The sequence below is a fragment of the Halotolerantifilum yawarlongkerapense genome (assembly GCF_054506745.1).
On sequence record NZ_CP199719.1, the window covers coordinates 230,686 to 288,356 of the forward strand.

General features: G+C 56.8%; 58 protein-coding genes (2 of these 58 only partly in view). 3 read left to right on the forward strand and 55 right to left on the reverse strand.

Features of this window, described 5'->3' with window-relative positions; genetic code table 11:
• The 22 genes from ACULM0_RS01160 to ACULM0_RS01265 form a co-directional block, all read right to left on the reverse strand.
• On the reverse strand, positions 1-2,869 hold the 5' portion of the coding sequence (locus tag ACULM0_RS01160; protein WP_463678626.1) for a family 10 glycosylhydrolase. It extends 8 nt beyond the left edge of the window; only the first 2,869 of its 2,877 coding nucleotides appear in the window; it begins with the start codon at positions 2,867-2,869; its stop codon lies off the left edge, out of view.
• A gap of 109 nt (positions 2,870-2,978) precedes the next feature.
• Positions 2,979-3,197 (reverse strand): hypothetical protein, encoded by a 219-nt coding sequence (locus ACULM0_RS01165; protein ID WP_463678627.1) that lies wholly within the window; start codon positions 3,195-3,197, stop codon positions 2,979-2,981.
• 82 nt (positions 3,198-3,279) lie between these two features.
• Positions 3,280-3,459 (reverse strand): hypothetical protein, encoded by a 180-nt coding sequence (locus tag ACULM0_RS01170; protein ID WP_463678628.1) that lies wholly within the window; start codon positions 3,457-3,459, stop codon positions 3,280-3,282.
• Entirely contained in the window at positions 3,459-3,875 is a 417-nt protein-coding gene (locus tag ACULM0_RS01175; protein WP_463678629.1) for a hypothetical protein, read from the reverse strand. Before ACULM0_RS01175 ends, ACULM0_RS01170 begins: the two co-directional genes overlap by 1 nt.
• Positions 3,876-3,971: 96 nt before the next feature.
• Positions 3,972-4,919 carry an ROK family protein gene (locus ACULM0_RS01180; protein WP_463678630.1) on the reverse strand — a complete coding sequence of 316 codons (948 nt, stop codon included), beginning with the start codon at positions 4,917-4,919 and terminating at the stop codon, positions 3,972-3,974.
• Positions 4,920-4,967: 48 nt separating this feature from the next.
• Positions 4,968-8,000 (reverse strand): efflux RND transporter permease subunit, encoded by a 3,033-nt coding sequence (locus ACULM0_RS01185; RefSeq protein ID WP_463678631.1) that lies wholly within the window; start codon positions 7,998-8,000, stop codon positions 4,968-4,970.
• Entirely contained in the window at positions 7,997-9,184 is a 1,188-nt protein-coding gene (locus ACULM0_RS01190; RefSeq protein ID WP_463678632.1) for an efflux RND transporter periplasmic adaptor subunit, read from the reverse strand. The genes ACULM0_RS01185 and ACULM0_RS01190 overlap by 4 nt, the downstream gene beginning before the upstream one ends.
• Entirely contained in the window at positions 9,181-9,768 is a 588-nt protein-coding gene (locus tag ACULM0_RS01195; protein ID WP_463678633.1) for a TetR/AcrR family transcriptional regulator, read from the reverse strand. Before ACULM0_RS01195 ends, ACULM0_RS01190 begins: the two co-directional genes overlap by 4 nt.
• 128 nt (positions 9,769-9,896) lie before the next feature.
• The gene (locus ACULM0_RS01200) at positions 9,897-11,207 is read right to left on the reverse strand and encodes a methionine gamma-lyase family protein (protein ID WP_463678634.1); all 1,311 of its coding nucleotides are present in this window, start codon (positions 11,205-11,207) and stop codon (positions 9,897-9,899) included.
• Positions 11,208-11,268: 61 nt separating this feature from the next.
• The gene (gene hfq / locus ACULM0_RS01205; protein WP_463678635.1) at positions 11,269-11,508 is read right to left on the reverse strand and encodes an RNA chaperone Hfq; all 240 of its coding nucleotides are present in this window, start codon (positions 11,506-11,508) and stop codon (positions 11,269-11,271) included.
• A 13-nt stretch (positions 11,509-11,521) separates the two neighbouring features.
• Positions 11,522-12,457 carry a tRNA (adenosine(37)-N6)-dimethylallyltransferase MiaA gene (gene miaA, locus ACULM0_RS01210; RefSeq protein ID WP_463678636.1) on the reverse strand — a complete coding sequence of 312 codons (936 nt, stop codon included), beginning with the start codon at positions 12,455-12,457 and terminating at the stop codon, positions 11,522-11,524.
• 17 nt (positions 12,458-12,474) lie between these two features.
• Positions 12,475-14,346 carry a DNA mismatch repair endonuclease MutL gene (mutL, locus tag ACULM0_RS01215; RefSeq protein WP_463678637.1) on the reverse strand — a complete coding sequence of 624 codons (1,872 nt, stop codon included), beginning with the start codon at positions 14,344-14,346 and terminating at the stop codon, positions 12,475-12,477.
• Between the two features lie 5 nt (positions 14,347-14,351).
• Positions 14,352-16,943 carry a DNA mismatch repair protein MutS gene (gene mutS / locus ACULM0_RS01220; RefSeq protein WP_463678638.1) on the reverse strand — a complete coding sequence of 864 codons (2,592 nt, stop codon included), beginning with the start codon at positions 16,941-16,943 and terminating at the stop codon, positions 14,352-14,354.
• Positions 16,944-16,963: 20 nt separating this feature from the next.
• A complete protein-coding gene (gene miaB / locus ACULM0_RS01225; RefSeq protein WP_463679837.1) occupies positions 16,964-18,325 on the reverse strand; it encodes a tRNA (N6-isopentenyl adenosine(37)-C2)-methylthiotransferase MiaB in 1,362 nt (453 codons plus the stop codon).
• Between the two features lie 209 nt (positions 18,326-18,534).
• A complete protein-coding gene (locus tag ACULM0_RS01230) occupies positions 18,535-19,830 on the reverse strand; it encodes a hypothetical protein (RefSeq protein ID WP_463678639.1) in 1,296 nt (431 codons plus the stop codon).
• 55 nt (positions 19,831-19,885) lie between these two features.
• Entirely contained in the window at positions 19,886-21,154 is a 1,269-nt protein-coding gene (locus ACULM0_RS01235) for an amidohydrolase (protein WP_463678640.1), read from the reverse strand.
• A complete protein-coding gene (locus ACULM0_RS01240) occupies positions 21,151-22,347 on the reverse strand; it encodes a M20 metallopeptidase family protein (RefSeq protein WP_463678641.1) in 1,197 nt (398 codons plus the stop codon). Before ACULM0_RS01240 ends, ACULM0_RS01235 begins: the two co-directional genes overlap by 4 nt.
• Before the next feature lie 57 nt (positions 22,348-22,404).
• A complete protein-coding gene (locus ACULM0_RS01245; RefSeq protein ID WP_463678642.1) occupies positions 22,405-23,931 on the reverse strand; it encodes an AbgT family transporter in 1,527 nt (508 codons plus the stop codon).
• Between the two features lie 210 nt (positions 23,932-24,141).
• Positions 24,142-25,398 (reverse strand): dicarboxylate/amino acid:cation symporter, encoded by a 1,257-nt coding sequence (locus ACULM0_RS01250; protein ID WP_463678643.1) that lies wholly within the window; start codon positions 25,396-25,398, stop codon positions 24,142-24,144.
• Positions 25,395-26,081: a cysteate racemase gene (gene cuyB, locus ACULM0_RS01255; RefSeq protein WP_463678644.1), complete on the reverse strand. Its 687-nt coding sequence runs from the start codon at positions 26,079-26,081 to the stop codon at positions 25,395-25,397. The genes ACULM0_RS01250 and cuyB overlap by 4 nt, the downstream gene beginning before the upstream one ends.
• A gap of 83 nt (positions 26,082-26,164) precedes the next feature.
• Positions 26,165-27,058, reverse strand: coding sequence for a response regulator (locus ACULM0_RS01260; protein ID WP_463678645.1), 894 nt, complete (start codon positions 27,056-27,058; stop codon positions 26,165-26,167).
• Between the two features lie 12 nt (positions 27,059-27,070).
• Complete coding sequence (locus tag ACULM0_RS01265; RefSeq protein ID WP_463678646.1) at positions 27,071-28,330, reverse strand: sensor histidine kinase; 1,260 nt, start codon at positions 28,328-28,330, stop codon at positions 27,071-27,073.
• Positions 28,331-28,425: 95 nt separating this feature from the next.
• On the opposite strand from ACULM0_RS01265, the gene ACULM0_RS01270 reads away from it, so the two are divergent.
• The 3 genes from ACULM0_RS01270 to ACULM0_RS01280 all read left to right on the forward strand — a co-directional run bounded on the left by ACULM0_RS01270 (position 28,426) and on the right by ACULM0_RS01280 (position 30,567).
• Entirely contained in the window at positions 28,426-28,830 is a 405-nt protein-coding gene (locus ACULM0_RS01270; RefSeq protein WP_463678647.1) for a hypothetical protein, read from the forward strand.
• Positions 28,827-29,294 carry a hypothetical protein gene (locus tag ACULM0_RS01275; protein ID WP_463678648.1) on the forward strand — a complete coding sequence of 156 codons (468 nt, stop codon included), beginning with the start codon at positions 28,827-28,829 and terminating at the stop codon, positions 29,292-29,294. The genes ACULM0_RS01270 and ACULM0_RS01275 overlap by 4 nt, the downstream gene beginning before the upstream one ends.
• Before the next feature lie 73 nt (positions 29,295-29,367).
• Positions 29,368-30,567: a pyridoxal phosphate-dependent aminotransferase gene (locus ACULM0_RS01280; RefSeq protein WP_463678649.1), complete on the forward strand. Its 1,200-nt coding sequence runs from the start codon at positions 29,368-29,370 to the stop codon at positions 30,565-30,567.
• 75 nt (positions 30,568-30,642) lie between these two features.
• Here the strand turns inward: ACULM0_RS01280 and ACULM0_RS01285 are convergent, their stop codons facing one another.
• From ACULM0_RS01285 to nusB, 33 genes are all read right to left on the reverse strand, one after another.
• A complete protein-coding gene (locus ACULM0_RS01285; protein ID WP_463678650.1) occupies positions 30,643-31,422 on the reverse strand; it encodes a CheR family methyltransferase in 780 nt (259 codons plus the stop codon).
• A 71-nt stretch (positions 31,423-31,493) separates the two neighbouring features.
• Positions 31,494-32,600, reverse strand: a complete 1,107-nt coding sequence (rpsA, locus tag ACULM0_RS01290; RefSeq protein ID WP_463678651.1) for a 30S ribosomal protein S1 — start codon at positions 32,598-32,600, stop codon at positions 31,494-31,496.
• A complete protein-coding gene (gene ispH / locus ACULM0_RS01295; protein ID WP_463678652.1) occupies positions 32,600-33,454 on the reverse strand; it encodes a 4-hydroxy-3-methylbut-2-enyl diphosphate reductase in 855 nt (284 codons plus the stop codon). The genes rpsA and ispH overlap by 1 nt, the downstream gene beginning before the upstream one ends.
• A gap of 4 nt (positions 33,455-33,458) precedes the next feature.
• Positions 33,459-34,037, reverse strand: a complete 579-nt coding sequence (locus ACULM0_RS01300; RefSeq protein WP_463678653.1) for a lysophospholipid acyltransferase family protein — start codon at positions 34,035-34,037, stop codon at positions 33,459-33,461.
• A complete protein-coding gene (gene cmk, locus ACULM0_RS01305; protein ID WP_463678654.1) occupies positions 34,034-34,696 on the reverse strand; it encodes a (d)CMP kinase in 663 nt (220 codons plus the stop codon). The genes ACULM0_RS01300 and cmk overlap by 4 nt, the downstream gene beginning before the upstream one ends.
• A 75-nt stretch (positions 34,697-34,771) precedes the next feature.
• Positions 34,772-35,644 carry a MurR/RpiR family transcriptional regulator gene (locus ACULM0_RS01310; RefSeq protein ID WP_463679838.1) on the reverse strand — a complete coding sequence of 291 codons (873 nt, stop codon included), beginning with the start codon at positions 35,642-35,644 and terminating at the stop codon, positions 34,772-34,774.
• A 15-nt stretch (positions 35,645-35,659) separates the two neighbouring features.
• Entirely contained in the window at positions 35,660-36,187 is a 528-nt protein-coding gene (locus ACULM0_RS01315) for a 2-oxoacid:acceptor oxidoreductase family protein (protein WP_463678655.1), read from the reverse strand.
• 1 nt (position 36,188) lies between these two features.
• Entirely contained in the window at positions 36,189-37,010 is an 822-nt protein-coding gene (locus ACULM0_RS01320) for a 2-oxoacid:ferredoxin oxidoreductase subunit beta (protein ID WP_463678656.1), read from the reverse strand.
• A 2-nt stretch (positions 37,011-37,012) separates the two neighbouring features.
• Complete coding sequence (locus ACULM0_RS01325) at positions 37,013-38,149, reverse strand: 2-oxoacid:acceptor oxidoreductase subunit alpha (RefSeq protein ID WP_463678657.1); 1,137 nt, start codon at positions 38,147-38,149, stop codon at positions 37,013-37,015.
• A complete protein-coding gene (locus ACULM0_RS01330) occupies positions 38,136-38,351 on the reverse strand; it encodes a 4Fe-4S dicluster domain-containing protein (RefSeq protein ID WP_463678658.1) in 216 nt (71 codons plus the stop codon). Before ACULM0_RS01330 ends, ACULM0_RS01325 begins: the two co-directional genes overlap by 14 nt.
• A 182-nt stretch (positions 38,352-38,533) precedes the next feature.
• A complete protein-coding gene (mnmM, locus tag ACULM0_RS01335; protein WP_463678659.1) occupies positions 38,534-39,088 on the reverse strand; it encodes a tRNA 5-(aminomethyl)-2-thiouridylate-methyltransferase MnmM in 555 nt (184 codons plus the stop codon).
• Positions 39,089-39,093: 5 nt separating this feature from the next.
• On the reverse strand, positions 39,094-39,477 hold the full coding sequence (locus tag ACULM0_RS01340) for a hypothetical protein (protein WP_463678660.1): 384 nt from the start codon (positions 39,475-39,477) through the stop codon (positions 39,094-39,096).
• A gap of 32 nt (positions 39,478-39,509) precedes the next feature.
• Entirely contained in the window at positions 39,510-40,061 is a 552-nt protein-coding gene (scpB, locus tag ACULM0_RS01345) for an SMC-Scp complex subunit ScpB (RefSeq protein ID WP_463678661.1), read from the reverse strand.
• Complete coding sequence (locus tag ACULM0_RS01350) at positions 40,045-40,803, reverse strand: segregation and condensation protein A (RefSeq protein WP_463678662.1); 759 nt, start codon at positions 40,801-40,803, stop codon at positions 40,045-40,047. The genes scpB and ACULM0_RS01350 overlap by 17 nt, the downstream gene beginning before the upstream one ends.
• A 2-nt stretch (positions 40,804-40,805) precedes the next feature.
• Entirely contained in the window at positions 40,806-41,912 is a 1,107-nt protein-coding gene (locus ACULM0_RS01355; protein ID WP_463678663.1) for a tRNA nucleotidyltransferase/poly(A) polymerase family protein, read from the reverse strand.
• A 55-nt stretch (positions 41,913-41,967) separates the two neighbouring features.
• On the reverse strand, positions 41,968-42,318 hold the full coding sequence (locus ACULM0_RS01360; RefSeq protein WP_463678664.1) for a cytoplasmic protein: 351 nt from the start codon (positions 42,316-42,318) through the stop codon (positions 41,968-41,970).
• A 10-nt stretch (positions 42,319-42,328) separates the two neighbouring features.
• On the reverse strand, positions 42,329-42,820 hold the full coding sequence (locus ACULM0_RS01365) for a ferritin-like domain-containing protein (protein ID WP_463678665.1): 492 nt from the start codon (positions 42,818-42,820) through the stop codon (positions 42,329-42,331).
• Between the two features lie 86 nt (positions 42,821-42,906).
• Positions 42,907-44,232, reverse strand: coding sequence for a pyrimidine-nucleoside phosphorylase (locus ACULM0_RS01370; RefSeq protein ID WP_463678666.1), 1,326 nt, complete (start codon positions 44,230-44,232; stop codon positions 42,907-42,909).
• Positions 44,233-44,241: 9 nt separating this feature from the next.
• Positions 44,242-45,054, reverse strand: coding sequence for a purine-nucleoside phosphorylase (locus ACULM0_RS01375; RefSeq protein WP_463678667.1), 813 nt, complete (start codon positions 45,052-45,054; stop codon positions 44,242-44,244).
• 31 nt (positions 45,055-45,085) lie between these two features.
• Entirely contained in the window at positions 45,086-46,255 is a 1,170-nt protein-coding gene (locus ACULM0_RS01380) for a phosphopentomutase (RefSeq protein ID WP_463678668.1), read from the reverse strand.
• Between the two features lie 39 nt (positions 46,256-46,294).
• Positions 46,295-47,131, reverse strand: a complete 837-nt coding sequence (locus ACULM0_RS01385; RefSeq protein ID WP_463678669.1) for a tyrosine-type recombinase/integrase — start codon at positions 47,129-47,131, stop codon at positions 46,295-46,297.
• A 70-nt stretch (positions 47,132-47,201) separates the two neighbouring features.
• Positions 47,202-47,969 carry a sporulation transcription factor Spo0A gene (gene spo0A, locus ACULM0_RS01390; RefSeq protein WP_463678670.1) on the reverse strand — a complete coding sequence of 256 codons (768 nt, stop codon included), beginning with the start codon at positions 47,967-47,969 and terminating at the stop codon, positions 47,202-47,204.
• Entirely contained in the window at positions 47,962-49,668 is a 1,707-nt protein-coding gene (recN, locus tag ACULM0_RS01395; RefSeq protein ID WP_463678671.1) for a DNA repair protein RecN, read from the reverse strand. Before recN ends, spo0A begins: the two co-directional genes overlap by 8 nt.
• Before the next feature lie 18 nt (positions 49,669-49,686).
• Complete coding sequence (locus tag ACULM0_RS01400; RefSeq protein ID WP_463678672.1) at positions 49,687-50,139, reverse strand: arginine repressor; 453 nt, start codon at positions 50,137-50,139, stop codon at positions 49,687-49,689.
• A gap of 3 nt (positions 50,140-50,142) precedes the next feature.
• Positions 50,143-50,940: a TlyA family RNA methyltransferase gene (locus ACULM0_RS01405; RefSeq protein WP_463678673.1), complete on the reverse strand. Its 798-nt coding sequence runs from the start codon at positions 50,938-50,940 to the stop codon at positions 50,143-50,145.
• A complete protein-coding gene (gene dxs, locus ACULM0_RS01410; protein WP_463678674.1) occupies positions 50,918-52,801 on the reverse strand; it encodes a 1-deoxy-D-xylulose-5-phosphate synthase in 1,884 nt (627 codons plus the stop codon). Before dxs ends, ACULM0_RS01405 begins: the two co-directional genes overlap by 23 nt.
• The gene (locus tag ACULM0_RS01415; protein ID WP_463678675.1) at positions 52,798-53,364 is read right to left on the reverse strand and encodes a hypothetical protein; all 567 of its coding nucleotides are present in this window, start codon (positions 53,362-53,364) and stop codon (positions 52,798-52,800) included. The genes dxs and ACULM0_RS01415 overlap by 4 nt, the downstream gene beginning before the upstream one ends.
• Positions 53,365-53,972: 608 nt before the next feature.
• Positions 53,973-54,416, reverse strand: coding sequence for a divergent PAP2 family protein (locus ACULM0_RS01420; protein WP_463678676.1), 444 nt, complete (start codon positions 54,414-54,416; stop codon positions 53,973-53,975).
• A 14-nt stretch (positions 54,417-54,430) separates the two neighbouring features.
• Complete coding sequence (locus ACULM0_RS01425; RefSeq protein ID WP_463678677.1) at positions 54,431-55,297, reverse strand: polyprenyl synthetase family protein; 867 nt, start codon at positions 55,295-55,297, stop codon at positions 54,431-54,433.
• Positions 55,290-55,514, reverse strand: a complete 225-nt coding sequence (gene xseB / locus ACULM0_RS01430; protein ID WP_463678678.1) for an exodeoxyribonuclease VII small subunit — start codon at positions 55,512-55,514, stop codon at positions 55,290-55,292. Before xseB ends, ACULM0_RS01425 begins: the two co-directional genes overlap by 8 nt.
• Positions 55,507-56,718, reverse strand: coding sequence for an exodeoxyribonuclease VII large subunit (gene xseA, locus ACULM0_RS01435; protein WP_463678679.1), 1,212 nt, complete (start codon positions 56,716-56,718; stop codon positions 55,507-55,509). Before xseA ends, xseB begins: the two co-directional genes overlap by 8 nt.
• Positions 56,709-57,623, reverse strand: coding sequence for a Kae1-like domain-containing protein (locus ACULM0_RS01440; protein ID WP_463678680.1), 915 nt, complete (start codon positions 57,621-57,623; stop codon positions 56,709-56,711). Before ACULM0_RS01440 ends, xseA begins: the two co-directional genes overlap by 10 nt.
• Before the next feature lies 1 nt (position 57,624).
• Positions 57,625-57,671: the 3' end of a transcription antitermination factor NusB gene (gene nusB, locus ACULM0_RS01445; protein WP_463678681.1), read on the reverse strand. The gene runs 334 nt beyond the window's last position; 47 of the gene's 381 nt are visible here — the last part of the coding sequence; its start codon lies beyond the right edge, outside the window — the gene reads right to left on this strand; its stop codon occupies positions 57,625-57,627.

A 57,671-nucleotide genomic window follows, 5' to 3' on the forward strand; every position in this document is an offset into this window, starting at 1 on the left:
AGTACTTCACGATCCCCCGGCTCAGGGCGGCGGCGAGTTCTTCTCTTCCGAAGTCGCTCATCAGGTATTCGTACTCACCAGCGTTGGGAACAAAACCCATCTCCACCAGTACCGCAGGGAAGGCCGTGGACCGCACCACATAGAAGTTGTTCTCATTGACGCGGCGGTCCTTTCGCCCGATGGCGATGGCTTCACGCTGGAGCAGGTCGCCGATCCCCCGTGCGAGCGGATGTTTCAGATGGGTGGAGAACCCCTGGATCTGCGTGATGTCGCGCTCGGCCCCAATACTGTTGGCATGGACCGAGAGCATGAGATCCGGCTGCTTCTCCAGTTGCTGCTGCAGGCGCTCCGAGAGGGATAGGGCTTGGTCTACTTGGCGGGTCATGATCACCGTCGCCCCCAGATCCTCCAGGCGCTTCTGGAGCTTTGTGGATACACCCAGGTTAATGTCCTTTTCCGTCAGCACATCACCCGACAGTCCCCTTGCACCCCCATCGCTACCACCGTGCCCGGGATCGATCATGATCTTGATGCCCGACAGCGGTAGTGGACCGCTTTGAACAACCGGACGCTGGTGCAGATGGAGGACCAAGGTCTCCCCTTCGCTTGTGAAATGATAGCCGTCGATCCGAGCGGAAGGGACAAGCGACAGCTTCATGCGATTGCCGTCAACCTGGATTTCGCTCACAAGCGGGCTCGTCGGGATCGGAACACCGCTTAGACGGGTGGTCTCGGGAAACGCTAGCGTCAGTACACCAGAGGCATAGGTGGCCGTGGCTCTCGGCAGATGGGTGAAGTCGAAGCGAAGTGTGGATCTGTCCGTCGCCATCCTTTTCAGATCGAAGGTTAAACCTCCGGTTTTCTGCGTCAGGGCCACATCGGACAGCTTGACCCATCGTCCGTCGGAAAAGCGCACCATGTCAGCATAGAGCGCATCCACGCGGTCCGTCATACCACGGGTCATGATCTCAGCCGAGCCACCGCTTCTGGTCGCGTTGAAGTAGCTGTCGACCCGGTCGCTTCGCATCTCACCGTAGTAACCGGCCGATTCCCCCAGCACGAAGAGCTGGGCCGTGGATCGAAGCGAGGAGGTCTTTCCCTTGAAGGTCATCTCGAATACCGGTGAACCCAGAGAGCGAAGACCGGTGGTACTGGTCGCCTTGGGGAAGGTATAGGTGGCCTTGTAGGTGGTGTTGTAGATAGGACCACCGTAATCAAAGGTCGTCCCGGGGGTCATCACCAAGGAATCGTCCCCCACGATCGCCCGCACCTTGGCCCCGATGGGGGCCATCACACTGAGGGTCATCTCTTGACCTGCTTCGTACATCACGATCCCCTCAGCAGGATCCATCGATGTGGCTACCAGAACCGGTGCTGAGACGGGCGTTGGCGTCCAGGACGAGCCGCCCTTGGTGATCGTCCGCGTCACAGAGCGGGTCCCCTGCGTAAAGGTAAAGCTATTGGCCCCTGCATCGAGGGGGACGTAGATTCCGAAGTATCCCGAGGCCGTGCGATCTGCGATGATCCGGCCGTTCATGACCAGCGGTTTCGAGGGATCCGAAGAACCGGCCAGGTAGTAGCCATCGGACTCGGTCCTGAGATCGTAGGACGGGAGCGAGAGGATAAGCGACGTACCTGTGGAGGCCGCTGCTAGCGGTTGGGTCGGTGCAGGCTCGGTCCCCCCATAGTGGTCCGCCACCGCTTCGAAAACCCTTGGATTGTTCAAAAAAGAGCGGTAGCTGAAAAAGATACTACCGTCGACTTCTCCCGACGCCTCGTTCATGCGGAGTTGTCGCAGGAGCTCCGAGGCACCGTACCAGGGATCAGAAGAAGAAGCGCCCACCGTACGGTAAGCGGCCTGTCCGATGTAAAGAGCGACATCAGAACCGCGGACCTGTTCGCGCCACCAAGACTGAAGAACGCCATAGTCGGCGATTTCAAAACCATTATGCCAGTAGATCTGCGGGGCGATGTAGTCCACATAGCCGCCCTCGATCCAGGCCAGGGTATCGGCATAGTGGGCGCTGTAGGAACTGTTGCCGCGTGTGGCGCTGCCACCGGGCACATCCTGCTCATTGGCCCAGATGCCAAAGGGACTCAGCCCGAAGGATACCTCGGGATCGAGGTCTTTGATCCGGTCGTAGACCTGCTCGATCATGCGGTTGACATTGTCCCTGCGCCAATCGTCGCGTGAAAGGTTTCCCCGGTTGAGAAGCGCGTAGCTCCGATCGTCATTGAAGTCACGACCGGGGTAGAAGTAGTCATCGAAATGGATCCCATCGATGTCGTAGTTCTCGATGATCTCGGCCACACCATCGGCGATCAGTGCTCTCACCGCTTCCTTTGCCGGATCGAAGTATAGGTTGTTCCCGTGGGCGACCACATACTCCGGGTGCTGCCTCACGATATGATCTTTTGAGAGGGAGTCTAGAGCGTCGTTCAAATTCCCCGTGGTGGACCGCGTCACACGGTAGGGATTGATCCAGGCGTGCAGTTCCATACCGCGGGCATGGGCTTCCTCGGTCCAGAAGGCCAGTGGATCGAACCCATCTGCGGGTGCCACACCCTGGTCGCCCGTGAGATAGGCTGACCAAGGAAAAAGCTCGGAGGAGTAAAGCGCATCTGCAGTGGGCCGCACTTGTAAAAAGACAGTATTCATACCGAGTCGCTGGGCATCGTCTAGGATCGCAATGGCCTCTCGCTTGAGTGTCACCGGATCTGTGGTAGCCGTCTTCGGGTAGTCGATGTTCCCCACTGTCGCCACCCATAGGCCACGCATCCCCTCTTCTTGTACAGAGGCATAGTCCGCCCGGTAGAGGGAAGTGAGTAGTATCAGAACCATTACAATCGTTAGGATTCGTTTCATCATAGCACCCTTTCTCGTGATAGTCTATCACCCCTATTCTAACGAAAGGAGCTCCTTCTGTCACCGCCTGTCACGAAGTCTTAATACAAAGGAAAACCACCCCTAGGGGTGGTCAATGGGTTCTTCTGATGCGTTGCTCATCATCCCGGATGGTCGCTTCGACTAGGTCGATGGCAGCACCGGGGTTGATGTGGTGGCGCCGGTCCTCTTCCATCTGTCTACGTTGGTCTTTGGAAAGATGATCGGCACGGATCATGGGATCACCCCGCTGTGCGCGGAGCACCTCTCGCCTAGACTTAAGGTTGATGATCTCGTGAATGAGACGTCTCATATCAGACACCTCCTTCCTGTCACTGTATTAATACCCCAAAAGGCGATCTTGTCACAACAGAATACCGGGAAGGGACAATTTTTCACCTGTGGCTGTCGAGCGCCGCTCCGATCAGAAGACCGATTCCTGTGCCGATTCCCGCGCTCATGAGCCAGGTAAAGCCCTCGTTTGCTTCGAAGAACAAAAGCCCGATCGTCGCACCCAGACCCGTGCCGAGAACGAGGCCCAGGCCCGTGTAAGAACCCTTTTTCTCTTCGCCCATCACAGGCCACCCCCGTAGAGGAAAAAACCCATCCAGAGCATGACGAGGCTGATCAGAAAGACCGAGAGCGTCAGTTGCCGTTTTTTCGCCGGATTACCCAGCACATCGCGGGCAAAGGCCCGAAAGGCATCGTAGCGAAAGAGCAGGGCCCCGATTTTCACAAGGGTCACGGTGAGCAGGAGGGCAATGATCCAGGTGTACGCCAGATCGGAGACCATCACCTGGTACCAGGTGTAGCCCACCAAGAGGACCCCTAGGAGGGACACGGCCACCACCCACCGGGGCCTTTCCTCCTTGTAAGCCTTTGTCATTTCCCACTTGTTCCACCGTTCTCCAAAAATGGTCATGAGGATCCTGGTGAGGATTCCCACCAAGGCCCAGCTGATGCTCAAGATGCTAAAGTAGTTCAGATTCATATACTCCTCCCCTTCTTCGTTGTTCTTTGGATTCAGTATAAAAAAAGACACCTCCATCGTCCATAGGAGATGCCTTAAGATGACCTTAAGATCTCGTTAATCCAATTGGGAGCGGATCAGTTCGTAGGCCCCGATGATGCCCGCATCATCGGACAGATGCGAGAGATCGATGGACACGCCATCGAGCAGCCCCGGCATGGTGTGGCGTCTCGTCTCGGCAACGATCGGCTGGATCAGTTCTTCCCCAAGGGACTCCATGAGACCCCCGCCGAGGATCAAGAGGTCCGGGTGGAAGATATTCACGAGGCTACCCGTGGCTACACCAAGATAGTAGGCGGCCCGTTCGATGACTTCGCGCGCGAGGCTGTCCTTCTCCTTGTATGCTTCCTCGAGTTGGCTACTTTTGATCATGGCACCTAAGGGATCCACCATATCCGTAAGCAAAGACGCGCGACCGCGCTCCAGCTCAGCACGGATGGCCGTCAGCATACCGGCCTTGGAGGCGTAGGCCTCGAGACATCCCTTGGCCCCGCAGCCGCAGAGGGTTCCCTCGGGCTGTACAACCATGTGACCCAGCTCCCCTGCACCGCCGGCACCGGTATAGAGCTTTCCGTCGATGATAATCGCGCCACCGACACCAGTACCGATAAAGAGGCCGATGACGTTGCGTTTTTCTTTGTACTTGCCTCGCCGCCACTCGCCGAACATCGCGACGTTCACATCATTACCCAGGACAAAGGGCACGTCGTAGTCCGCCTGGATGAGCTTTGCCAGGTTCTCATCGCGAAAGGGAATATTGGGGCTAAAGTGCACAGCTTTTCCCTCCAGGATCACGCCCGGGGCCCCGGCGCCGATGCCTATAATCTCCAGGTCCTCCTCCTCGCAGAGCTGATCGATCACCTTCATGATTTGTTTTCTCACCGTCTCGATTCCCTCGTCCGCCTTAGTTTTCTTCTTCACGCGATTGATGATTTCGCCCTGTTCATCGAACAGTGCGCCCAAGATCTTCGTTCCACCGATATCGAGTCCTATGGTCCCTCTCATGAGCAACATCTCCTTATTTTTTCTGTTTATGTTCGCTTATAGCATACCCTATACTGACCCACCCGTCACAGAAGACTCCGAAGTTTCATCGGAAAAGACCAGACTGTAGACCAAGGGCACGAAGACCAGGGTCAAGAGCGTGCTGATGGCCAGTCCGAAGATCAGTGCCGTTGCCATGGGTTTGAAGAGCTCGCTCTCTGATAAGGCCAGTGGCAAAAGACCGATAATCGTTGTGGTGGTAGAGAGCAGGATTGGTCGGAAACGCTTCGAAGACGCCTCACGACAAGCCGCGTCGACGGTCAGACCCTCCCCCCGGTGGTAGACGATATGGTCGATCAGGACGATGGCATTGTTCACCACGATACCGATCAGGCTGACGATCCCTAGGAGCGCCGTGAAGGAAAGCGGCTGGTCGATGAGGAAGAGTCCGAAGACCGAACCGGCCGATGCCAGCGGAACGGTCAAGAGAATCAACAGCGGCACGCGCGTCGATTTGAACTCAAAGAATAGGATCGTGTAGATGGCGCCGATGGCAAAGAGCGCCGAGGTCCCGAGATTTCCGAAGTACTTGGCAATTTTCTCATCTTCACCGTCGAGTTCGTAGCGCACACCCGATGTGTCCATCTGGTTCAAACGGGTCAGCAACTCTGATCGAATGGCCGAGCGGCTGTAGCCCGTGAGCACATCGGACGACAGGGTCATCACGCGCTTACCGTCGTATCGCTTGATCGTGGGTTCAACGGCGCGCAAGCTGACCTCGCCCAAAGCTGCCAGGGGGGTCTTCTGTCCGGTAAGCGACGAGCGGATCTGGAGAGTGCGTACGGCCTCTAGTGTCTCCGCATCGGAGACGATCCGGATCGGATGTTCCTCCACACCACCGCGGTAGGTTCCCACCGGTCGTCCCTGGACAGCCAGGCTGATCTCGTTTAACACCTCTGCCTTGGTCAAGCCCGCGTAAGCCAACCTTCCCTCGTCGAGAAGCCACTCGTACTGCTGTGTTCTGCCCTGGTCGTCGGTGCGGACGTTGAGGCTGCCCGGAATGGAGGAGAGGATCGTCCTGGCCTCCTGGACCACTGAGCGAAGTACCTCCACATTCTCTGCGTAGAAACGCAGGTTGATGGCCGCCTCACTGGGTTCCGCGTACTCGAGTGCCTTCACCGTCGCTTCCCCTCCGATCAACCGGCGACTGACCTTCTGTTGCAGTTGCTCCACGCGTTCGGCGTTGTCGGCATAGACATTTTTCTCCGGATCAATGGCGAAGGCGATCTGCCCCTGATCGGGAATCGGTGCATAGACGCCCAGGGTATCGTAAAACTTCGGCAGGCCTCCACCCACGGCGGCAGCCATCATCTCAACTCCCTCCTCCTCCGCTAGGATTTCTTCGATCTCCGCCACAAGCGCACCTGTGGCTTCACGGTCTCCTTTCTTTTCCGCCGTGATATCCACGTAAAGAAGGGTCTTATCGGTTTTTGGAAAAAAGATCAGGTCCAGGGCGAAAAAGGAGGACCCGAGGAGAAGGAGCAGTGCAATCCCCAGGATGAAGGCCCGCTTCTTATGATCGAGAGCCCCCGAGAGGATCCGCTGGAGGCCCAGTCGCTCCGCAGTGAACCGCGAGGGTTTTTCGCTTTTTCGAAAGAAAGTGTGGGCGAGAACCGGGGTGATGACCATCGCGACGAAGAAGGACGCCCCGAGCGACAGCATGACCACCTGCGGCAGGGCCTTCACGTAATCACCCGCCAGTGAACTGAGCAACAGAAGTGGCGAGAAGGCCGCAACGGTGGTGAGCGTGGATGTGAGCACGGGTCCGAGCACCTCCCGAGCGCCCGCGGCCACGGCATCGATCGTATTCCCCCTGAGATCCACCTGGTGCTGGATACTGTCGGCGACCACAATGGCATTGTCCACCAGCATCCCGAGGGCCACGATCATGGCGGCTATGGATATCTGGTGAATGGGGATCTCGAAGACGAGCATGAAGGCGAAGGTGATCAACATGGAGAGTGGGATAGCCGTGCTGACCACGAGGGCGTTGCGCGCGCCCATACCGACGAAGACCACCGCGATGACGAACAGGATCCCCATCAGAAGGCTCACGAAGAAACCGCCGACGGAGTCTGACACCTCGCGCGATTGGCTGGTGATGGTCCTGAGCACCACACCCTCGGGTAGACTGGGGCGGAAGGACTCGATAACGGCATCCACCCTACGACCGATGGGCAGGATATTCTCTCCCTCGGCGTAGGCTCCCGACAAAAGGACGGCCGGTGTGCCATCGATCCGGTAGGTGACGTTAGACTCCTGAGCTTCGAAATTCAACTCGGCCAGGTCGCGTAACATCAGGGGTGTCCCCGTCTCAAGCGATAAATCGAGAACGAGCTGTTCGAGCGCCTCCACGCGGTCGAAGGAACCGGGGATCACCAGCGGTACGGCCTCCTCGAGAGTCCCGGTTGGGATCTCCGTGTTCTGGGCATCGATCTGGGCAGCGATGTCCGAGAGGGTCACCCGCTGGTCGTGCAGGGCCTTGGCATCGACACGTACAACGAGTTCTGCCGGCGTATCACCCAAGGTCTCCAGTCGCGCCAACCCTTCCACATCAGCGAGCGCCTCGACCAGACGATCGGCGTGGTAACCGAGGATCTCAGACGGTACTTCTTCACCGCCGAGGGCAATAAGAAAGCCTGCGGTCTCGGTCACATCGGTGTTGATCATGATCGGACCGGCTCCCTCGGGGAGTTTTCCCTCGAGTACACCGAGCCGCCGGGTCAAAGAAGCAAAGGCCTCATCGGTGTCCGTCCCGTAGTCGAGCTGCAAAATCACCGTGGAGAGCCCTTGGGATGAAAAGGATATGGTCGAGAGATGACCTTCGGTGTTCCGGGTTTCCTCTATGATTTTCTCGGTGACGAACCGATCGACGGCGGACTGGGCCGCTCCTAGGTATGGGGTGGTCATCAGGGCGTAGGGCGCTTCGATCTCCGGTGCTTCCTGTTTGGGCAGGAGCAGGAAGGACACGACGCCGCCACTCAAAATCAACAGGAGCAGGAAGAAGATCATTTGCTTTTCGCCGATGATCCGTCGCATCATTGCACCTCCACTGTGTCGTGTTCCGAGAGCCGTGTCATGTTCTCGATGACCACGGCGTCGCCGTCCGACAAACCGCTGACGATAACCTCTTCACCGCGGGTGGCCACGATGTCGAGCGGTTGGAAACGGGCCCGATTGTCGTGCACGGTATAGACGCCGGTGATTCCCCTATCCACCAAGGCCGTGATGGGCAGGCGAAAGCCTGTCACCTGGTCCACGGTCAGATCCACCCGTACCACCTCGCCAACGTGAAAGCGCTCTTCCTCAAGCCGTACCTCCGCACGGTAGAGACCGTGGGCAGGGTCGGGGACATCGATGAGCCGGTGGAGTGTACCGGCGATCCGATCGTCGACGGTAGCCGCCATCCCCTCTTCGAGGCGGTCGAGGTCTTTGGCTGTGATTCCCAGGTCCACGAGGGTCTCCTTTCTCCGTAGGATGACCACGGGCACACCCCCGCCGATGACATCACCCGGGTTACCCCTGACATCGAGAACGACACCGGCGAAAGGGGCCGTGAGCTGGGCTTCGTCGTACTTTCTCGCTACCTGGTCGTAGGCACTTTTGGCGGCCAGCATCTGTTGACGCGCCGCTTCGATCTGTCCGCTTTCCGTGCCGGCCTGGGCTTCATCGTATTGGGCCCTGACGGCGTTGTAGTCGGCCTGGGCGAGATCTCGCTGTAAGGTGGCCTGTTCCAGGGCATCGGTGGAGAGGGCGCCCGCCTCGTGGAGGGTCCTGCTCTTTGCCAATTGGTCTTCTGCGTAATCCAGGGCGTTCTTCGCCTTGTCCAGTCGCGCGATAAGGGCGCGGAGGGTCTCCGAGCGCGTGCCGGAAAGAGCACTTTCGTAGTTGGCCTTTGCAGCCCTGTAGTTGGCCTCCGCGCGGGCGCGCTCATCGGCCAGGTCCGCCCGATCGAGGAGGGCGAGCGGATCACCAGCTTCAACGACCTCACCTTCCTCCACGGGAATCTCCGCCAGCCGTCCACCCCTTTCGTAGGAAGCGTAGAGCAGGCTCTCCGCCGCGACGCGTCCCAGGTAGCTGACCCTGACCGGGTGCATTTCAGATCGCACCTCCTGGGTCCGAACGGGTACGGGAATCTTGGCAATAGGGTCAGGTGAGGCGTAGAGGCGCAGGAAAGCAAGGGTCAAAAGGCCCAGTGCCAAGAGTCCAAATAATCCTTTTTTCATATCGACATCTCACCTTCTCGCTTGTCCACGACCGCAGCTCCCGCCAGCATGCGCTCGATAAGGGCGCGAAGGGTCTCCGGTGAGACGTTGGGATCCAGTTCCAAAAGATGGAAGAGGGCGCTCATGACCCCCCGAGCCATGGATTCACCCAGGACAAGGGCATCTCCCTTGCCCTCTTCGATCAGTCCAGCGCTCAGCTGCCCCGATAGCAGGGTTTCGAAACGTTCGATGAGCGATCGCATGGGCTCCACGTTGCGATTGGCGAACAGGATGGCGAGTCCCGTCGGTTCCTCCCCTCGGATCTGCAAAAAGGTATCGACCTCCTCGAGGGCCATGCGCCCACGTCCTGGTCCGATCTGCTCAAGACGCTCCGCAAGGGCCTTTAACCGTTCGTAGGTTGAACCCGTCAGCTCATCGTAGAGCGCTTGTTTTGAGGGTATATACCGGTACAGGTTTCCCGGGGACGTTCCCGCGTCTTTGGAAATCATCCGCATGGTCGTCTTCTGTAGACCGCGGGCTGTGAAGTGCGCTGTAGCGCTCTTTATGATCTGATTTCTCAGCTCGGGTTTTAGTGTTTGTGCCATAACTAAACCTCCGTTCATTATTGTATACACCATTGTTACCCCGCTCTGGTCGTCACACACGCAAAAAATTAAAAACGACATCCCCCTGCAGAGGATGTCATTTCTGGCCATTTTTCTACGGTTCCCGGTCATGCTTCCTCGAGGCGCGCGATCGCGTCAGCCCTTAGGGCCTTTTTCTCTAGGAGAACGGACAGACTCTTGGCCGTGGCGAAAAGTGCGTGGTCCTCGGTGAGGCCCCCTTGTAGAAAGGCTATATGGGGCGGCCGTATGGGTGCATCGGCGGAGAGCTCGATGCTCGAGCCCTGTACGAAGGCACCGGCGGCCATGATGACGGGATCGTCGTATCCCGGCATGGCCCAGGGCTCCGGCGTGACGTGGGCATCCACAGGGGACGCGGCCTGCACGGCTTGACAGAAGGCGATCACGGCCTCGGGCGTCCCAAAGCGGATGGCCTGGATGATGTCCGTTCGCGCGTCCCCGGGCTTGGGGTTCACTTCGTAGCCCAAGCTTTCGTAAGCGCTAGCGGCGAGCAGGGCCCCCTTGAGGGCGGAGGCTACCACGGTGGGTGCGAAGAACAGGCCCTGGAGCAAGGGGCGTGCCTGGTCGAAGAGGATTCCCGTCTCACGACCCAGGCCCGGCGTGGTCATACGCTCGGCGATGCGTTCCACCAGCACACTCCTCCCGGCGATATAGCCACCGGCCAGGGCCAGTCCCCCGCCGGGGTTCTTGATCAAACTGCCGGCGATGACGTCGGCACCTAGGGTGGTGGGCTCCTTTTGTTCGATAAACTCGCCGTAACAGTTGTCAACCATCACGAGCGTTGCAGGCGATCGTTTTCTGACCTGAGAGATCGCCGCTTCGATTTCAGCGATGACCAGCCCGCGGCGCCATGTGTATCCTGCGCTACGCTGGATGTAAACCATGGTTGGCCTGTCGGCCAGGGCATTGTCAATGGCCTCGTGGTCGAAGCCGCCCCGGGGCGTCAGGTGGATTTCTCGGTAGGCGACACCCCGTCCGATCAGACTGTCGGGATGGGGAGCATCCCCCAGACCGATGGTAGGCTGAATGGTATCGTAGGGACGACCCGTGATCGCCACCATGCTGTCATCTCGGAAAAGGAGGCCCTGCAGACAGAGTCCGATGGCATGCGTACCCGAGGTAATGGCCGGGCGTACCAGGGCATCCTCGGCGGAGAAGACCCGCGCGTAGATGGACTCTAGCGCCTCCCTGGCCGGGTCATCGTACCCATAACCCGTGTGGCCGTGAAAGTGGTGGGTCGAAAGACCATAGGCCTGGAAAGCCTCCAGTACCTTGAGCTGATTCTCCCTGCGGACCGCATCGATTGCATCGAAAGACGGACGCAGGGTCTTTTCTATCCGGTTCACATAGCGCCGCACCCCTGGATGGATCCCGAGGCGCGCATCGTAAGTCGTCGTCATGAGTGGAACGCTCCTTTTGAGCGTGGAAAAGACCCACCGGAAGATGGGCCCTTCACGCATCTTATGTTTTGTCGGACTGTGCGGGGTTAAAATTGACGGGTTTGGTCGGGATGATGGTGCTGATGGCATGCTTGTAGATCATCTGCTGCTTGCCATCGGAATCCATAACAATGGTATAGTTGTCGAAACCCTTCACATAACCTTTGATCTGGTAGCCGCTCACCAAGAAGATGGTGATCAGCGTGTGATCCCTGCGGACCTGGTTTAAAAAGACGTCCTGCAGGTTGATGCTGTTTTTCACTGTAGACTCCCCCTTATGCAAAAGTGCTTGAGACGAGGGCTAAGATCCTTTCCACGGCTGCTTGTGTATCATCGATCTGATCTAGATCGAGCCAGTGGATGTCTGGGTACCGCCTGAGCCAGGTCAGCTGGCGCTTGGCGTAACGTCGCGAATTCTTCTGTAGCGTCGCGATCATTGTGTCGAGATCGTATCCTCCCTCGAGATAAGTGATGACTTCCTTATACCCTATACCCTTTAGGGCGGGGGATGTATCATCTAGTCCTGAACTTTTTAATCTTTTGACTTCCTCGATCAAGCCCGCCTCGATCATCAGGAGCACACGCTGGTTGATCCGCTCGTAAAGGACCTGTCGATCGCGCGTGAGCCCAACGAGGAGGGGGCTAAGGCCGGGCGTCGGTACCGGATCCTTCTGAAAATCCTTCTTTTGACCGCCCATGTGCCAAATCTCCAGGGCGCGTAATACGCGCTTGGCATTGTTCGGATGGATCCTCCCTGCGGCCTCCGGGTCAACGACGCGGAGCTTCTCATGGAGCGCTTCGCGCCCCTCCCTCTCGAGAAAGGCGCTCATCTCCATCCTGAACTTCGGATCATCATCCACCTGACCGAAGTGCATGTCGTACAAGATCGCATTCAGGTAGAGGCCTGTGCCACCCGTGACGATAGGGATCTTCCCCTCGTCGTTCAGACGGTCGATCAGGTCGAGGGCCTCTTTTCGGTAATCGGCCACGGTGTACCGGCTATCCGGTGTGACGTGATCGATCAGGTGATGGGGAATCCCCCGCATCTCCTCTTCGGTCGCCTTGGCGGTGCCGATGTCGAGCCCTTTGTAAATCTGCAGGGCGTCGGCCGAAATGATCTCGGTGTCGAGCGCTCGGGCGAGGTCCACAGAGAGGGCCGTCTTGCCCACCGCCGTGGGTCCGGATAAGATCAGTACCTTTCGTGTTTTCACATCGGCCACCTCCTTTTTCATGTTCGTTTGAACTTCTTCTCGATTTCCGATCGTTCGATGTAAACCATAATCGGTCTGCCGTGCGGGCAAGTGTAGGGATCCTTCAGCTTCTTCAGGCCCTCGATCAGGTCGTCGATCTCGTAGGCGCTCAGTGCATCCTTCGCCCGGATGGCCCGCTTACAAGATTCCTCGACGATCCGCTCTTCGGCGTGGGCGTAGGTCGCCGCTTCTTCTGCGATGCCTTCGAGCAGCCGCTCGACGAAGGCACGGTCCACAGGATGATTGAAAAGAACGGGCACGGCGCGCACAGCAATCTCCCGATGCCCGAAGGATGCCACCTCGAGACCCAACCGCCCGAGGAGTTCCTTTCGCTCGAGCACCCGATCGTAGTCCACGGGGGGAAGCGAGAAGGTCATGGGCGTCATCAGCATCTGCGAGGCGACGTTTTTCTTGCGGTAGGCAGCCATGAAGGATTCATAGTTGATTTTCTCGTGGGCGGCGTGCTGATCGATCAGATAGAGCCGCCCCCTGGCCTCGGCCAGGATAAAGGTGTCGAGCAGTTGTCCGATGATCCGCAGATCGTCGTAGACCGTTTCCGATTCCCTGAGCAGGGTGGCATCCTCTACTTCTGGAGAAACAGGAACCTGCACCTCTTTTTTGAAAAGGGCATCGGGGACAAGGAGGTCCGCTAGGTCCACAGGTCGGTTGGTATCCTCCTTCTCACGGTGGAAGGATCCGGCCTTGCCGAACTTTTGACCGGCATCTCTTTCTTTCGGTTGAGTGGGACCTGCAATTATCTCTTCCCTTGGTTTCTCTGGTCTAGTGTGCCCTGGGTTTTCCGATTCTTGCGCAGGCCGTCCCTTGCGAGCGTCCTCGAAACGCACTTCTGGTGTCAGATCATGGGTCTTTAGCCCTCGGAGCACCGTGGTGTAGACAAGGTTTTTAATCGGTAACTGCTCATCGAACTTGATCTCCGTTTTAGCGGGGTGGATGTTCACATCGATGGAGACCGGTGGCACTTCAAAGAAGAGAAAGGCGAGCGGATGCCGGTAGGCCATGAGCTTACCCCGGTAGGCTGACTGCAACGCCTCGTCGATCTGGCTGTTCTCAACAAAGCGACCGTTGACAAAGAAGGTCTGCAGCTGCTTGTTCCCCCTGGAGAGGGAGAGCTTAGAAATATAGCCCTTGAGCGTGACCGCCCCTTCCGCCGTCTCCACGTAGAGCAGATCCTTGGCCACGTCCTTGCCATAGAGAGCAAAGATGGCGTTGAAAACCTTACCGTCACCGGGCGTAGTGAACTGATCGCTGTCATCTGCCGTGTACTTAAAGCGGACGTCGGGGTGGCTGAGCGCCAGTTTTGACATAAGTTCAGTGATCTTACGCTCCTCTGACTTGTCGGTCTTGAGGAACTTCAGACGGGCCGGGGTGTTGAAGAAGAGATCCCGAACGATCACCGAAGAACCACGTGTGCTCGATGCAGGGATCCGCTCGATTTCTCGGGGGCCCGCGCGCTTGACGCTGGTACCGTGGGGCGCTTCTTCCGTCCGGGTGATGAGCTCGAGCCGACTGACAACGCTGATGCTGGCCAGGGCCTCACCGCGAAAGCCCAGGGTCTCAATTTGGTAGAGATCATCGGCCGTAGCGATCTTACTCGTGGCGTGGCGCATGAAGACGAGATCGAGATCATCCGCCTCGATGCCCTCGCCGTCGTCCGTCACGCGGATGAGGGCCTTCCCCCCCTTCTCGATGGCCACCGTGATGGCCTTGGCCCCAGCGTCAATGGCGTTCTCCACAAGCTCCTTGACGACGGTGGACGGGCGTTCTACCACCTCCCCCGCGGCGATCTTACTGGCCACGGACTCGGGTAATGCGATGATACGTTTCGACATGTCGATCACCGGCCTCCCTTGGCCCGCTTGACGAGCTCGTTGAGGGTGTTGAGCGCCTCTAGAGGCGTCAGTTCTTCGATGTGGATACCCGCCAGATCCTCAAGAAGCGCCCGATCGACAGGTTCCTCGATAAAGGTCAGCTGTTCATCCTTGGCGGGTGGGGCCTCGGGCCGGCGGTTCAGGTCAGCATCCTCGAGATCGCGAAGGATTTCCCGCGCGCGGTTGATGACCTCGTCCGGAAGCCCCGCGAGTTTGGCCACCTGGATTCCGTAGCTCTTCTGGGCTCCACCGCGCTCGATCTTACGCAGGAAGACGATATCATCCGCGATCTCCTCCACGGCGATGCGGAAGTTCTTCACACCCTCCAGGCGTCCTTCGAGCTCGGTGAGCTCGTGGTAGTGGGTCGCGAAGATGGTCTTAGGACTGAAATCCTTGTGGCGCGTGAGAAATTCAACGGCGCTCCAGGCAAGGCTCAGCCCATCGAAGGTACTGGTCCCACGACCGATCTCATCGAGGATAATCAGCGATCGGTCCGTCGCGTTGTTCAGAATGTTGGCCAGCTCGCTCATCTCCACCATGAAGGTACTCTGCCCCTGGCCAAGATCATCCGATGCGCCCACGCGGGTAAAGATCCGGTCGACGAGACCAATCTCAGCGGTATCCGCCGGCACGAAGGATCCCATCTGGGCCATGAGCGTGATCAGAGCCACCTGCCTGAGATAGGTGGATTTGCCCGCCATATTGGGTCCAGTGATGATGTAAAACTGGTTGTCCCCGCGGTCGAGCTGTGTGTCGTTGGGGATGAAGGGATCGGAAAAGAGGGTTTCCACCACGGGGTGACGGCCACCTTCGATGGTGAGTGTACGGGAAGTGGAGATCGTCGGACGAACGTAGCGATTTTCGTAAGCCACCTCTGCGAGACTCAACAGGCAGTCGAGACGGGCCAAAGTGGCCGCCACACCTTGCAGCCGCCGCACTTCCTTGCCCAAGGAAATGCGCAGCTCGGCATAGAGCTCTGTCTCCAGGGCCACCATTTTTTCCTCGGCACCCAGGATCTTGGCCTCCAGCTCCTTCAGTTCGGGCGTGATGTAGCGCTCGCTGTTGGCCAGTGTTTGCTTGCGGATATAGTCCTCCGGTACCAGGTGGGTATTGGCCTTGGTGATATCGAGGTAATACCCGAAGACCTTGTTGAATCCGATCTTCAGGGATTTAACGCCCAGGCGCTCCTTCTCCCGCATTTCGATATCGAGGATCCAGTCCTTCCCATTTTGCTGGATATCCCTGAGTTCCGCCAGTTGTTCGTGGTAGGCATCGCGAAAGATCCCGCCCTCGGTAAGGACAGCAGGTGGTTCATCGACGATGGCTTCCTCCAGGCCTTCGTACAAGTCCACCATGGGATCAAAATGCTCGCGTATGCCGTCGAACACACTGTGTTCGGCGATCAGATGGTCCACTTCCGGTAGAACGACGAGGGAAGTTTTCAGCGCGATGAGGTCTCGGGGCATGATGCGTCCGTAGACGATTTTGGTCGCCAGACGCTCGAGATCGTAGACCTGGCGAATGTGGCTCCTGAGTTCACTGCGGAGCATCAGGTCTTCCACCAGATGGCCGACCACCTCCTGCCGTGCTTCGATGGTGGTGGCGTCCACGCTGGGTTCGAGTAACCACCGCCTGAGCAGGCGTGCGCCCATGGCGGTCTTCGTTTTATCGAGCACCCAGAGCAGCGAACCGCGGCGATCCTTCTTGCGCATCGTCTCCACGAGCTCCAGGTTCGAGCGCGTGAAGCCATCCAGGATCATGAAGTCCGCATGCTGGTAGTAGTTGATCTTGGCGAACTGGCCGAGGGCCGTTTTCGAGGTCTCCTCGAGATAGGCCACCAGGGCGCCCGAAGCGCGAACGGCGCCGGAAAAATCGGCGAGGCCCAGGCCACTGAGGGCGTAGGCTTCGAACTGACGGAGGACGCTTTCGGCTGCCGCCTCCTTTCCGAAATGGGCATCGTGGTAGGCCGTTGTGTAAAAGGGCCGGATGCGGCCCAAGGTCTCGAGCACCGCGGGATCCAGGGATTTGGGGTGGATGATTTCTGTGGGGTCGACCTTCAGAATCTCGTCGATCAGTTTCTGACGGGTGGACACCTCCGTGGTCTGAAAGAGACCAGTCGTCAGGTCCCCGTAGGCCAGAGCGTGCACGCCGGTCTCAGAGACGACCGATAGGATGTAGTTGTTCGTCCCCTCCTCTAGAAAAGACGGGTCCACCACGGTACCCGGTGTAAGGACCTGGACCACCTCGCGTTTCACGAGTCCCTTGGCCAGCTTGGGATCCTCCACCTGTTCGCAGATGGCCACCTTGAAGCCCCGGTCGATGAGTTTGGCCAGGTACTGGTCCGACGCATGGTAGGGCACGCCGCAGAGCGGGGCCTTTTCCTCGAGACCGCAGTTGCGCGCCGTCAGGGTAAGGTCCAAGGCGCGGCTCGCCTCGATGGCATCATCAAAGAACATTTCGTAAAAGTCCCCTAGTCGGTAAAAGAGGATGTGGTCGGGGTATTGGTCCTTGATCTCAAAATACTGCTGCATCATCGGTGTGAGTTTCGATCGATCCATAGGCCCTTCCCTCCTTTTTATCAATTGACGTCTTGTGTTTCTATGGGCACGCCGCTTAGCGAGAATCCCCGTGAACCAGTGATCCGAACGGTGATGAGTCTTCCGATGAGCGATTCATCACCCGGTAGCTGGACGGTGATGTGATTGCCCGTGCGACCGAGGACATAGCCTTCCTTGCGGCTGAGATTTTCCACCAGCACCCCGTGCACTTGTCCTACGCGGGCGGCATTTTTCTCGCGTACGATCTCGTTGACCCGGTCGAGCAGGCGGTCGAAGCGCTCCTTCTTGAGGGCCTCTGGAATCTGCCCTTCGTGGGTGGCCGCCGGCGTCCCTTCCCGCGGCGAGTAGAGGAAGGTAAAAGCGGCATCGTAACGGATCTGAGAGAGGGTCTCGAGGGTATTCTCGAAGTCCTCATTGGTCTCCCCGGGGAATCCAACAATCAGATCCGTCGTGAGGGTCAAGTCGGGCATCAGCTCCCGCGCATAGGCCACCTTGTCCCGGTAGGCCTCTACGGTGTAGCGGCGGTTCATGGCCGCTAGTAGCGCGTCTGATCCAGCTTGAATCGGCAGGTGCAGGTGGTGGCAAAGCTTGGGCAGACGCGCCATGGTTTCAATCAACTCCCGGGAGATGTCCTTGGGGTGACTGGTCATGAAGCGGATGCGGTCTAGGCCCTCCACGGCGTTGACCTGCTCGAGGAGACCCGCGAAGGACAGCGGTACTTCTAGGGTCTTTCCATAGGAATTGACATTCTGTCCGAGGAGCGTGACTTCTTTCACCCCACCCTCGACCAGCGTCCGCACCTCCGCCAAGATGTCCTCGGGTGTACGGCTTCGCTCGCGCCCCCGGGTGTAGGGCACGATACAATAGGTACAGAAATTATTGCAACCGTACATGATGTTTACGTAGGCCCGCGTGTCGAATTTGCGGTCCACGGGCAGGTCCTCGATCACTTGACCGTCCACATCCCAGACATCGATCACGCTTTCGCTACCGTCGAGTGCCTCGTGTAGCAGCGACGGAAAGACGTGGACATTATGGGTGCCGAAGACCAGATCCACGTATCGGTAGCGCGCCTTGATCTCCTCAACCACGTGGGGTTGCTGCATCATACAGCCGCAGACCCCGATCACGGTATCGGGACTTTTTTCCTTTACCGTTTTGGCGCGGCCGAGGTTACCGTAGACCTTGAGCTCGGCATTCTCCCTGACGGCGCAGGTGTTGAAAAGGATGAGCCTAGCGTCATCCATCTGATCCGTTTCCTCATAACCCATCCGGTGGGCCATGGCGAGGAGTTTCTCCGAATCGTGCTCGTTCATCTGGCATCCGTAGGTGGCAAGGTAGACCTTGGGCTTTTCATTCTTTTCTGAGTTGAGCTTAAACATTTCCTGCATGACGACCTGATTTTTCAAAAGGATATCGTCGTTTTCCCTGATGATTTTACTCACGTATATCGACTCCATTTCTGTTGACTTCGCATCTAAAAATTTTATCACATCCGGCGCCATTTGAAAAGAAACCCCTCGGTTTCCCCCCTGGGTCTAAACTATGAAAAACCCCTGAAGCTCGGTGCTCCAGGGGAAAAGTCAACTTGTCACTCCACGTGCTCACGCGAAAGATCGATTTCATAGATTTTTCTCGGTCGCCCTGTTTTGTTGGGACTTTCATGGGCCACGATCTCAGCGTACCCCTTGTCTTCAAAATTCTTGAGGATCCGGCGTGCGCTTCTAGGGCTAATCTCGAGAACAGTAGCGAACTCCTCGGCAGAGAAGCGACGGTTATTCGTCGCGTCAATCAACGCTTGAATCTTCCCAACGTAGGCGGTGCTTAGACCGAGGTCTGCAGCTACGCGCTTGATCATCGGGTTGGTCTCCTGTAGCTGGTAGCTCAGGGTCAACTGGCTATCCCTGATCGGCCCGTGCAATCTGCCATCACTCTCCATACGATACAAGCAGACCCCTTGATGGCCAATCGCCCTGTTGAGGGCAAGCCGTGCGTTCATCTCAGCCCTGTGCACCGTATTGCCATATCCGAGCCCTGCCGAGAAGGACTGCGTGATCTTCGAGAGCGTTCGCAGGAGTGTGGATTCAAAATGCTCCGCCTCGATCACACCGCGGGTAGCGAAGAGTAAAAACTCATCATGACCAAGGGGATGAAAGGTGCCGAAGACTTGGTTGGCCAGGGTGATCAGCCCGTTTTCAAATCGATTGCGTAGTTTCAAAAACTGATAGTCGGCGGCCCCTTCGTTCTTGAGTTTCAAGATGATCACGGAAAGCTGAGCAGCCCGTTGCCGCTGTACGTCTCCAATGTAGAGGGCCTTCAGTAGATTCTCGCGGATCACATAGAGCGTAGGCAAGACCTTGTAACTGCAGATGTCATTGTCACGGAGCATTTGGTGCGTACGCGAGAGACCAGTAATGGCCACTTGCGTTTGCCTGCTGTTGATATATGCGATGTGCTTATTCGCCAAATCCTCATAGCTGTCCTGCGCATCGTAATCTATGATTTCAATGCGTTCAAACTGAAAACCGAGTTCTTCCGCAATTTCCAGGACATCTTGAAGATCCACTGAATCTACGCTCAGCCGTCGATAGGGTAATCCACGGTTTTTTAGATCCCACAGGATACGGGCTAGGCTAAGACCTATGCGGGGTATGAAGAGCGCTGGTTTGGTAATCACACCAGCGCGACTCGCTATCCGATAGGGGATGATGCCCGAGTACAGCAAAACTTCCACTTCATTTTGTATTTTTTTCGTCAGTTCGACCGTTTCTTCCTTCACATCGTAAACACCCAGGACGAGGTCAAATTCCTCTTCCATGGATTCCTTGGCATGAGCGATACGATCGAGCGAGTCCTTTGGACCGATGACACCTATTCTTATGGCCATATTCTCCCTCCCCTGATACTCATTATACCATAAGGGGCGAGGTGTCTAGCACAGCTTAAGGTGTGATCCTTTCAATGATACCAGCAAAAACCCTTACCGCTTTTTTCAACACACGCTCATCAAAATCAAAGGAACGGTTGTGATGATCGGCCTCTAGAGCCGTGGCGAACACCATGTATAGGGCTTTTCCTCCCCGGTCCTCAACCCGCTTCATCATGAAGCTGGCGTCTTCGCTTCCACCGAGCGTGTCAGCCCGATCGATGACACGGCTGAACCCAGCTTTATCGCCGAGCGACGCTGCGATCTTCGCCAGTTCTTCCGAAGAGTTGGCACGTGTCGCTGCCCCCATCCTTTCTACATGGCAGGTGACATCGTAGATACTAGCGACACCTTCGACCACACGATACATCTCTTGCACCATGTATTCATTTAGCTCCGCTGTACTACCTCGCGTCTCTAAGACCAACTTCCCTTCGTCGGCGATTACATTACGACCGCTTCCTGCCTGGAGTTTTCCAACGTTGATCCGCGTGGCACCCTCACCATGTCTGGGGATCGCGTGCAGCTGTAGGGCGGCCGTAGCAGCAGCCAAGAGTGCATTGCGACCGCGATTCGGACTCATCCCGGCATGCACGGATTTCCCTCTGTACAACACATCGAATTTTGAAGTGGACAAGAAGTCTCCTACGTTAGCAAAAAGGGTATCTTCGCCACTGTAGATACCCACATGACCGGCTAAGAAGTAGGCGCAGTCATCAACCACTCCGGCGTCCACCATGCTCACGGCTCCTTTTACCCCTTCTTCTGCCGGCTGAAAGATTAGTTTCACGCGTCCGGACCAGCGATTGGTATGCTCTACCAGCCACTTCGCCAAACCCAGCCCAATGGCAATATGTCCGTCATGACCACAGGCGTGCATCAAGCCTGGATGTTCCGAGTGAAAATGCTCCTCATAGGGAAGATGTCCACTGGACAGCTCCTCCTGCACCTCCACACAGTCGATATCAAAGCGGCAGCCGATCGTCGGCCCCTCGCCGTTTTCGAGGATGCCCACTGCTCCGGTGAAACCATCCTTCATCGCCGCGAGAAGCGCGGGGTCCACCCCCGCTTCTCTTGCACGTTCGAAAGCCGCTTGGTCTACCTCTGGACTGGGAAGGCCCATGCGTTCGTCTTCACTAAGGATCTCGCGACCCAGTAGAACTCGATAACCCAGGGTGTTGAGAGTTTCAACAATCTTTGCCGTCGTCTGATACTCTGTGAACCCCACCTCAGGGATCGCATGGAAGGCTCTCCTCCACTCCACCAATTGTCTCTCATCGATCACTTTAAATCACTCCCCAGCCTGAGTGCCAAAGTAGTAAAAGCAGCCACTCCTGTACTTAAGACCCGATCGTCGAAATCAAACTTCGGATTGTGCACCTGCACGGTGTTTCCATCCTCTTTATCATACCCCAAAAAGAGGAAGACAGACGGTATCTCTTTTGCGAAAAAAGCAAAGTCTTCCCCCCCGGGTGCACCTCGATCGACACGAATCACGCGCTCATTTCCCAACAAGTCATCAAGTATGGGGAACACACGCTCGACTAGTGCGTCGTCATTGACAAGCGGAGGGTAGGTCATTTTGTAATCGAGCTCGACTGTGGTTTCAAAGGCTTCGGTCGTGTGCTCGGTGAGGCGTTTGACCTTCTCGTAGACTTTTTGACGTACTTCTTCGGAAAAGGTGCGTACCGTTCCTTCTATCCTGACGGTTTCAGGAATCACGTTATAGCGTGTTCCACCGTGGAAAACGCCGACCGTAACAACGGCCTGCTCAAAGGGATCGATATTCCGCGAAACAATACTCTGTAAGGATGTCACCAGATGCGCGCCGGCTAGGATCGGATCAATCCCTGTATGCGGCATCGAGGCATGGGCACCCTTGCCTCTGATCGTCATGATAAAGGGATCGGACGAGGCCATCAGAGGACCCGCTTTCGTTCCGATCGTACCAAAGGGAAGCGAAGGCCACAGGTGCATACCGAGCATGCAGTCCACATCAGGATTCTTCAAAACACCATCGGCGATCATATGTTGCGCGCCACCACCGTGGGGCGCATCCTCCTCGGCCGGTTGAAAAATCAATTTGATCGTCCCGTGGATTTCTTCACGCATTTCATGGAGCAAGCGAGCGGCTCCGAGACCCATTGCGGTATGTCCATCGTGTCCGCAAGCATGCATGACCCCCTTGTTCTGGGAGACGTACTCGTGGTCATTTTCCTCTTGCATTTCCAAAGCATCCATATCGAAGCGAAGACCAATCGTTGGTCCCGGATGATTACCGCGGATCAAGCCACAAAGGCCCGTCACATAGTACCCCTCTTCCACTTCTATACCCATGGACTCCAGGGTGCGCTTCACATAGGCAGAGGTTTTGTGCTCACTGCGACTGGGTTCTGGATGCTTGTGCAGGGTACGTCGGTGATCGATGATCCAATCGCCGATATCCTTTGCCCTCTCCTCTATTCTTTCGATATCCATAATCTCCTCCTCGTTTCACAAGTACAGGGAAAAAGAGAAAGCAAGAATGCTTTCTCTCTACCCGAAAATCCCGGCGCCTGGACCAAGCGGTAGGTTGAGTAAATACCAGACAATCAGTTGTAGGATCCATACGACCCCGAAAACCATGGCAAATGGAATCGTGAGGCTCATGGCCGTTCCAATCCCCGTATCATCATCATACCTTTTAAAGAAGCCCAGGAGTATGGGAAAGTACGGGAACAGCGGTGTGATCAAATTCGTTGTAGAATCTCCGATCCTGTAGGCTATCTGAGCGAAGGCCGGCGAGTAGTCGAGCATCATGAACATCGGCACAAAGACCGGCGCCAACAGTGCCCACTTGGCCGAACCACTTCCGATGAAAAGGTTGACGACCATGGTGAACAAAATCACGAGAATAATCATCGGTAGGCCCGTGAAGTTCAACATATTCAGTAGATTACCCAGGGAAACGGCTAGGATCAGACCAATATTCGTCCAGTTGAAGTAATTGATAAACTGGGCGATGATGAAGACCAGCACGATGTATCCCGACATATCCTTCATGGCTACACCCATCAGACGTGGTACATCACTTTCCGATTTGATGATCCCCACAGTCCGTCCAAAGGTAATACCGATGATCAAGAACCAGAGGAAGATGAAGGTTACGATACCACTGAGAAAGGGTGAAGGAACGATACCCCCCTCGGGGTTTCTGAAAGGTGATCCCGCTGGCAAGAGAGCAAGCACAACGATACCCCAGTAGAGAAGTGTTGCCAGTCCCACTTTCTTGAGACCTTTCGACTCCACTTCGGTCACTTCCATGGTCTCTTCAATCTCGCCAAGGGGTCCTTTGGGCTCATAAGGACCCATGCGTTTTTCCATGATCGACGTTACCCAAACACCGGCGATGGTCAATAGGAAGGTCGATACAATCATGAAATAGTAGTTGACCGCTGGAGACACTTCGACGGCGGGATCAATAATACGTGCTACCTCTTCAGTGATACCCGCCAGCAAGGCATCGGTCCCAACAATCAAAAGATTGGCCGTAAAACCCGCGCAGGCAGCCGAGTAACCGACGGCGATCCCCAGCAGAGGATTCTTCTTTGCTCCGTAGAAGATCGCACCCGCAAGCGGTGGAATGATGATGACGGCTGCGTCCGAAGCAATATTACCACAAATACCAACGATGAAGATTGCCGCGACCAAAAGTTTCTCTGGAGCACCCATGATGAACTTTTTCATGAATGCATTCATGAGTCCCGTTTGCTCGGCCAATCCAATCCCCAGCATCATGGTGAGGACGAGACCCAAGGGTTTAAAACCGGCAAAGTTAGACGTCAGGTTGATAAACATATACTGCAGGCCCTCTTTAGAAAAGAGACTTCTGGCTACAACCGGATCACCGCTCGTCGGATGACTCACCTGTACGTTCAATACCCCCATAAGAACAGATAGTAAAATGACAAAGGCTGTGAGCATGACGAATAGCGTGAAGGGATGCGGTAACTTGTTCCCCGCCCTTTCGATACCATCGAGCGCTCGATAGAATAATGACTTCTTTTCCTTAGGTTTTGACATGACGATCCCCCTTTTGGTTTTGGTCATATTATAGTCATGACCGATAACCCGACTATAGCATTTTTGTTACAGAATCGTCAATGATTTTCAGGGAAGCTGATTGACTCTTCTGAAAATGAGAATATGGATCATTTTATCGAGGGATTTGAACACGAAAAAACCCGGACTGATCGTCCGGGTTTTTCCATAAGCTTGCTCGTTCAGTTTTTCCTATAGGTCCTCGAGGGAGTTGAAGATCTCCTCGTTGAGTTCCCCTTCTGATTTAGCAATGATCGCCGTACAAACGGCGTCGCCTGTGATATTGATTGCCGTACGGCTCATATCGAGGATACGGTCGATACCCATGACGAGCGCGATGGCTTCAACGGGCAGACCCACCTGCTGGAGTACCATGGACAGCATGATCAGGCCAACGCCCGGTACGCCCGCCGTTCCGATGGAGGCCAGCGTGGCCGTGAGCACAACGCTCACCAGAGCCGAGAGACCCAACGGTACACCGTAGAGCTGGGCGATGAAGATGGTGGCCACACCCTGCATGATCGCTGTACCATCCATGTTGATGGTAGCGCCGAGTGGCAGTGTGAAGGAGGCCACATTAGAAGATACCCCGAGGCGTCTCTCTGTCGTCTCGATTGTCACCGGCAGCGTGGCCGATGAACTGGCCGTCGTGAAGGCCACAACCATAGCCGGGTAGAAGTTCTTAAAGAACTGGATGGGGCTGAGACGCGTGAACAGGAAGAAAAGTCCCTGATAGGTGATGAGCGCGTGGATCAGGAGGGCCCCGATAACCGTCAGCATGTAGGCAGCCAGCGGTCCGAAGGCCGCCCACCCCAGCGTGGAGAAGGTATTGGCCACCAGCGCGAAGACACCGTAGGGTGCAAGGCGCAGGATCAGGCTGACCATCTTGAGGATGACTTCGTTGAGTTCGTGGAAAAGATCGATGACCTTTTGAGCCTTGTCACCGAGTACCGTCAGCGCTGTTCCCGTGAGAAGCGCGAAGACGATGATCTGGAGCATATCCCCGTTGGCCATGGCTGCGATCGGATTGGTCGGCACCATGTTCACGAGCACGTCGACGAAAGGTGGGGCTTCGGCAGCAGCAAACTCGATGCCTTCTCTGTTCAGCTCAAGACCCGTTCCAGGCTGGACGATCGTCGCGAGGGCCATGGCGATCACGATGGCGATAGCCGTGGTCACGAGATAGAAACCGATGGTTTTCGAGCCGATCCGGCCGAGCTTCTTGATGTCGCCTATTGCAGCGGCACCGACGGTCAACGAAACGAAGACCAGTGGTACTACCATCATCTTGATGGCATTGATAAAGGTACTTCCCACTAACTTGAATAAAAATCCGATAATATAATCACGGATGAATGGCGTGTTGCTCATGGGATAGAGAAGTCCCCCGACAATGGCACCGAGTACCAGCGCGATGAGAATTCTGGTGGTCAACTGTTTTCTTTTCATGTGTTACCCCCTTGTGAGATGAGTGAAGCACCGGCGTGTTCGATGAGCGCTCTTGCGAGACAGGTCATGGGATCGATGGCGGTCGTCTCCCTGTAGATCGTGGAGAGTTCCGTGCAACCGATCACCATGGGTAGTCCCGCTTGAAGAAAATCCTCCATGAGTTGATCTGCCTGTTCCCGAAAAGGTTTTCCCGCTTTCACCGAATAAATCAGCCCCATCAGTCGGCGCTGTTGTTCTTTAGCTGGCGTGACCACGGCGATACCCTTCTCACCGAGCTTGCGGTGGTAGAGTCCCGTGTCGATGGTGCCGTCGGTGGCAAGGAGCAGGATTTTTTGTCGGTGGCTTTCGGCGATCCGGGCGGCTGTCAGTCCGATCATGTCGTAGATCGGTACATCGGTCGTCCGCTGCAGTTCGGGCAGGTAGTGGTGTGCCGTGTTGCAGGCGATGCCGATTGCGGATACACCACCCGATGCGAGGGTCGTGATCCCGCGGGTCATCAGATCCATCGGCGAGGGTCCCCTGCCGAGGATATGGGCGGTGCGGTCGGGAATCTGCGGGAGATTGTAAATCAAAAGGGGCACGTGTTCCTGGTCACGGGTCGCGTCGGTCATCTGTACGATTCTCTCGAAAAGCGATACTGTGGCCAGCGGGCCCATCCCGCCTAGCAGTCCGATCAGTTTCATGTTGAACCTCCTGGAGCGTTTGTTACATTATAGTAATGAAGCGACGAAATCCTACAGATTCTCTAGCAAATGTTACAAAGATTTTATGTAGAAGGATGTTTGACGATGACGACCAGCCCTTCTATGAACTTTTTGATATTCACTTTGCCGGTTTGACCACGGTTTCCCTTGAGATAATCCATGTGTTTGCGTACCTCGAGAAAGTCAAAGAGGCTCGAGGCATAGCGTGTGAAATGATCGTTTGTATAATCCTCGAGGCCCAGTTGGGCGATGTTGGAGAGGGCCTTGACGACGACGCGACGGATACGCTGTTCGATGGTACGCGTGTGCTCCTGGCTACCCTCCTCACGAAGGGCTTTTTCCCGCAGGTACTCGTAGAGATCGTTGAGCTTGTAATGGATCACCTGCTTACGTTCACCGTCCTCCCACCCCACGAGATAGAGGATGATCTCGCGGATCTCCTGGGTTCCCGTTTCGCCTGAGAGACCCAGGTCAAAGAGCACGCGATCGAGCCGGTTCACGAGTTGCCTGTCCTCCGTATCCCGCTCCTCCTCAAAATCTTTGAGCGTGTGGAAGGCGGAGCGGAAGGAACGGATGATGCCCTGCATCTCCAGCTTCTCGTTCACACGGCCGAGTACGCTGATGACCTCTACCACGTTGATGGGCTTCTGGATAAAGAACTCGATCCCAGCATCGTAGGCCCTGGCGATCATGGTGTCCTTGTTGACCTCGCTGATCATCACCACCAGGGTGTTTTGACTCCGTAGCTTGACCTCACGCGTGAGCGCGATCCCATCGATCGTCGGAAGTAGCAGGTCGACGATCGCCACGTTAGGTTGCTTCTGTTCGACAGCCTCGAGAAAGGCGATGGGCTCATGAAAGGTACCCAAGACGATTCCGATGTCGTGCTTGTCGATGATCGTCCGCAGCATCCTCCCGATTCCCAGATCGTCGTCAATCGTCATGTAGCTAAACATACACTGGCCTCCCTACTCGTAGATCAGTCGGTTGATAGGCAGTGTCACGGTGAAGCACGTGCCACTACCGGCTTCGCTGGTGAAGCGGATGGTTCCGCCCAGGTGCTCTTCCACGAGATTTTTCACGTGCACAAGGCCGATGCCCGTGGACATTTTTCCCGATACGGGATTGTATTTCGTGGAAAAACCAGGTGTGAAGATCAACGCCTGGTCCTCCGAATCGATTCCCGGACCGTTGTCGGAAACGACGAGCACCAGGTGCTCCCGCTCCTCTAAGATCGACAGGAGAATAGTGCCGGTCCTATCGAAGGCTTCCGTTGCGTTGTGAACCAGGTTGTTGAGGATGGTGATCAGGGCGTAATGTTCCTGGGTGGCCAGGTGAGCGCGGATATCGAGGGTAAAGTCCACTTCTTTTCCCATGCTCCTGGCCACCTTGGCGCTATTCTCGGTGAGCAGGTGGGCCAGTTCCTCTAGCTGCATATGCTCCGTCCCGGTCTTCAAAAGCGTGTTCTCAAACCCAGCCACCACGCGGATATAGTCCTTTTTGATCTCGTGGATGTCCTTTGCGATGGTCAGTGCCTTCTCCCGGTTATGGGGTTCTTCGAGCACTTCGTAAAGATCATAGCTCAGCGCCATGGCGTTCTCGATGCCATGCACCGACTTTCTCAAGTAGTAGAGTTCCGCCTGCAGACGGGCTTCTTCGAGAAGCCGGTCCTTCATGTGGCGGAGGCGTTCTTTGTCCCGCATCCTGGCCAGGGCACTGCGCACCACGAGGCGTCCGACCACGGTGATAGCCGCCCGCATGATTCCGGTGATCAGAATCGAGGACACGATGGTCTCGAAGGGTGTCCCCTGCCACTCGCCCCTAGCCAGTACCTCCAGGATGTTCGGGATGACATCGGCCACCCAGAGACCCATGAGCAGGTAGAAGGGTTGTCCCTTCTTCTGTCTGAGCCGGAGGAGATCGAAGACAAGACCGTAGACGACGTAATAGAGGCATACGGGCAGATAGCGCAAGATCACCGAGGGAAAAGGATCGTAGGCGATGGTCATCGTGTGGATGATCCCACGGAAAAAAGTCATGGATAGACCGACGAAAAGTGTGGTACGCTTGATGGGAAGATCCTCAAGATCGAGCAGGAAGAGATTCAGGGCGATGACGGAGAAACTGAACCGAAACGCGGAGGAAAAGGGATTGAGATAAAACTGCCCGATAAAGGTCGTGGCCAGCACAACAATCAGCATGCGATCAATTCTTCCCATCTTGCCCATGGTCTCCCCCCCTACCATCAATGAGTTGCCTTCACCCTCTAGTATAGCGGTTTTTCTCCTTAACGAAAACCCCGGTTGAGAAAGGATACCCCCCCTTGTATACCCTGCTGAAGATCCTACGCCGTACGGGCGAACAACTTTATGATGCACTGGCCTTCCTCCTCGCCTTCTGGATTTTGTACAGTGTGGTCACCCCCCATCTCGATGTCGTGAGCCTGCGTAGCTTACTCACCGGGGCGACCTCGACCGTCGGTGCAATCCTGGCGGGCTCTGTGACCATCTTGCCGGCTTACGTCGCCTTCCCCCTGGTGAAGAACCTCACGGCCTACGGCCTGCCCCTTGCCCTTGCCGCCGGCTTCTCCACATCCCTGATGATGGTCAACCTCTTGACTTTTCCACTGGAATCTCATTACCTGGGTATCCGCTTCGCCCTCTTTCGCAACGCGATGGCCCTGCTCGCGGCCTTTACCACCGTACTGGTCTTCGGTGCTATCTCATGAAACACTTGAGACATCTCGCCCTAGTCTTGGTGCTGCTCTTCCTTGCCTATCGGGGAGAGCTCGTTATGCCCGACCTCGACCGGGCCGCCTTCTACCTGATCGGAATCGTGGGGATCTTCTTTCTCCTCTCGAGTCTGGAGATCCTCTTGCCTTCCGAACGCGTGGCCCATCATCTCGGAACCCAGACCGGAGGCCACGGGATCCTGGCAGCCCTCTTCATCGGCAGCACCATGGTCGGGGGTGCTCCCATGGTGCTGCCGGCTTCAAGGCTCCTGAGAAAGCGCGGCGCCCGGCCCATGAATGTGACCTTGGTGGTCGGTGGGGCCGGTGTCTGCAGGGTCTCCCTCCTCTTCTTTGAAGTGCAGTTCATGGGATGGATGGCCACCCTCCTGCGCCTGGGTATCGCCCTCACCTTCTTGTTGCTGACAGCTTATCTCGTGGAACGCTGGGGACTGCTCTCCTGAGCACAGGATTTACCATTTGTCCGTTATTCTTTATGGGATAAGGGTAACATAATGATAGATTAGGAGGTTCACCATGAAACTATCAAAGCGTATTCTCACCCTACAGGCCTCGCCCATCCGTAAGTTCGCGCCACTAGTCGGGGAGGCCGTGAAAGCAGGGAAAAAGGTCTATTCCCTTCATATCGGACAGCCGGAGATCGAGACCCCGGATGTCTTCTTCGAAGCCATCGGTAACTTCGACGAAAAGGTCCTGGGCTACGCACCGAGCCAGGGGCATCCTGCCCTCATCCGGGCTTTGGTCGCCTACTACGAGACCCATGGGATCACCTTCGGCGAACAGGAGGTCATGATCACCAACGGTGCTTCCGAGGCCCTCTTCTTTGCCCTGGCCGCCGTGGCCGATCCCGGGGATGAGGTACTGGTTCCCGAGCCCTATTACACGAATTACAATGGCTACTGCCAACTACAGCAGATTACAATCTGCCCGATCACCACCTACGCTGAGACGGGCTTCTGTCTCCCGCCACGGGAAGAAATCGAGTCACTCATCACAGAAAGGACCCGGGCCATCTTGCTCTCGAACCCAGGCAACCCCACCGGTGCTGTTTACTCAGAAGAAGAGGTGCGAACCGTGGCCACCATCGCCCTCCAGCACGATCTTTTTATCATTGCTGATGAGGTCTACCGTGAGTTTATCTATGATGACCTCACGTCCGTGAGCTTCGGCCAGCTTGAGAACGTGGCCGATCGTGTGATCCTCGTGGACAGCATCTCCAAGCGTTTCAGCGCCTGTGGCGCACGGATCGGTTCCATCGCCAGTCGAAACGAGCAACTGATGGCCGAACTCATGAAACTCGCGCAGTCGCGCCTTAGCGTCCCGACCCTCGAACAAGTGGGCGCTGCAGCACTCTATCGAATGGACCGTCGCTACTTTTCCGAAGTGAAGGCGACCTACAGCCGCAGATGCGATCTCGTTTTCCGCATGCTGAACGAAATGCCCGGGGTGCTGTGCAAGAAATCGCGTGGGGCCTTCTACACCATGGCCAAGCTCCCGGTAGAGGATGCAGAAGCCTTCGTCACTTGGTTGCTCACGGACTTCGGACGCGACGGGGAAACCGTCATGGTCGCACCGGCCGTAGATTTCTACGCCTCCGAGGGACTGGGAAAAGAGGAAATTCGTATCGCCTGTGTCCTCGAGGACCAAGCGCTCGAGCGGGCCATGGACCTCTTACGAGAGGCTCTCGCCCTCTACACCGGGGCAAATGAATCGTAAATCGATCTCCAGCAAGAAGCGCGCCATCTCAGACGAGAGATGGCGCGCTTCTTGTGTTTCTGATCCACCGGCGCATCAGAGCGAGGTGTTCTTCTTGTAAAAAAAGGTGCGCATGGATTCGAACTGATACTTCTGGGGGCTGATGATCTGTTCGGTGCTCCCGACGAAAAAGATCCCTCCCTCTCGGAGCGAGCCGTTGAACTTCTTGTACATCTCATCCTTCGCTTCTTCCGTGAAGTAGATCATCACGTTGCGACAGACGATCAGGTCGAAGCCGCTGGGGTAGGGATCCTTCAAGAGGTTCATACGCTTGAAGGTCACGCGTGACTTGATCTCATCGGTGATTTTAAAGGATGGTCCCACGGCCTCGAAGAACTTGGATTTCAAGCTGTCCGGTACGTTGGCGATGGACTTGGCCGAGTACACGCCCAAACGCGCCTTGTTCATCGCTTCTTCATCGAAATCCACAGCGTAGATCTCAATGTCCCTCAGGGGCAGGTGGCGGCTGAGACTCATCACCAGGGAGTAGGGTTCTTCTCCTGTGGAGCAGGCTGCGGACCAGATCTTGAGCTTGCGCCCGTGGGCGAGCAGGGCCGGGTAGACCTCTTTTTCGAGCACCTCCCACTGGTTCGGATTCCGATAGAACTCCGAGACGTTGATGGTGAGGTAATTGATGAACTCGTTGAACGCCTCTTCATCACTATCGATCATCCGAAAATAGGCATCGAAGGAGTCCTTCTGGTTGCGGCGGATGAGACTGATGATGCGACGTTTCATCTGTTTTTCTTTATAGAGGGAAAGGTCGAGATGCGTTTTCTTGAGCACCTTGGCCTTGAAAGCTTCGTATCCTTCCATGACTGCGATCCTCCTGTATTATGGATAGAGAAAAAGCCGCTTTTCTAATGAAAAACGGCTTATCATCTCGCTTATACTTCTTCTGTAGTCTCTTCTACTTCTTCTTCTTCCAACGTCTCTTTGATCGAGAGTCGGATCTTACGGTTCTCGAGGTCCGTCTCAAGAAGCTTCACTTCGACCTGCTCGCCGACGCGTAAACGGTCGGAAGGCTTGTCGATGCGCTCGTGAGCGATCTGAGAAATGTGCACGAGTCCCTCGATACCCGGCTCGAGCTCGATGAATGCGCCGAAGTCCGTCAGGTTGACGACACGGCCCATGTACGTTTCTCCAACTGTGAAGTTTTCTTCGAAAGTCGTCCACGGATCGGGCTTCACTTGCTTCGTACTGAGGGAGATTTTCTCTTCCTCTTGGTCGAAGCTCAGGACTTTCACCTGTACCTTTTCGCCCGGTGTGAAGAATTCCTTCGGAGACTGCATACGTCCCCAAGTCATCTCGGATACGTGGATCAGTCCGTCGACACCGCCGACGTCTACGAATGCACCGAAGTTGGTGATGCGCTTGACTTCACCCTCGATAACCTGACCCACTTCTACGCTGTCCCAGAATTCCTCACGCATTTCGCGCTGGGCTTCCTTGGCAACGAGCTTGCGGGAGAAGACTACCTTTTTGCGTCGCTTGTTGAGTTCGATGATTTTGACTTTTAACGTCTCGTCCTTGAACTTCGTCAGGTCCTTGACGTAACCGATCGCCAAGTGGGATGCAGGGATGAAACCGCGTACTTCTTTGTAGTAAGCGATGACGCCACCCTTGACCACTTTTGTGACCAGCACTTCAATTTCCTCGTCCTTGGCGTGGAAATCTTCGAGCTCGTCCCAATCCTTGAGCATGGATACTTTTCGAAGCGACAAACGAACGTTACCTTCGCCATCGTCCAAACGATCGATGTACACATCGATCTCGTCTCCCTCGTGGATTTCAGACTTGAAATCGAAATCGTCTTCCGTGGGCATTTCGCTCAGGGGAATGATGCCATCGGCCTTGTAGCCAACGTTGACAACCACGTTGTCCTCATTTACCTGAACCACTTTGCCTGGATACACGTTACCCCTTCTGGGTACGACCATCTCCGATTCCATTTGCTCGAGCATTTCTGCCATTGTAGTGTTGTTACCTTCCATCAAATAAAAACCTCGCCTTCATTTTCTATTTTAAAAATTATATCATGAATGATCCAATCCGGTGTCGAGGCACCGGCCGCTACCCCTATATTATCATATTTTTGAAAATCCGTCACCAATAAATCGTCTTTGTTTTGCACAAGATAGACGTGTGCGCAGTGCTCTTTCGCACGTTCATACAGTTTTTTCGTGTTGGAGCTGTTTTTACCGCCTACCACGTAGAGAAGATCCACGCGTTTGGCCAGTGCCACCACTGACTTCTGACGTTGCTCCGTTGCACTGCAAATGGTGTCGTAAAGCTTCAGGTGCGGCATCTTTTGCTCTAGCCGGTCGATCATGGATGCGTAAACCGCCTGGTTAAAAGTGGTCTGGACGACCACGCTGTAGTGGACTTCGGGATCGAATACCCCGTGTTCGAGCGCTTCAGGGCCCTCGATGATGATCACGCGTTCGCCTGCCCATCCCGCGATGCCCACCACCTCTGGATGGTTGGCGTTGCCTAGGATCACCAGGGTATCCCCTGCCTCTGCACGCTCGGCGACAATCTTATGGATGCGCTTGACGTAGGGACAGGTGGTATCGATGACCTTGAGCCCACGGGTTTTGAAGCGCGCCTCCACATCGGGACTCACGCCATGGCTGCGAATGATCACCGTACCCTGGGTGATGGCATCGGGGTCGTCCACCGTTTCGATCCCCATCTCGGCCATCCGCTCGATCACACTCTCGTTGTGGATCAGCGGACCGTAGGCCGTGATCTTCTCCCCTGAAGAGGGGTCGAGAGAAAATACCGTATCCACGGCGCGCTTGACACCGAAGCAGAAGCCCGCGTGTTTTGCGATCTCAATGCGCATGTGCTCACCGTCCCTTGTAATACTGCATATCGGCATAAATCCGATCTAGCATGTCTTTCACAATCGCCCCGGCCTCCTCGGCGGACAGGCGTCCTTCCGTTTCGGGGAGAGGATCGTGAAAGTGTATCCGCACCGGTGAGAAGAGCCTGTAGGTGCTGTCCACCGTAACGGGGACCACAGGAACCTTCGCCCGGGAGGCGATGACGATGACACCGCTTTTTCCCTCGAGGGGTGTTGTGGTGAAGTTTCGCGTCCCCTCGGGGAACATCATGAGCTTCTTGTCGTCTTTGAGAACCTTGAGCGCCGTTTTCACCGCGCGGATGTCATTGGCGTCTCGGTCCACGGGAAAGGCCCCGGCATAGGAGATCAGCTGCTTGATCACCGGTACCTCGAAGAGTTCCTTTTTCGCCATAAAACGGACGAACTCAGGAAAGAAGGCCCCGACGATCACGGGATCGTGCTGGCTGATGTGATTGGGCGCCAATACGCAGGCACCCTCGGGCACCCGGTCGATCCCCTCGAGCGTCACGTGGAAGAAGATCCGGTAGTAGAGCCGGATCAAGCCTTTTAAAAAACCCTTCACGAAGCCACCACCTCTCTGATCACTCTTATCATGATCTCGAGCACACCATCGATATCGAGGTGGGTCGTGTCGATCACGTGGGCATCCTCTGCCTTTTTCAAGGGGCCCACCTCGCGGTTGGCATCGCGTTCATCCCGTTCCTGGATCGCCGCCATCATCTCGTCGAGATTCGCCTCGTGTCCCGCGCAGAGGAGCTCCTCCACCCTGCGCCTGGCGCGCTCGGCCACCGTGGCGGTCAGGAAAAATTTCACGTCGGCATCGGGCAGGACCACCGTCCCGATATCCCGACCATCCAGGATCACGCTCTTCTGGCTCGCCATCTGCTGCTGTAGGGCCACCAGACGCTGGCGTACCGCCGGTAGTACGGCCACCTGGCTGACGGTGTCGTGAACGCGGGGCTCGCGGATGGCGGTGGAGACATCGCGACCATCGAGATAAATGGTTCCCTCAACAAAATCGATCGCCATCTCATCGAGCACACCTTCCACCGCCTCGACATCTTCCGGATCGATTCCGCGCTCGAGGAGCCCCAGGGCCACGGCCCGGTACATGGCACCGGTATCGATATAGGCGATGTCAAGACGATCGGCCAGTCGTCTGCTGATGGTGCTCTTGCCGGAGCCGGCCGGTCCGTCGACGGCGATTGCGAGTCGTTTCAAGGGAGTTCCTCCTTTTTCTTCACAAGAAGATACCACCCTTTTCAAGGTGGTAAGCATAATCTATCATATTATAACCTATTTCTTCCCTTTTGGCAAACGGTCATCGTAGATATGATAGGTTTGCCAGATTTCCTCGAGTTTTTCGAAATTCGCCTCCACCTTCTCACGCTTTTTCATACTGGACGCTATGATCAGCGCGTTGATCAGGCTCATGGGCGCCACCAGTGAATCGATGAAGGTATTCATGTTGTACTTGGCCGTCAGACAGCAACCGACCATCTCGAAAAGCGGTGAGTGTCGGCTGTCGGTGATCCCGATCACCCGCGCCCCCTGGCTCTTGGCAAAGTCAACGACCTCGAAGGTCTTGTTCGAGTAGCGGGGAAAACTGATGGCCACCAGCACATCCCCTTCCTGCAAATTCAACAGATGGTCGAACACGTCATAGGTCCCCAGCTGTGCCACGTGGACGTCATCGAGCATGAAGTTCAGATAAAAGCCCAGGTAGTTGGCCAGGACCGAGGAACTTCTGAGGCCCAGGATGTAAACCTTGCGGGCCCCGTGGAGAGCCTCCACCATCTCGTCCATCATTGCCGTGTCGAGTCCCTCGATGGTCTTGCGAATGTTCTCGATGTCGAGGTGCATGATCCGCTGTAGATAGTTGACGTTCTCCCCGATATCCTTTGAAAGCTCGAAACGCTGCACTGTGGTCAGTCGCGTTTTGATCGCTTCCTGGAGACCCTTTTGTAGCTTCGGGTACCCCTCGTAGCCCAGGGCATTAGCCAGGCGGACCACGGTGGATTCACTGACCTCCGTGGCCTCCCCCAAGGACGATGCCGTCATGAAGGCAACCTTGTCGTAGTTCTTCAGGATGTAGTCCGCGATCTTCTTCTGGCTCTTCGATAAGGTCATGTAGTTTGTTTCGATCCGTTTGAGCAGGTCATTCTCCATGGGCACGTCTCTCACCTACCCTACTAAACGGTAACCGGCCTCAAGGGCGGCACGATTGAGCTTCTCCGTTCCCTTGGGCACCCGGGCTAGGATGGCACTGAGAAGTGCCTGTTCACTGACGATGTCCGTGAGCTTCAAGATGGCCCCGAGGGCCACGATATTGGCCACGATGATCTTGCCCACATCTTCTTTGGCCGTCTGCAGGATGGGCACGCTGACAACCCGGCTCTTGTCGTAAGAACCGATGTCAATGGTGTCGTCCACGAGCAGGATCCCATCTGCCGCGAGACCCTCTCCATATTTGTCGAAGGCCTTCTGGGTGAGGGCCAGGACGAAATCCGGTGTCGTCACCTTGGGAAAGTCGATGGTTTCATTGGAAATGATGACCTCGGCTTTACTGGCACCACCGCGGGCTTCCGGACCGTAAGACTGCGACTGAATGGCGATCTTTTCTTCTGCGATGGCTGCCTCCGCGAGGATGATCCCCGCGAGAATCAGACCCTGACCACCGGACCCGGTGAGTCGAAAGGATGTCTTCGTCATCTTATTTCTCCTCCTTCATGCGGTCGATGATCTTCTGGTACTCTTCCGTGTACTCCGCCTGTTCCACACATTTGAACTCGCCCATGAGCATCTTCCCGGCGCGTTTTTCTTCCGGCAGTTTGTCGTAGGCCTTGATGTCGATGTAAGAATCCTTCAGCCAGTTCATCATGTTCACGGCCGATCCCTTCTTGTTCTTGCGTCCGTAGTAGGTCGGGCAGATACTGACGGCTTCCACCAGGCTGAATCCCTTGTGAGAGAGGGCTTTCTTGATCAGACCCTGAAGGGGCTTGGCGTGATAGACCGTTCCGCGCGCAGCATAGGTGGCACCGGCGGACGCGGCAAGGTGGGCGATGTCAAAGGGCTTATCGATGTTCCCGTAGGGCGCCGTCGTTCCGAAATCATCGGTGGGCGTGGTGGGCGAGTACTGTCCACCGGTCATCCCGTAGATGTTGTTGTTGAAAACGATGGTCGTGATGTCGATGTTTCTTCGGCAGGCGTGGATCAAGTGGTTACCACCGATGGCCGAAGCGTCTCCATCTCCGGAGATCACGATGACCTTGAGGTCGGGGTTGGCCAGCTTGACGCCCGTGGCAAAGGCCAGGGCACGACCGTGCGTTGTATGCAGAGTATTGAAATCCATGTACCCGGGTGCACGGGAACTACAGCCGATGCCCGAGACCACACAGACCTCGTCCTTATCGTATCCCAGCTCATCGATGGCCTTAACGATGTCAGCCATGATGATGCCATGACCGCATCCGGGGCACCAGATGTGGGGAAGTTTGTCCTGACGGAAGTAATTCGTGATCAGTGGATTGTTCATGACTAGAGGTCCCCCTTGATCTTCTCAACGATTTCTTCAGGCGTGAGGATATCTCCGTTGCCCTTACCGATGTGCATCACGTCGGCATCGCTCTTCACGATACGCTCGACTTCTTGCACGTACTGTCCGATGTTGAGCTCAACGACATAAAGCGTACTCACCTGCTGGGCAAGTTGCTTGATCTCACGCTCCGGTGAAGGCCAGAGGGTCTTCACACGTAGCAGGCCGATCTTAACGCCTTCTTCGCGGAGCATCTTGACGGCCGCGCGGCTGGCGCGTGCGCTCGAGCCGTAGGAAACGATGATTCTCTCGGCGTCCTCTGTCATGAACTCCTCCACCTCGACGATATCATCGTAGTTGTCGGCGATCTTGTTCATCAGGTGATCGAGCGCTTTGCCGGCATTCTCCGTGCTGTTCGAGGGGAAGCCCGTTTCGTCGTGAAAGAGCCCCGTCACGTGGTAGCGGTACCCTTCTCCGAAGGCGGCCATACGCGGTACGATCTCGCCTTCAGGTGTCTTGTAGGGGATGTATTCCTCGCCCTTCACAGGCTTCGTCCGGGTGTAGATCTCGAGCTCGCCCTCTGCAGGGATCTCGATTTTTTCGCGCATGTGACCGACGATCTCATCGGTCATGAGGATGACGGGTGTTCTGTATTTTTCGGCCAGATTAAAGGCCCTGACGGTCATGTGAAAGGTCTCTTCAACGGATTCGGGCGTGATGGCGATCACCGGGTGGTCGCCGTGGGTACCCCACTTCGCCTGCATGATATCACCCTGCGCCGGTGAGGTGGGAAGACCTGTGGAGGGGCCGCCACGCTGAACGTTGACAATCACCAATGGGATCTCGGCGATGGCCGCGTACCCCAGGTTCTCCTGCTTGAGACTGAAGCCAGGACCGCTGGTGGCCGTCATGGACTTGGCACCCGTGAGGGAGCCACCGATGGCCGCTGCGATTCCGGCGATCTCATCTTCCATCTGGATGAACTTGCCACCCACGCGCGGGAGCATTACGGCCGAGAGCTCGGCGATCTCCGTCGATGGGGTGATGGGGTAACCCGAGTAAAAAGTCATGCCGGCAGCGATAGCGCCGTGGACGCAGGCCTCGTTACCCTGCAGCAGTTTCACGTTACTTTGTTTCATCTTCGATTCCCCCTAGGTAGATGGCAAAATCCGGGCACCTGAGCTCGCACTGACCGCACTTGATGCAATTCTCACGGTCGAGCATTTCCACGCGTCCATCTTCATCGAACCCGAGTACTTGTTTAGGGCAGAAGGCGATGCAAATCCCACAGCCCTTGCACCACTCTTTTTTGATCTTGACTTCAATCGAATCTCTCGACATCACAGACCCTCCTCATAACAGTTGTGTTCCTTCGTTAACATTCTAGCAAGTATAAACCCGTAATGCAAGAATTATTGCAGAATTACGCCGTGTATACAATCTTTGAAATTTTTCTTGCATTTCGTATAATTGTCCCTTTGTATACAAAAAGCCACTCTCATTGAGAGCGGCTGAAAAAAGACCTATCGCTTGTGGAGTAAAAAGAGTTCCGGCGGGTGCTTTTGCTGGTTGATAAAGTGATGATGACTTACCCCCACCTTCCGCTGGTCCAGTGCGGAAAGATAGGCGATCAGCGCCTCCTTCTCCACCCTCCCCTCGGGATGACCGGGGTAAACCATCACGAGGATCACACCACCGGGGCGCGTGAGGGCGATGGCGGACGCCAGGGCGGCGAGAGTCGTCTTCGCCTGGGTGCGTCGCCCCTCCTTGTTGCCGGGCAGGTAACCCAGGTTAAAGACAACGGCATCCACGGGATCGGTGAGCAGAGAAGCCATCTTCTCGTGGCCCATCAGATGAAAATGACAATTCGAAAAGAAACCGGCCGCCTCGAGGCGTTCGCGGGCACGCTCTAGGGCAGTGGCTTGTACGTCGAAGCCGTGGAGCGTGATGTCGGGACAGAGGCGCTTGATCTTCAGCGCATCGTGACCGTTGCCCAGGGTCGCATCCACGACGACCATCCCTGGTTTTAAGTAAGAGGCGAGCAGCAGGTCCCCCAGCGTCTGAACGTGTTTGAACATGCGGCTCATCCCTTCTTCTTGGCGTGACAGGCCCTCTCGAAGAATGCCGGCAGACTCACGAGGTAACCCTCGGCCGTCGCCTCTGCATCGAACCCTTCAAAATACTCGGAGTAGTCCGGTTCAATGACCACCAGCACCTCAGGATGTCCCGACAGATCAAGACGGTTGAGCATGGCCTTGATCAGACCATCGAGCAGACGGTGGCCGGGATCGGCAATGAACAGGGCATAGCGGTCGATGGTCATCCGTCCGTCGATGGCACGGGCGGTGGCATAGCCCAGAAGCTCGCCACGATCGAGCACCAGCATCGTCCCCTCTTTGGGGAGGGTGGCCAGGTCTCTCGGTAACAGCGGCTCGAGCTCAGTTTTCAGTGGTAAGATTTCTATCATGGTCCGTTCGCCTCCTTTCCTTCAGCTCCCGCTCAGGTGGCATCCCTGAGCGATTTGACGAAGAGATCAAAATCCTCGAAACGTTCGATGGGGGGAAGATCCGTGATCTTCTCGAGGCCGAAGCTCCGGAGAAAGAGCTCGGTGGTCCCGTAGATGATGGGGCGACCGATCCGCTCGAGCCGTCCCTTTTCCTCCACCAGGCCACGGTCGATGAGATGGGACAGGGCAGAGTCGCTGTTCACCCCGCGTACCTCCTCGATAATCGCTTTGGTCACCGGTTGCTCATAGGCCACCACGGCCAGCACCTCGAGGCTCGACGGGGTGAGCCCCTTGGTCTTCGATTGGCTCATCAGGGTCTCGAGCACATCGTGGTGTTCCGGCTTTGTCACCAGCTGCACCTTGGTGTTGATACGCACCAGATGAAAGCCGCGCGAAGGCGCGGCATAGTCTTCTTCTAGTTCTCCGATGATCCCCCGCACCTCTTCTTCTGATCTTTCCAAGGCCCTGGCGATGCGATAGAGGCTCAGCGGTTCGCCATAGGCAAAGAGAACGGCCTCTACGGCCGCTTTAAGCTGTTGAGACATGGGTGACGCTCCTTTTCTGTTCGATGGTGATCGGTGCGTAGAGGTCGGCCTGGGTGATCCGTATCTCCCCCATCTTCATGAGTTCGAGCAGGGCGAGGAAGGTGTTGATCAGTTCGAAGCGGTCCGACGGATCGCCGATGCAAGCGAGAAAATTGATGCCCTCAGCCCGGGACAAATGCTGCCGGATCGAGGCGATCTTTTCCTCGACAGTGTAGGGGTCACGTCGCAACTTATCGAAGAAGTCGCGTTTGTCCGCATTGAAACGCGTCGCTCGTACCATGAGCTTACCGATGGCGCGCTCGAGCAGCCGGGCATCGAGTCCCTCCAGTGGTTCCTCCGCTTGTTCTTCGAAGGTGATGGTGGACATGGGCTTCGAAAACACACGGTTGTACGTCGCCTCGCGGTCTTCGAGATACTTTGAAGCCTCCTGGTAAATCTTGTAACGAACCAGTTTTTCTACGAGCTGTTCCCGTGGATCCGTCCCGTCGAAGGCCTCGATGACATCGAGGTCCTCATCGGGCAGCAGCATCTGCGATTTGATCTCCAACAACGTGGCGGCCAGGACCAGAAAGTCCGAGAGCTCCTCGAGATCCGTCTGGTCGGCTGCGGCCAAGTGGTCGAGGAACTGACGGGTGATCCGGTGGATGGGGATATTGTAGAGATCGATGGAGGCTTCCTTGATCAGATTGAGCAGGAGATCGAGGGGGCCTTCAAATTGATTCAGTTTCACGGCATAGGCCATGGTCAAGTCCCCTCCTTCAGGGTCGATAGCAAGATCTCCCGATCGAGCGTCGGATCGGCGAGCAGTCGGGCCCGTACTTCTTCGAGCGCACGACCAAGTGCCGGTCCGGGGGTGTAGCCCAGCGCCAAGAGGTCGGAACCGGTGATCCTTCGTTCGATGGTCGCCCGGTGTGCGATATAACGCCGGATCAGATCATCGTCGAGCAGACGCGCGTACAGCACCAGCTCCTCTTCTGGCAGAGTACCGAGGAGGCGGATGAGGGCGACACTCACGTTCCTATCTAGTGTAGAATACCTCGAGAGGAAATTCAAATATTTCTTTCGCGCCCTACGAAAGGCATCGTCGGTGATACCCTCGAAAAACGGATCTGACAAAAATTCGCCGAGGTGGTCCATGAAATAGGCCACCCTATCGATTGAGAGCCCGTCGGCTCTCATGGGCCAGATTCCCTGCAAACCCAGTGTCCGGATCCTAGAGAGGAAGGGCGTGAGCTCGGTCCGCTGCAGCTCGCTGTAGATCCGATCGATGGCGGCCGTGAAGTCGACCTCCTTCCACCGGTGTTCCTGCATGCGCGAGAGAAAACCGGGATCAAAAGCAAAGCCAAGCTGGTGGTGATAGCGCAGCGCCCGGACGAAACGGCTGGGGTCATCGAAGAAGGTGGAGGGGGAAACGGGGCGAAGTCGCTTTCGGCTCAGATCATTGAGCCCCCCCACGCGGTCGATCAAGAGCAGTTCACCGGTGGGGAGTATCTGAAAGTAGAGGGCGTTCACGGTGAAATCACGACGGAGGGCGTCTTCTGCAAGCGAAGCTTTCTCCACCCGCCCATCGGGATCATCCCGTCGGAGATGGGTGAAGGTCAGCGTATAGTGTCCCCTCTTCACGTGGAGGGCGTGGTAATCCTCCCTGGTGAACACAGGGGCGCCGAGATGTTCGAAATAGGCCTTCACATCGCCCAAGAGACCGCGACAGGCGATGTCGAGATCCAGGGTGCGGTGATCGAGAAGCGCATCGCGCACAGCCCCCCCGGCAAAGTAAAGGTCGTGAAAACCGCGGATGGCAAGCAGGTCGCGGATGACCCCCTCGTCATCGATAAGATCTTGTATGTACACGTTAACACCCCTCACAGGTTTCTTTGCTTACGAAAAAAAGATGTGAGCGCAAGGCTCACATCGTGATGATCCGGTACCCCTCGTCTATGTAATCCTGTAGACTCGGGTGCCCGTAAAGTGAATCGAGCAGCGGTAGTTCTTCCTCTCGAACGGCCTTGAGACTTCCCATCTTGTTGCTGCAGGCCTTGCAAACACCGTCGATGAGTCCGGAGAACTTCACGCGCTCGTAAAACCCGTTGACCGGATGCTCCGGATGGCGAATTTCATCGATGAGCGCCGTGGCGCCCCCCTCGATGACGACGGCCACTTGGTTACCCCGCTCGTGCATGTCGAGGGCGTTGATCAACACGTGCATGAAGCACATGGGATCCGGATTAAATGCAACGAGGCAAATTTTCTCATCCATTCGCTGTCTCCTAGAAGGGGAAGTAAGCCTGGTCGGACCAGTAATCGCGCCTGAGATTCTCGTACTCCGTGGCGAACTGGTCGTAGTGTACCTGTTCCCACTTGGCCAGGGTCTTGTAAAGCGTCTCGGCCACTTCAAGCTCCGTTTCCTCAGCAGCTTTCTCATAGAAGTCAACGCTGGCTTTTTCCATCTGCATCCCGATGCCAAAGACCGACACGGCCAGACCTGCGTTGTCACGGTCCACCTTGTCCCACTTGAAAATTCGCGGGCTCGGCGGGTTCTCGAGATCCTCCAGCTTGATTTCGTCCTCTTCCGAGGACTTCAGGCCATCGAACAAGGAGCGGAGCCATTCAACATGCTTGCGTTCTTCCTCGGCTAAATTTTCAAAAGCCGCCTTGACCTCGGCATCCTTGGCATTGGAGGCTGCCAGTTTGTAGAACTCATAGCCTTCGATTTCATTGAGCATTGCTTGTTTGACCACTTTGATTTCTTTATTGATCATGTTATCACCTCGTTTGACTTTTTACCCAGGTGATCCGGTGTAAAACAGCCGACACGAGAAAAAAGGAAAGACCCCCGGAGAGGTCCTTAGAAGGTACGCATACCATCCTTGGTGATGATCGCTTGGATCAGCGGCTTATGCTCGGTCGCTTCTGGACCGATGGTCACCGCTTTGGCAAGACGGTTCTTCGCGTCGGCGAAGGTCTCCGGCCGCGTGGTAAAGAGACGGGCGATGACATCGCCTTTGGTCACCGCATCGCCAATTTTCTTCTCCAGCAGAATGCCGGCGGCCATGTCGATGGCATCCTCTTTGTTCTGGCGGCCGGCACCCAGGATCATGGCGCTGATGCCCACTTCATCGGAGGCAATGGCCGAAATGTACCCGTCCTGTTCGGCCACGAAGGTCGTCTCATGATCGGCCTTCGGTAGCACGCCGAGGTCATGGCTCACGCGATCGTCGCCCCCCTGGCTCTTCACAAAGCGTCCGAAGGCCTCTAGGGCCCCGCCGTCCTCGAGTTTTTTTGCCAGCAGATCCCGAGCTTCTTCAAAGGTCCCTGCACCACCAGCCAGGAAGACCATATTGGCCCCCAGCGTCAGGCAGAGTTCTTCCAGATCCGACGGCCCCTCCCCTTTTAGGGTAGCGACGGCCTCGATGACCTCCAGGCTGTTGCCGATGGCGCGTCCGAGCGGTTCATCCATGTTCGTGATGACCGCGATGGTCTCGCGACCCATATTCGTTCCGATGCGCACCATGGTCTCGGCAAGCTCTTTGGCCTCGTCGAAGGTCTTCAGGAAAGCGCCGGAACCCACTTTGACATCGAGCACGATGGCATCGGCCCCTGCGGCCAGTTTCTTGGACATGATGCTAGAGGCGATCAGACTGATGTTCGACACCGTGGCCGTCACATCGCGCAGGGCGTAGAGCTTCTTATCCGCCGGTGCGATGTCGGCGGTCTGGCCGATGACCGCTACCTTTTCCCGATTGACCTGGCCGATGAAGTCCTCGATGGACAGCTCCGTATGAAAGCCCGGGATGGACTCGAGCTTATCGATGGTCCCGCCGGTGTGGCCGAGACCCCGGCCGCTCATCTTGGCCACGGGTACACCCACCGACGCCACCAGCGGCGCCAGCACGAGAGTGGTGGTGTCGCCCACGCCACCGGTGGAGTGTTTGTCCACGATGGTTCCCTCGATGGCCGACAGATCGATCACATCGCCAGAATGCATCATGGCTTCGGTGAGGTCCACCGTCTCCCGGTCATCCATCCCCTTGAGGTAGATGGCCATCAGGAGGGCCGCAGCCTGGTAGTCGGGAATCGAGCCCTTGGTGTAGCCCTCAATGAAGAACTTGATTTCCTCGGAGCTAAGGGCCCTCCCGTCTCGCTTCTTCTCGATAATATCGTATACTCTCATGGCCCTCACCTACAGCATCCGCAGGATCATGCGAACGAGATCGATAAAGGTACTCTTCACGCGGTCCGCGGTCTCCACGACCTCCTCGTGATCGAGGGGCTGGTCCAAGATGCCCGCGGCCATGTTCGTGATACAGCTGATGCCCGTCACCTTCAAGCCGGCGTGCGCCGCCACAAGGGCCTCAGGGACAGTACTCATGCCCACGGCATCGGCACCAAGTATGCGCGCCATACGCACCTCTGCGGGTGTCTCGTAAGAAGGCCCCTGGTTGAAGCAGTAGACGCCCCGCTGCAGGCGGATGCCCGCGTCGAGCGCCGCGTCGAAGATACGGGCCGTGGTGGCCTTATCGTAGATATCACTGGCATCGGGAAAACGGGGGCCGAGCTCCGCATCATTCTTGCCGTGGAGGGGGTGATCCCCGCTCATGTTCAGGTGATCGCTGATGAGCATCAGATCTCCGGGCAGGTAGCTCTCGTTCACTCCACCGGCCGCATTGGTCACGATCAAGCGCTCGACACCGAGGGCCTTCATCACGCGGACAGGGAAAGTGACTTCTTTCATGTCATAGCCTTCGTAATAGTGGAAGCGACCTTGCATGGCGATCACGTCCTTGCCCTCCAGCTGCCCGATGACGAATCGACCGGCGTGTCCCTCGACGGTGGAAACGGGGAAATGGGGAATCTCGTCGTAAGGGATCATCGTGGGTGATTCGATTTCTTCGGCCAAGACCCCCAGACCGGAACCCAGGATCAGGCCGATCTTGGGGATTTCTGTCATCTGTTCTGCAATGACGCGTCGTGCTGCTTCGATTTTCTGTCGCATGTTTTCGTCCTTTCTATTGATCGTGAGAACCCTATAGGATTTCGCTTTTGAAACTCGTTCCGTTGCCCGTTCCCTTGATGTTCAGAATATCGGCTACCGTTGCGGCAATGTCCGCAAAGGTTTTGCGCGTGCCCAGATTGACACCAGCCTTGACCTGATGTCCGTAGACCAGGATCGGCACGTACTCGCGGGTGTGGTCCGTTCCCTTGAAACCGGGATCGTTCCCGTGATCTGCAGTGAAGATCACGATATCATCGGCGCGCATCGTAGAGAGAATCTCCGGGATCCGCACGTCCGTTTCCTCCAGGGCCTGCTTGTACCCCTCGATGTTCCGGCGGTGTCCGTACTTGGCGTCAAAATCCACGAGGTTCGTGAAGATGATGCCCTTGGAGTCGGTGGCCAGGTAGGCGAGGGTCTTGTCGATCCCGTCCATATTGCTCTTCGTGTGCACATCCTCGGTGATGCCCTGGCCGTTGAAGATATCGACGATCTTGCCCACGGCCTGAACAGCGTAACCCGCCTCCTTGGCGTGGTCGAGCACCGTGGGCCCAAAGGGACTCAGGGAGTAGTCCCGCCGATTGGAAGTCCGCTCGAAAGAGCCGGGTTCGCCGATGAAGGGGCGCGCGATCACGCGGGCCACGGCATCCTTACCGCGGAGGATCTCCCGGGCGATTTCACACATCCGGTAGAGTTCTTCGAGGGGTACCACTTCTTCGTGGGCAGCAATCTGGAAGACGCTGTCCGCGGAGGTATAGACGATCACATCGCCCGTCTCCATGTGTTGTTCGCCGAGTTCCTCGATGATTTCAGTACCCGAAGCGGGCTTGTTGCACAGGGCCTTGCGACCGGTCTTTTCCTCGAAAGCGTCGATCACGCGGGGTGGAAACCCTTCTGGATAAGTCTTGAAGGCCTCATCGATCCGCAGGCCGGCGATTTCCCAGTGCCCTGTGGTCGTGTCCTTGCCGTTGGAAACCTCCATCGAACGACCGTAGGCGCCCTTGGGCTCATCGACAGCGGGAAGATCCTCAACTCCTTCGATGTTTCCTAGTCCAAGGGATAGCAGGTTGTCGATCTTGAAGGTTCCCTCTGCACGGGCCATGGAACCCAGGGTGTTAGCCCCGACGTCGCCAAAATCGGCGGCATCCGGCAGGGCGCCGATGCCCACGCTGTCCAGTACAAATAGCAATACGCGATTGATCATGGTCATTCCTCCTTAGCAAAAAAAGCCCAAAAAGAGCCCTTAGGCTCTCGGGTGACTCATCATGTAACCGCCAACGATCCCGTCGGCATCGAGGGACTCGGAATCGAATCCCATGAGATAATCGACCAGGGGTTTTGGAGCCCCCTGCTCCTCCAAGTGATGCCGGAGACTATTGCGGATGGTGTTGGGTGTCAAGTGGGTGCCGATGCCATGGCGCTCACCGCGCTCTTTGGTGATCTTCCACAGGCTCTGCCGGGTCAACCGGTCGCCCTGGTAGTTTTCGAAGAGCGGGTCGGTCGCCTCCCTCTCTGTGCTCGCCAGGTGCGCGCTGAGTAAACTCAGGGCGCGGTCATGGAGGGGTAGCTGCCGATTGTCGATGGAGACGGTCCCCATCTCCAGATCCACGTCCACGCGATTGAGCGCCACGATTTCCGTGGCCTTCATCCCCGTTGCGTAGAGCATCTCTACGATGGCTGCATCCCGAAGGGACATCGTCGACTCCCCCGCCTCGGAATCGAGCACCCGGCAGAGCTCTTCATAACTGAGGACCTGCTGTTGACGTCGACGCTGCTGGAGTCCCTTGATCTCCAACGTGGGGTTCCCCTCGATCCGACCGGTGTGGTGGAGAAAGGAGAAGTAACGCCGAAGGGAAGCCAGGTAGCGGTTGATCGTCGTGTTCTTGAGCGACTGCTCCTTTAAAAAAACGCGGTAGGCGTAAAGATCAGCAGCGGAGACATCGTTCAAATCATCAATCTGACGACCCCCCAGGTAATCGAAAAATTTCCTGAGGTCGAGATGATAGGAGTTGATGGTATTGGTGGATAGTTGAACTTTTTGCGTTAAGTAAAGGTTGAACTCTGTTGTGTATGTGGTCATGGCGACTCCTTTTCATTGTACCCCTTGTCGGGATGTCGTCATACGGATGCGGTTTGTTTTTGTAAAAAGTCTACAAAGTTTTGAGATGGGTGAAGATGCCCGTGAGAAATTCCGAATTGGTGATCTTGCGCTTCTTCACTCCGCTGACACCCGCGAAAATCTCCAGCATCACCTCGAGGTTGCCCCGGTTGAGGGAAATCTCGATGGCATTGCGGATCGCGCGCTCGACGCTGGTCCGATTGGTCCCAAAGGTGTTCGCGATGGCCGGATAGAGATCCGTGGTGATTTTCACATCCTCGAACTCATGGGCTCCCAGGTACTTCACACCCTCGATGATATACTTATACCCTTTGATATGCGGTGGTACACCGATACTTGCCAAGAGCTCGATGATCTTGGCTTCCATGGAGGCCTCGATCAACTCGTTCTCCGACTGTGCCTTCTCCTCGGTGCTCCCCTTTTGCGTCATCTGGCCCAGCCGTTCGAAGAACACGTTGATATCAAAGGGCTTGACCACGTAGTAGGTCGCCCCAAGACCGAGCGCGCGGCTGGTGATATGATCCTGTCCCACGGCCGAGAGCACCACGAACTTGATCTTGTCACTGAGCCCTAGTTCCCGCATCTTCTCGAGTACGCCGATGCCATCGAGACGCGGCATGATGATGTCGAGGATCACGATGTCCGGCATCTTGTCGATGATCATGGAAACGGCTTCGCGTCCATCGTAGGCCACCCCGGCAATAGCGAAGCGATCGTGATCCTCAATGTGGTTTTTCAAAATCCCCGCGAAGTTCTTGTTGTCGTCCACCACGAGGATGCTTCTCTTCTTGTCAGACATGGGCATCGGCTCCTTTGACTCGGTTGATCTGTTCTTTCTTTTGCGCCGCGTTCTCATAGAGATTGGCCACGTTCTGTCGGGCCACCTCGTTGAGCAGGTCACCGTTGAGCAGGCGGTTGAGCTCGAGCATCCGCTCTTCTTCCGAGAGGACCCGCATGTGGGTCAGGGTCCTGTCCCCTTCATCGCGCTTCTCGATCATCAGGTGGTGATCGGCCATCACGGCGATCTGCGGCAGGTGCGTGATGGCGATGATCTGTCGGGTGCGACTGAGCAGGTAGACGGTCTCCGCCACTTTCTGAGCCGTGAGCCCACTGATCCCCGCGTCAATCTCGTCGAAGATCATGGTCTCGATGGTGCTCTTGTCTCCCAGCACGTTCTTGACGGCCAACATGATACGGGAGAGCTCACCACCGCTGACCACATCGCGCAGCGGTCGTAGCGGCAATCCGCGGTTCGTGGCGATATCGATGGTGATGCGGTCTCTGCCTTCGGGTGAGGCGGGCGCCTCCTTCACGGCGACGGACAGGCGAGCGTTTTCCAGATTGAGGCGCGAGAGTTCGGCAAGCACGGCTTTCTCGAAAGCCTCTGCCGCGCCCCTGCGCGCTTCGGTCAGTCTGGTGGCCTGTTCATCGTAGGCCTTCTCCACAGCAACCAGGTGCGCCTGGGTTTTCGTACGTTCCGACTCCAGGTCGTCAAAGCCCCTGTGTTCCTCCTCCAGGTTCTCGCGGAAGTCCAGGATATCCCCTACGGTTTTTCCGTACTTGCGCTTGAGGTGATTGACGGTGTTCAGACGTTTTTCCAGCCGGGCCATTTCTTCCGGCGTGTAAGCGGAGTCCTCCACCACACGCTGCATCTCGAAAACGGCATCCTGCAGACGGGTGGACGCTTCGTCGTGGGCTTCGTAGACGGGCCCCAAGCGCTCGTCCACCGTCAGGTGGGCGCCGAGGGCCTTGAGATTGCGACCGATCTGGTCCAGGATCCCCTCATCCTCCGAGAGTCTGGCGTAAACATCAGACAGGGCCTCCATGGCACGTTCGAGCGAGGCTTGGTTTTTAAAGATCGCATCGAGATCGTCGTCTTCTTCCGTCAGACTGGCTTCATCAATCTCCTCTATCTGGTACGTAATGAGATCGAGCCGGCGGTCCCGGTCGGCCAGGGCACCTTCGATGGCCGCGATCCTCTTCCGGGCGCGGTCCATCTCCCCGTAGCCAGCGGCCGTTGCCTCGAGGGTGGCGGTGATGCCTTCGCCCAGGTACCGATCGATCAAACCCAGGTAGGCGCTCTCGCGCAGAAGACTCTGGTGCTCGTTCTGGCCGTGGATGTCGATCAGCACCTCACCGGCCTGTCGCAGGCGGGTGAGGGTGGTGACCTCATCGTTGATGCGGGCCACATTGCGGGCATTGTCGTGGATCTGCCTGGTAACGATGATCTGCCCTTCTTCTGGGGTGATGTCGAGCTCGGCCAGCCGGTCGATGACCTCCTGCGAGCCCACTTCAAAAACAGCCTGGATCACGGCCCGGTCCTTGCCCGGTTGTATGTAATCGGTGCTGGCATTGGCGCCCAGCACCAGATCGAGGGCGCCCACGAGGATGGACTTCCCCGCGCCGGTCTCCCCGGTGATCGCGTTGAATCCCTCCTTGAAGGGGATCCGTGCATCATCGATCAATATGAATCCCTTGATGGTCAATTCCCTTAACAAGGTATCAACACCTTTCGTCTATTGTCCGAGGATATCGTCGAACTGTTTGAGCAGTTTGGGCACATCATCATCTGTACGCACCAAGAGGAAGATCGTATCGTCGCCGGCGATGCTACCGACGATCAGATCAAAATCCAGGGCATCGATGGCCGCGGCCGCAGCGTTCGCAGAACCCACGAGGGTTCGGACCACCACGATGTGTCCGGCAAAGTCACGGGAGATCACCGTGTCCTTGAGCAGTTTCAGGAAGCGATCGTTCACCACACCCTCGCGCTGCTTGAGCGAGGCGTACTTGTACTTCCCATCGCGGGAGAGTACCTTGATCAGCCCCATTTCCTTGATATCCCGAGAGACGGTGGCCTGCGTGACATCGTACCCTTCTTCCTTCAGGTGCCGGGCGAGTTCTTCCTGGGTTTCGATTTCACTGGAATTGATAATCTCTAAAATTTTCGAATGTCTGGCGTATTTCACGGGTCACGCTCTCCTTTCTACATCGAAGGCTCGTCGGACGACGGGCGCTATGTCCACTGTTTGCTCTGTTCGCGTGGTCCCTAAGTGGCAAAGGTACTCGCGGTTGCCACCTGTCCCGGTGATCGGTGAGGGGGTGAGTCCAGCGGGGTATAGACCCACGCCCACCGCTTCCTCGAAGAGCCTTTCGATCACCTGACGGTGGACGGCAGGATCGGTCACGAGCCCCCCCTTACCCACGTGGGCGGGTCCGGCTTCAAACTGGGGTTTGATGAGCAGGATCACTTGTGCACCTCCGGCCATCAGATCGGGAAGCAGCGGCAAAAGATGCGAGAGCGAGATAAAGGAAACGTCGGAAACGATCACATCGAAGGTCCCCAGTCCCATCTCCGAAAGCTGTCGAAAGTCTGTCTGCTCCAAGACCCGGACCCGGTCGTCACCGCGAAGTTTCGCATGAAGTTGGTCCCTTCCCACATCGACGGCCGTCACCCCAGAGGCCCCCTTCTCGAGGAGGACCTCGGTGAAGCCCCCTGTGGAAGATCCGATGTCCAGGCAGCGTTTGCCTTGGAGGGCGATGGGAAAGTGCTCAAGGGCACCGAGTAGCTTGAGGGCCCCGCGTCCCACGTAGGGAAAGGGCGTCCCGTCTAAGACGATCGATGCATCAAGAGCCACTTTTTTTGCCGTTTTCGTTAAGATCTGACCATCCACCCTCACGATCTCCGATCGGATGGCGCGCTGGGCCCGCTCCCGGGTGTCAAAGAAGCCCCGGTCCACGAGCAGTTTATCGAGCCGCTCTTTTTCCACCGGCACCCAACCTCCCGAGATGTGCGAGCACCCTGTTGGCAAGTCCTGGTCCGTCGAGACCCAGGGAGCGGTAAAGGTCCGACTGGGTCCCGTGGGGGACGAAGAAGTCGTCGATGCCGATGCAGTGGATGCTGCGGTCGAGGGTGGCAGCGAGGGTCTGCCCGTAACCGCCGGTGAGCAGGTGGTCTTCCACGGTGATCAGGATCTCATGGGACTCGGCGATTCGAGACAGCGTCGCCAGGGGTAGGGGTTTGAGGCACCGGGCGCTGACGACCGTTGCCTCGATCCCCTGTACTCTGAGAAGATCAGCGGCCTCGAGCGTGGGACTTACCATGTGACCCACGGCCACTAGGGCGACGTCCTTGCCGCTTCTTAGGATCTCCGGTTCATAGAGGTCACCCATCGAGGGGGCCACTTCGATGGCGGTTCCCCTGGGGTAACGCAGGGCCAGTGGTCCCGCCACGCGCTCCTCGCGCATCATGCGCTCGAGCTCCGGACCGTCTTTAGGCGCCATCACCGTCATGTGAGGAACATGGGTCAAAAAGGCCACGTCAAAGAGACCCTGGTGGGTTTCTCCGTCCTGTCCGACGATACCAGCGCGGTCGATGAGAAAACGGACCGGCAACTGCTGCAGGGCCACATCGTGAATAATCTGGTCATAGGCACGTTGCAGGAAGGTGGAGTAGATGGCCACATAGGGTCTGGCACCGGCGGCCGCAAGACCCGCGGCCATGGTCACAGCATTTTGCTCTGCGATCCCAGCGTCAATGTATTGGTTGGGTAGGGTATCCTTCAGCTGCATCAAACCGGTCCCACCGGGCATGGCGGCGGTAATAGCCACCACGCGGCCGTCGGCCTTGGCAAGATCGAGCAGGGTTTGGCCGGCCACATCGGAATACGAGAGCTTTTTGTCCGTGTTCGGTTGGATCCCTTTTCTCACATCAAAGGTCCCCACCCCATGGTACTTGTCAGGGTTGTCCTCAGCCGGTCGGTAGCCCTTCCCCTTGGTGGTCTTCACGTGCAGGAGCACAGGTTTCTCGTAGTTCTTGATGAGGGTCAGATGCTCGATCACAGCTTCCAGGTCGTGCCCGTCCACGGGACCGATGTACTTGAAGCCCATCTCCTCAAAAAGAATCCCCGGGATCATGAAGTACTTGAGGCTATCCTTGAACTTGGTCAGCGGTTTCATGAGGTCCGGACCAATTTTCGGGATGCTGGTGAGCCCCTTTCGGGTCGATTCTTTAAAACGGGTGTAGGGTGTCGACGTGGTCAGTCGCTCCAGGTAGTGGGCGATGGAGCCGATGTTTCCGTCGATGCTCATCTCGTTGTCGTTCAGGATCACGTTGAGGTTTTCGCCCAGGTGCCCCGCCAAGTTCATGGCCTCGTAAGCCATGCCGCCCGTCATCGCACCGTCGCCGATCACGGCCACGACATCATAGTCTTCCCCCGTCAGATGACGTGCACGGGCGAAGCCCAAGGCAGCCGAGATACTGGTGGTACTGTGCCCTGCCTCAAAAACATCGTGTGGGCTCTCGGAACGTTTCAAAAACCCACTCATCCCACCCTCCTGACGGAGCGTGGGAAAATCCTCCCGTCGTCCGGTGAGGAGCTTGTGGACATAGGCCTGGTGACCCACGTCGAAGAGCAACTTGTCCTTTGGTGAGTCGAAGACCGTATGCAGGGCCACAGTGAGCTCTACCACACCCAGGTTAGAGGCCAGGTGACCACCGGTGGAAGAAATGGACTTCAGCAGAAAATCTCGGATTTCGATCACCAGCCGCTGCCGTTCTTCGCTCGTCAATTGTTTCAATTCTTCGGGCCCCTGGACCCGATCTAAGATTTTATACACGTTACCACTCACTTCTTTATCGATAATGGAGGGATCCGTTCCCCGGCGAAATGATAGCCGCGGGCCACGAAATCCACGATTGATTTCCAGCGGGTCAGGGCGAGTTCCTTGCCGAGGGCCTTACCACCCACGGTGAGCGCTGCCACCAAGCTCGACAGGAGCACGGTGATCAGGCTGATCACGCCTAGGGAAAGGTTCAAATGCGCCAGGTGTAGGACGATGACCCCCACCGCAGTGCCGCTGATGATGCCGGCGATGTCGCCGATGACATCGTTACAAAAATTGGACACCATGGATGCGTTCTGCAGGAGCACGATCGCATAGGGGGCGTGTGGAACATGCCGCGAGGCCATGGCGTTAAAGGGATCTTTTTTTGCCGCTGCGATAGCGATTCCCACCATATCCGCTACGACTCCGATCAAAATGATGAGGAGGAGCGTCGCGAGGGAGATCAGGAGTCCGGATCGCCTGAGCAGCTGATCCGAAACACTACCGATCACGGCAGAGAGCAGGATCGTGATGAGCATGATCCTGAGGATCCAGCGGCGGTTCTTGGGTTGTTTGCGCCTTTTCACGGTGAGAATCACCTCTATGATTGTGTTGCCATTTTTAGAAAAATGAGGGTGGCGGGCAGCGAGTAAATGCTACGGCTTGAGGTCCAGTAGGGTTTCCCACGTCCGGGCTGTTCTGTCGCCAGATCAGCGGTTTCCCTTTAACCGGTCGTCCGCTTCGTCGCCGAAAGCGAAACTGGATCACCACTTAGTCCGTACTTTAATCCCCGATACCATCAGCCTAGGGGTTTTCCCCAGCAGGCCGGTTGTCTCCTAGCCTCTTTTGCAGAATCGGTTTACACGGCATTAACGCCGGTGCGCCGGGCCCGGCACACGACCGTCTGTCCGTGGTCTACCGGATACCACTCAAGGCAGGCTACACTGCACATAGCCCTTCGACCATGATGCAGGTTTACCCCCGTGATCGACGATCACCGAGGCCTCCACGGACGGGAGGGTTCACGCCCACATGCCATTGTGGATCGCCCCCCCATCCTTACTCCCAGAAATGACCCACGACTGGGCGTCGCAAGCCACAACCAGGAACTTCATCGAATGTGCCCTTTAGCGGATTTTTAGCCCCGCTTTCAAAAACAAAGGTCCTGACTAGGATACTGTGCCACCTCTTTTCACTATAACATAAGATTGCCCACGACCATACCTAAAATTGCACCCGCGATGACCTCGAAGGGCGTGTGCCCCACCAGCTCCTTCAGCTTATCTTCCTCTAGATGCTTGTGCTCAAAGAGCTCGATGACCAAGTAGTTGAGCAACTTGGCCTGCTTGCCCACGGACCGCCGGACGCCGGAGGCGTCGTACATGACGATGAGCGAGAAGACCAGGCTCACGGCAAAGATCGGCGAGCCATAGCCGGCCAGTTTGCCCACGGCAGTGGTCAGTCCCACCACGAAGGAGGTATGGGAGCTCGGCATACCACCGGATTCGAGAAAGCGGGTGATATCGAACTTCCTGTAGTAATAGTAGTAGGTGGGGATCTTGAGAAACTGCGCGACGAACCAGGCCACGAAGGCCACGCCGAAGGCTGTGTTCGTTGAAAACTGACTAAAGAATACCATGTGGGCTCTCCTCCCTATGCGTCGCGTTCGAGCAGGTACACGGTGAGTGCCTTCAGGAAAGGATCGTTTCCGATCGCCTCAAGATGATGGAGGGCCTCGGCGGTCAGGTCTTTTACCCGCTCGCGGGCCCCCTCGACGCCTAGAAGGATCGGGTAGGTCACCTTCTCGTTCTTCTCATCGCTTCCCACGGGTTTGCCCAGGGCTGCCTCATCGCCGGCGATGTCCAAGAGGTCGTCGACGATCTGAAAGGCCCGGCCCAGGGTCCGGCCGTAGGCCGCAGCCGTGGCCACCTCCTCTTTCGAGGCACCGCCCAGGATGGCCCCCACCTTGCAGGCGGCCTCGATGAGGGCCCCGGTCTTCAGAGCGTTGATTCTGTCGAGATCCGCTTCGGTCCGTCCGGGCTCATCCTTGATGTCGAAAAATTGTCCCAGGATCATGCCCCGGCCCCCGCTGGCACCAAAGAGCGCACCCATGGCACGGATCTGACGGTTCGCATCGGGCACGGGTGCGGCTAGGGTCAGCTCCATGCTCAGGTTCAAGAGGGCGTCGCCGATCAGGATAGCATCGCCCTCACCGTAGACCACGTGACTCGTGGGCTTTCCCCTGCGCAGTGCGTCGTCGTCCATGGCAGGCAGGTCGTCGTGTACCAAGGAGTAGGTGTGAATGCACTCGATAGCCGCGCTGAAGTAGTTCACTTCCGTGCCTTTTCCACCGAAAACCTCGTAAAAGGCCTTCAGAAGGATAGGACGCAATCGCTTGCCCCCGGCACGCAGCGGGTAAAGGAGGCGCTCCTCGTAAGGGCCTTCTCCCGGTAACAAGGGGGCAAGCAGGCCTGGATAGGTCGCCTCAAAGGTCTCACGGCGGAGCGTCAGTTCACGCATTCCCTTCCTCCCCATCGAGCGGGATCTCTTCTAGGGAAGCATTGATCTTGGTCAGCCGTCCCTTGGCGCTGGTGAGATGGTCCATACAGGCCTTGTAATGACCCACGCCCTTTTCGTAGGCATCGAGGGCCTTCTCGAGGGCGATGTCCTCTTTTTCCAGGGTGGCAACGGCGTCCTTGAGCATTTTCAAATGGGTTTCGAATGTCTGTTTAGCCACGATCTTTCACCTCAATTTCCTCTACGGTAGCCTGCAGGGACCCATCGGAAAGACGGATATCGATTCGATCTCCGATCGCCAGGTCCCCTATGCTTTTCACCGGTTCCTTATCCTTTTCCATGTAGCCGTAGCCCGCCTTGAGTCGCTTCAGCGGGCCGTTTGCCTCCAGCAGATCGCCGATGGCGAGGGCCTGTTGTTCCTTGCGAAGGACATGACCTTCCGTCCGAGCGGAGAGCGTTGCGATCAGATTGGCCAGCCCGGCCTCTTCGCGCTCGAGGCGGTAGCGAATTTCATTTTCCATCCTGCGCAGACTGTCCTCGCTCAAGCGCCGCGTCTCGGCCTCCAGGCGGCGGTTGATCCGCTCGCGGCCTACTTGCAGATAGGCCTCGGCCCGACCCATCATCTCTACCACCGTGGGGCTCACCCGTTCACCGGCAGCGGAGGGTGTGGGGGCCCTCAGGTCGGCCACGAAATCGCAGAGGGTGTGATCTGTCTCGTGGCCCACAGCACTGATCACAGGATGCCGGCTCTTGTACACGGTCTCCACCAGTTGTGTCTCGTTGAAGGCCCATAGGTCCTCGATGCTCCCGCCACCGCGCGTCAGGATGACCACGTCGATGTCCGCGCGGGTATCGAAATAACGGATACCCGCGGCCAGGTTGTCTGCCGCCCCCTCCCCTTGTACGAGACTGGGGTACAGGACCAAATCCAGGGTAGGATTGCGGTGCTGTATGACGCTGATCACGTCGCGAATCGCAGCACCCGATGCCGATGAGACGATGCCGACCTTCTCGGGGTAGGTTGGGATCTGTCGCTTGCGTTCTTCATCGAAGTAGCCAAGGGCCTCGAGACGATCCTTTTCCTTGAGGTAGGCCTCGTAAAGGGCACCGAGTCCAATTTTCTCCATAGTGCGGGCGTAGACTTGAAAGCGTCCGTCGCGTTCATAGAGACCGGCCTGGCCCTTGATGCGCACGTGATCCCCTTCCCTGAAGGTTTCCTTCAGGTGGTCGTGGCTGTTTTTGAACATGACGCAGTCCACGCGTGAGGCGTCGTCTTTCAGTTGAAAGTAGGCGTGCCCGCTGGTGTGGACCTTATAGTTGGCCAGTTCCCCCTCGACGGTAAGGACCGATAGCAGAGGGTCCGCCTTGATGATCTGGGCCATGTATCGGTTGAGTCCCGATACGGTGAAGGCCTTCAGTTGCATGAAATCGCCTCCTCGGCGTGTAGGGCGACGCCCACGGCATTGTCCGATGCGTAGCGAGGGTCGCTAAAGAGGAGCCTGTCACCCAGCTGCTCCTCGAGATAGTCTCGGATGTAAGCATTGCGCATCACACCACCGGTGAGGACCACCTCGCCTGTGAGCTGATGGATCAGATCCTCCAAACAACGGGCGCAGGTATGCTGAATCTTGGCGGCGATGATCTTAGGATCCACCTTCCGATCGATATCGCGAAGGGCCTGGCTCTCCACCCCGCTCAGATTCAGATCGAGTCCCTTGAGGTGGTAAGCGTAGGCGTCCGAAGGCCTGGTGTCCCCGGCCAGGGTTTCCAGGTGACCGCCGGCGGGAAAGGGCAGGCCTAGGGCCACGCCCACCCGGTCGATCACCTTACCGAAACTGAGATCGAGCGTCCTGCCCACGATGTCACCGGTCAGGTCCTCGCCGACCTTCAAAATCTCCGTGGTCCCACCGGAGAGGTGGAGGGCATAGAAAGGGGCCTGGGGTCGCTTGTCCAAGCGATAGAGGGCTGCGCGCAGGTGGCCGCGCTGGTGATCGTAGGCGATGAGCGGAATCCCGAGGGCCATGGCGAGGGTCCCGGCCACCTGGCTACCGGCCAAGAAGACGGGCATAAAGGAACTTTCCTCTGGTCTGGGTTTCGTAGAAACGCCCACGGCCTTTAGACCCGTCAGATCCGGAAGATCGAGGGCCTCGATTACGCCCGCCAGCATCTCCTGGAGATGTTGATGGTGACGGTAATAAGCTTCTTGCTGGCGGAGGCCACGTGCGCCGGGTTTCACCTCGAGCATGCGGCGCTCTTCGTGGAGGAGCTCACCGTCCTCTACGACGGCGAGGCTCGTGGTATAAGCGCTGGTGTCGAAACCGAGCACCATCTTACAGTGCCCCCAGGTCCCTCATGATCTTGTTCAGGACCCCGTTGA

Bases quoted from the DNA above. Each gene is read 5' to 3' on its own strand.
- ACULM0_RS01165 (WP_463678627.1), bottom strand. From the start codon at position 3,197: ATGAGACGTCTCATTCACGAGATCATCAACCTTAAGTCTAGGCGAGAG.
- ACULM0_RS01170 (WP_463678628.1), bottom strand. From the start codon at position 3,459: ATGGGCGAAGAGAAAAAGGGTTCTTACACGGGCCTGGGCCTCGTTCTC.
- ACULM0_RS01175 (WP_463678629.1), bottom strand. From the start codon at position 3,875: ATGAATCTGAACTACTTTAGCATCTTGAGCATCAGCTGGGCCTTGGTG.
- ACULM0_RS01180 (WP_463678630.1), bottom strand. From the start codon at position 4,919: ATGAGAGGGACCATAGGACTCGATATCGGTGGAACGAAGATCTTGGGC.
- ACULM0_RS01185 (WP_463678631.1), bottom strand. From the start codon at position 8,000: ATGATGCGACGGATCATCGGCGAAAAGCAAATGATCTTCTTCCTGCTC.
- ACULM0_RS01190 (WP_463678632.1), bottom strand. From the start codon at position 9,184: ATGAAAAAAGGATTATTTGGACTCTTGGCACTGGGCCTTTTGACCCTT.
- ACULM0_RS01195 (WP_463678633.1), bottom strand. From the start codon at position 9,768: ATGGCACAAACACTAAAACCCGAGCTGAGAAATCAGATCATAAAGAGC.
- ACULM0_RS01200 (WP_463678634.1), bottom strand. From the start codon at position 11,207: ATGACGACGACTTACGATGCGCGCCTCGGGATCCATCCAGGGGTGCGG.
- mutL (WP_463678637.1), bottom strand. From the start codon at position 14,346: ATGTCGAAACGTATCATCGCATTACCCGAGTCCGTGGCCAGTAAGATC.
- mutS (WP_463678638.1), bottom strand. From the start codon at position 16,943: ATGGATCGATCGAAACTCACACCGATGATGCAGCAGTATTTTGAGATC.
- miaB (WP_463679837.1), bottom strand. From the start codon at position 18,325: ATGTTTAAGCTCAACTCAGAAAAGAATGAAAAGCCCAAGGTCTACCTT.
- ACULM0_RS01230 (WP_463678639.1), bottom strand. From the start codon at position 19,830: ATGGCCATAAGAATAGGTGTCATCGGTCCAAAGGACTCGCTCGATCGT.
- ACULM0_RS01240 (WP_463678641.1), bottom strand. From the start codon at position 22,347: ATGGATATCGAAAGAATAGAGGAGAGGGCAAAGGATATCGGCGATTGG.
- ACULM0_RS01245 (WP_463678642.1), bottom strand. From the start codon at position 23,931: ATGTCAAAACCTAAGGAAAAGAAGTCATTATTCTATCGAGCGCTCGAT.
- ACULM0_RS01250 (WP_463678643.1), bottom strand. From the start codon at position 25,398: ATGAAAAGAAAACAGTTGACCACCAGAATTCTCATCGCGCTGGTACTC.
- cuyB (WP_463678644.1), bottom strand. From the start codon at position 26,081: ATGAAACTGATCGGACTGCTAGGCGGGATGGGCCCGCTGGCCACAGTA.
- ACULM0_RS01260 (WP_463678645.1), bottom strand. From the start codon at position 27,058: ATGTTTAGCTACATGACGATTGACGACGATCTGGGAATCGGGAGGATG.
- ACULM0_RS01265 (WP_463678646.1), bottom strand. From the start codon at position 28,330: ATGGGCAAGATGGGAAGAATTGATCGCATGCTGATTGTTGTGCTGGCC.
- ACULM0_RS01275 (WP_463678648.1), top strand. From the start codon at position 28,827: ATGAAACACTTGAGACATCTCGCCCTAGTCTTGGTGCTGCTCTTCCTT.
- ACULM0_RS01280 (WP_463678649.1), top strand. From the start codon at position 29,368: ATGAAACTATCAAAGCGTATTCTCACCCTACAGGCCTCGCCCATCCGT.
- ACULM0_RS01285 (WP_463678650.1), bottom strand. From the start codon at position 31,422: ATGGAAGGATACGAAGCTTTCAAGGCCAAGGTGCTCAAGAAAACGCAT.
- rpsA (WP_463678651.1), bottom strand. From the start codon at position 32,600: ATGGAAGGTAACAACACTACAATGGCAGAAATGCTCGAGCAAATGGAA.
- ispH (WP_463678652.1), bottom strand. From the start codon at position 33,454: ATGCGCATTGAGATCGCAAAACACGCGGGCTTCTGCTTCGGTGTCAAG.
- ACULM0_RS01310 (WP_463679838.1), bottom strand. From the start codon at position 35,644: ATGGAGAATGACCTGCTCAAACGGATCGAAACAAACTACATGACCTTA.
- ACULM0_RS01315 (WP_463678655.1), bottom strand. From the start codon at position 36,187: ATGACGAAGACATCCTTTCGACTCACCGGGTCCGGTGGTCAGGGTCTG.
- ACULM0_RS01320 (WP_463678656.1), bottom strand. From the start codon at position 37,010: ATGAACAATCCACTGATCACGAATTACTTCCGTCAGGACAAACTTCCC.
- ACULM0_RS01325 (WP_463678657.1), bottom strand. From the start codon at position 38,149: ATGAAACAAAGTAACGTGAAACTGCTGCAGGGTAACGAGGCCTGCGTC.
- ACULM0_RS01330 (WP_463678658.1), bottom strand. From the start codon at position 38,351: ATGTCGAGAGATTCGATTGAAGTCAAGATCAAAAAAGAGTGGTGCAAG.
- mnmM (WP_463678659.1), bottom strand. From the start codon at position 39,088: ATGTTCAAACACGTTCAGACGCTGGGGGACCTGCTGCTCGCCTCTTAC.
- ACULM0_RS01340 (WP_463678660.1), bottom strand. From the start codon at position 39,477: ATGATAGAAATCTTACCACTGAAAACTGAGCTCGAGCCGCTGTTACCG.
- scpB (WP_463678661.1), bottom strand. From the start codon at position 40,061: ATGTCTCAACAGCTTAAAGCGGCCGTAGAGGCCGTTCTCTTTGCCTAT.
- ACULM0_RS01350 (WP_463678662.1), bottom strand. From the start codon at position 40,803: ATGGCCTATGCCGTGAAACTGAATCAATTTGAAGGCCCCCTCGATCTC.
- ACULM0_RS01360 (WP_463678664.1), bottom strand. From the start codon at position 42,318: ATGGATGAGAAAATTTGCCTCGTTGCATTTAATCCGGATCCCATGTGC.
- ACULM0_RS01365 (WP_463678665.1), bottom strand. From the start codon at position 42,820: ATGATCAATAAAGAAATCAAAGTGGTCAAACAAGCAATGCTCAATGAA.
- ACULM0_RS01370 (WP_463678666.1), bottom strand. From the start codon at position 44,232: ATGAGAGTATACGATATTATCGAGAAGAAGCGAGACGGGAGGGCCCTT.
- ACULM0_RS01375 (WP_463678667.1), bottom strand. From the start codon at position 45,054: ATGCGACAGAAAATCGAAGCAGCACGACGCGTCATTGCAGAACAGATG.
- ACULM0_RS01380 (WP_463678668.1), bottom strand. From the start codon at position 46,255: ATGATCAATCGCGTATTGCTATTTGTACTGGACAGCGTGGGCATCGGC.
- ACULM0_RS01385 (WP_463678669.1), bottom strand. From the start codon at position 47,131: ATGACCACATACACAACAGAGTTCAACCTTTACTTAACGCAAAAAGTT.
- spo0A (WP_463678670.1), bottom strand. From the start codon at position 47,969: ATGTCTGACAAGAAGAGAAGCATCCTCGTGGTGGACGACAACAAGAAC.
- ACULM0_RS01420 (WP_463678676.1), bottom strand. From the start codon at position 54,416: ATGGTATTCTTTAGTCAGTTTTCAACGAACACAGCCTTCGGCGTGGCC.
- ACULM0_RS01425 (WP_463678677.1), bottom strand. From the start codon at position 55,297: ATGCGTGAACTGACGCTCCGCCGTGAGACCTTTGAGGCGACCTATCCA.
- xseA (WP_463678679.1), bottom strand. From the start codon at position 56,718: ATGCAACTGAAGGCCTTCACCGTATCGGGACTCAACCGATACATGGCC.
- ACULM0_RS01440 (WP_463678680.1), bottom strand. From the start codon at position 57,623: ATGGTGCTCGGTTTCGACACCAGCGCTTATACCACGAGCCTCGCCGTC.